This window comes from Ruegeria sp. CDSA193 (assembly GCF_059611885.1).
Map to the genome: position 1 here is coordinate 339,699 of NZ_JBXWPN010000006.1, position 55,169 is coordinate 394,867.

Below are 55,169 nucleotides of genomic sequence, written 5' to 3' on the forward strand. Positions count from 1 at the left end.
ATTGGATGGACGCGCCGGTGCTGGGAAAATTGCCTCGCGGATTGGGATATCATCCGAGGCTGATACTTTTGACACCGATGATGATGTTTTCGCCATGATCGAAGCCCGTCTGGCGCAAGGCAAAATTGCATGTGTCTTTATCGACGAAGCCCAGTTCCTGACCGAAGATCAGGTCTGGCAACTGGCCCGCGCCGTAGATGACCTGAACGTGCCGGTGCTGGCCTACGGGTTGCGGGTCGATTTTCAGGGCCGGCTGTTTCCCGGATCGGCCGCCTTGCTGGCGCTGGCGGATGAGATGCGCGAGGTTCGCACGATCTGCGAATGCGGCCGCAAGGCAACAATGGTGATTCGTCAGGACGAGAATGGAAATCCCATCACCCAGGGTGCTCAGGTTCAAATTGGTGGCAACGAAACCTATGTCTCGCTGTGCCGCAGGCATTGGCGCGAGGCCGTGGGCACCTAAACCGGATTTGGCAGCGGACGCCCCTGAACAAAGGCCGCAACATTATCTAGCGCCATGTGCCCCATAGCGCTGCGGACCTCCTCAGTCGCGGTACCCAGGTGGGGCAACAGGGTCACGTTCTGCAAATCTATCAGAGCTTGCGGCACTGCGGGTTCGAATTCGTAGACATCCAGACCCGCACCCGCGATTTGCTTTTCTTGCAACGCCGAAATCAGGGCCGATTCATCCACTACCTCTCCCCGAGAAATATTGATCAGGATGGCAGCAGCGTTCATCGCCAGCAGCACCTGCGCATTGATCAGATGCCGGGTTTCGGCACCGCCCGGCACAGCCAGGATCAGGAAATCGACACCGGCAGCCAAAGCTTTGAGGTCTGAGACATAATCCGCCGGAAACTCTAGCTCCTTTGGGCTGCGCGATTGATAGGCGACGTGCATACCAAACCCATAGTGGCAACGTCGCGCGATGGCTTGCCCAATGCGCCCCATGCCCACAATGCCGACCCGTTTGCCGGTCACGTGATGGCCCAACATCTGTGTCGGGTGCCAGCCCTGCCAAAGGTTTGAACGTACCAGCCGTTCGCCTTCTCCGGCGCGGCGGGCCGTGGACAGCAGCAATGTCATGGCAATATCGGCCGTAGCGTCAGTGACAGCGCCAGGCGTATTGGTCACCGCGATTCCGGCCTGACGGGCCGCCTCCACATCTATGTGATTATACCCAACCCCAAAGTTTGCCAGCAGTTTGCACCGCGGTTCCGGCACCTCAGCAAAGATCTGGGCAGAAAACAGGTCGCCCAAGGTCGGCACCACCACATCGAATTCGGACAGCGCATGCCCCATTTCCTCGGGTGACATCGGCAAGGTTTCACTGCGCATCTCTGCGTCAAACTCTGCGCGTGCACGTGCTGTGACAGAGGCGGTCATCGGTCGGGCAATGAACACACGCATCAGTGCATCCGCCCACCGGTTGGAACCTTGCCATCCGGCCCGATCAGGACGATCTCACCAGTCTCATCGGGCAATCCCAAAACAAGCACTTCGGACATGAACTTGCCGATCTGGCGCGGAGGGAAATTTACCACCGCCATCACCTGCTTGCCCACCAATGAGGCGGGATCATAATGCGCAGTGATCTGGGCCGAAGTTTTCCGCTCGCCGATGTCTCGTCCAAAATCGATCCACATCTTGATCGCTGGCTTGCGCGCTTCTGGGAAGGGCTCGGCGCGGATAACCTCGCCGACGCGAATGTCGACCTTAAGAAAATCGTCGAATGTAATTTCACCCACGAGACAGCTCCTTGGACCGATCGGTTGCGGCTTTAACAGCGCGGTGCAGCAGGTCGGGAAAACCGAATTCGTCGTGCATCAGGACCTCAAGCGCGGCCTGCGTGGTTCCATTAGGCGAAGTGACATTGACGCGCAGTTGCGATGGGTCCTCGTCAGACGCCATGGCCAAGGCCCCTGCCCCGGCGACCGTGGACTTGGCCAGCCTCATCGCCAGATCATGTGGCAGGCCCTGAGCCTGACCCGCAGCAGCGAGCGTTTCTATAAGGTGGAATACATATGCAGGGCCGGACCCGCTCAGCCCGGTAACGGCATCAATCTGCGCCTCATCCTGCAATCTGACCGTCTCACCGACCGCAGATAGCAGGTTTTCGGCTAGGGCCAGATCCGCATCCGAAACAGCAGAATTTCCAATCAACGCTGTGATTCCCTGTCGGATCGCCGCCGGGGTGTTCGGCATGGCACGCACGATTGGTGTTTTCTGGCCCAACACCTCTTCGAATGTGGAGATTGAGGTGCCTGCCGCGACCGACACGAACAGGCTGCGCCCGCCGCCCAAGGCTGTAATTGCGGGCAGCGCATCGCCCATCATCTGCGGCTTTACCGCGACCAGCACAACTGCAGGCGCCTCGGGTAGCGGGGTATTGATGTTGACGCCCGACGATTTCAGCCAATCCGACGGGAAAGGGTCAATCACCCAGACTGACGAGGCAGGAAGGCCATGCTCTAACCACCCGGCAAGCATGGCCGATCCCATCTTGCCGCATCCCAAAAGCACCAGCCCCTGTTCGGCGACGCGTGACATGTCCATGATTGCCCCTCCGCTTATTTGGCTCGGGGCAAAGCTTTACGCGCGGCCGTAGGCCTCTGCAATGGCGACTTGCATCGCGTCTTCCGGGGTACGGTTGCCCCATGTGACCAGTTGGATCGCGGGATAATAACGCTCGGCGCTCAGGACCGCTGCAGTGATCATCGTATCAATCTGTTCCGGGCTGGCCATCTGACCACCCGCAAGAACCAGACCGTACCGGTAAACCATCAGCTTCTGATTGGCCCAGTATGTGAAGGCCCCTGCCCAGCACTGATCGTTCATCTTGTTCAGAAGTTCATAAAGCTCGGTCTCGCGCGCCTCAGGTGGCTCCATCTCGAACGAGCACACCATACGCAGCGTTTCGTCATAATTCGACCAGGCCAGCGTAATCGAGTAGGTGCGCCACTGTCCTTCGACAGCCATTGCGATCTGATCATCCCCGATCCGATCAAAGTCCCAATCGTGATGTTCGGCAAGATGTTCAACAATGTCGATCGGATGAAGGTCTTCGTCAAGAAACTGCTCGGAAAGGGCCATAATGCCACCTCACTAATTTCTAGCATTTCGGGGCTGGCAGCGCCCCAGCGCTAGTTGCCTGCTCTACAAGCCGGGCTTCCCCCATAGGCCTGTACTAAATATGGTGCGCTGTGGGTGGTGGCCTGACAACCCCCATTTTTGGGGATAACAGCAATAAGTTGTGGATAGCTGGCAACGGGGATCAAAATATTGGCATCAGATGCAGCTTTGTCTTGATTAATTCCCGCAAGACGGCATGATGCACAACACCGCACAACCCAGAACCGGATTGCGCGGCGTTTGTTTTTTTCGAAAATTTCGCGGTGGATTATTCGCCCAGCTTGGCTTCCAACGCTGCAATGCGCGCCTCGAGCGCTGTGTTTTCCTCGCGCGCTTTCTGAGCCATGGCACGGACAGCGTCGAATTCTTCGCGTGTGACGAAATCGCGATCGGCCAGCCAACGGTCGATCATCGACTTCATGGCGTTCTCCGCCTCGTCCTTTGCGCCTTGGGCAACACCCATGGCGTTGGTCATGAGTTGGGAAACATCATCCAGAATCTTGTTGCGGGTTTGCATGGTTATCCTCCGATTTGGCGGTTGGTCTCTATATGGGGAATGATTGGCGCAGGCTCAAGGTTGACTTAACCCTCAAAGCCCGGGCAATGAGACGCACATGCAGGCTGTTCTGAATTTCCCCGATCTGTCGCCCGAACTTTTCTCGATCTCGCTGTTCGGGATGGAGTTCGCACTTAGATGGTACGCCCTCGCCTATATCACCGGGATTGTGATTGCATGGCGCCTGGGGGTGATTGCCCTAAAGCGCCCCGCCCTGTGGCCCGACAAGGCGCCACCTATGCAACCCGCCCAGCTTGAGGATCTGATCACCTGGATCATTCTGGGCGTGATTCTGGGCGGGCGACTTGGGTTCGTGCTGTTTTATCAACCAGCCTATTACCTTTCGAACCCGATCGAAATTCTGATGGTCTGGCAGGGCGGCATGGCCTTCCACGGTGGATTGCTAGGCGTCGTCGTGGCCTCATATATCTATGCAAGACGCCACCAAATTTCGATTTTGCCGCTTGCTGATCTGATCGCACATACCGTGCCGCCTGGGCTGTTATTGGGTCGTGTCGCGAATTTCATCAACGCCGAACTGTGGGGAAGGCCCAGCGACCTGCCTTGGGCCTTTGTATTCCCCGGTGCCGCCGCCCAAAACTGCCCGGAGGTTATTGGTCTTTGCGCCCGCCACCCCTCTCAGCTTTACGAAGCCGCACTCGAAGGGTTGCTGCTGGGCGTCCTGCTGTTGTGGCTGGTCTATCGGCGCCGCGCTTTCCTACGGCCCGGTCTGGTCACAGGCGTGTTTATGGCGGGCTATGGCGCATCGCGTTTCATTGTCGAGTTTTTCCGGCAACCCGATGCACAGTTTGTTTCGGCCGGAAATCCGCTTGGACTTGCCTGGCAAATGGGCGGCTACGGCCTGACCATGGGCCAGTTACTGTCTTTGCCAATGATTGCCTTTGGCCTTTGGCTGGCATCACGCGCTAAGGCCAAGTGATGACCCTCGCCAACCTCTTACAGGCTCGTATCGCACAAGACGGCCCGATGAGTGTAGCCGACTATATGACCGAATGCCTTCTGCACCCGACGCTGGGATATTACACCACCCGCGACCCCCTTGGCCCGCAGGGCGATTTCATCACCGCCCCGGAAATCAGCCAGATGTTTGGCGAACTAATCGGGCTCGGCCTTGCGCATTGCTGGATTGACCAGGGGTGTCCGGGCCGTTTCACGCTAGCGGAGCTGGGTCCCGGGCGCGGAACGCTGATGGCTGACATGCTGCGTGCGACACAGGGCGTGGATGGCTTTCACGCGGCGGCAGATATTGTGCTGCTTGAGGCCTCACCAACCCTGCGCGCCATTCAGGCAAAGACGCTGGATGCCTATGCTCCACGCTGGATTACATCGGTCACCGATCTACCCGATTCCCCGCTTTTGCTGGTGGCAAACGAGTTCTTTGACGCTCTGCCCATTCGCCAATTCATCCGTGATGGCAGCGATTGGCGGGAACGTTTGATCGGGATGAAGGACGAATCACTGGCTTTTGGCCAGGGGCCGCGGTCGCCACAGATCGCTTTGAAGAACCGGCTTGAGGACACGCAGGATGGGGATCTGGTCGAGCTTTGCCCTTCGGCCATACCGATCATCACTGTGATCGCCGGACGGATCGCGACACACGGCGGGGCCGGACTGATCCTGGATTATGGCGACTGGCATTCGCTTGGGGATACGTTTCAAGCGCTGCATGCCCACAAGCCGATAGACCCTCTTTCCAGCCCCGGACAAGCTGATCTGACCGCCCATGTGGACTTCGAACCTCTGGCGAGCGCAGCGCGAGCTGCGGGCTGCGCCCATTCGCGCCTGACACCCCAAGGCGTTTTTCTGGAACGGCTGGGCATCACTGCGCGGGCGCAAGCATTGGCGAAACCACTCAGCGGGTCCAAGCTTGAGGCGTTGATAGCCGCACATCGCCGGTTGACGCACCCAGAGGAAATGGGAAACCTGTTCAAAGTACTGGGCCTGTACCCATCTTATGCCGCATTGCCACCGGGACTGGAATCATGACGCTGGAAATTCTGACTTCGGATCTCTTGTCATCCGTACGCCATGGTTTTTTCTGCCGCCGTGGCGGGGCCTCATCCGGGATCTTTGCAGGGCTCAACTGCGGTCATGGATCATCTGACCAGACCGAGGCTGTCGCGATAAACCGTAACCGCGTAGCGGATGCGATGGAGGTCGATCCCGGATCCCTTATCGGGGTGCATCAGGTGCATTCACCGACGGTCATAACTGTTGATGGTCCAATCGACGGGGAAAAGCCTAAAGCAGACGCGTTGGTTACGGCCTGTCCCGGGCTGGCGCTGACCATCCTCACGGCGGATTGCCAACCTGTTCTTTTTGCCGACACCCACGCAAAAGTGATAGGAGCTGCACATGCGGGTTGGCGCGGCGCGCTGGACGGTGTGCTTGAGGCCACGTTGGACTCCATGGAGGCGCTGGGAGCACGGCGCGAGAATACAGTGGCCGTCATAGGGCCCACAATCTCTCAAACTGCGTATGAGGTCGGGCCCGAGTTCCTAGAAGACTTTGCCGCTGAATCATCAGAAAACCTGCGATTCTTCGCAAATGGAACGGGTGATCGGATGCAATTTGACCTCCCGTCCTATGGGCTGCACCGGTTACGTCAGGCTGGTGTCGGGCATGCAGAGTGGATTCGTCATTGCACCTATTCGGACCCGAACAGATTCTATTCGTACCGCCGATCGGTTCATACAAAAGAAGCCGACTACGGCCGCCTGATTTCCGCCATCAAACTGTGACGCGTGCCCTGATTGTGGCGAAATCGCCGCTTTTTCGCCACATTTGTTGTGTCTATATGAGTCGCCAAAATTAGGTTTTATTGCCCTCTCTCAGATGGTTATCTGCATATTTCTGAATGTGAGCGCGGCTAGATTAAGAAAAGGAAACAACCAACTTTCTTTTGTCCCAGATTCAACCCGCGTCAGCCTTATGGCCGCCTCAATATGGCGACACGTTAGGCCCAGATTGGGTCGTTAGGCACTAAGCCTTGAACGAGTAGGACAACAGGATGAAACAAAGATCCCGCTTTCTCAGCGCTGTTCTAAAAGCGTCCAGAGAGCAAAAACTGGAGATGCCGTGGAAGCGGGTTTCCAGCCGTTCTGCCAGTGTGGCGCGCCGTTTGGCTTCGCGACGCTGACTAGACAGGCCTACCAAAGCCATTCTGCCGGCTTTGAGGGTCAATACACACAGCGGGGGTGCTCCGATCCGGTGTGTGGCGCTTCACAGACGCTTTCTGTGAATGTGTTTAGGAGTTTGTGTGCGTAGACAATTTTCGTCTGCGAGTTGTGAGTTTGTCTGGGGGGTCAATGTGTTGACCAAGAGTTTGCGAAATTCCATCGCACTGCGCGGCCGTTACAGCCGACGTCTCGAAGTCGCCATAGCATTCAAGACAAAGAAAACCGATCAGGCGGGCCTGTACGGGGGTTCAGCCTTCCTGAGCGGATGTTTGAGGGGACGGAATTAGTATGACTATTCCACATTCTTTGGCCCGCGCCGCCAGAAACGCCGTCGATACGTCGACAATGCTGCGCGAGATTCCAAGAAATACAACAAAACAAAAAGCGCAGCTGCGGCGCTATGAGGTCAGTTCATTGTTGAGCAATGGCGAGGTATCCCAAACCCGCCACATCGCGCCAGCACTGCCCATGTTCGAGGATGCGTTTTGTGCCTTTACGCGGGGTTCGCTTGTCGAAACCGAAAACGGGCCGATAGCGATCGAAGATCTTTTGCCTGGCGATACGGTTTTGACCCAGAATGGAACTTCGGAAACCGTGGTCTGGAAGGGCTCGGTGACTTTGATCCCCGGGCGCGAAGACTCGCGTGGTCGCACGCGCCCGCTGACACGCATCATGGCGGATACCTTCGGAATGCAAAAACCGATGTCAGGCGTGACTGTCGGTCCGGCTGCGCGCCTGTTGGGCACCCCAGCACATCTGCGGCACTTGTATGGCGGATCTCCTGTTTTGACGCCCGCGCACGAGTTCCAAGACGGGATGGGTGTCATCGAGATGCTACCGCCTACCCCAATCGAATTGTTTCACATCTGTCTGAAACGCCATTCGGTTATCAAGGTAGACGGATTACAGTTTGAATCATATCATCCAGGCGTAAATGCGGTTCGGATGATCAGCCATTCGCTTCGCTCAATCTATTTGAACTTGTTCGAGCATGTCGAATCGCTGAATGACTTTGGCCCGCTGCAGTTACCGCGTGCCGGAGATGGAGAGGTGGACGCAATCACTGCCTGAGTTTTAACCAGTACTGCAAAGTGGGGGCTTTATGCAGATTTTAATTAGTTGGGTGTTGTTTCTGGTTGTCACGGCGATTTTGCCACCGTGCACCAGCCGTCACAAAAGGATGCGCTTTACGCCGTCCGGTTCATTCGTTCTTCCAGGACGTCAAACGGTACACCGGGCTCGTCCTTAGCGCCGCGTATCACAAGTGAGGTTTTAACGCTGGCCACGTTTGGCGTGGTCAGCAACTCGCCTGTCAAAAACTGCTGAAAGCTGCTGAGATCAGGAGCGACGCATTTCAGAATAAAATCCACTTCGCCGTTCAGCATGTGGCATTCACGGACAAGTGGCCACTCGCGGCAGCGTTCCTCGAATGCGCTGAGTTCGGCTTCGGCTTGGCTTTCCAATCCGACGCTTGCAAAGACCTGAACCTCAAAACCCAGCTCACGCGCATTCACTTCCGCGTGGTATCCGCGGATAAGGCCCGAGTCCTCCAATGTGCGCACGCGCCGCAGGCACGGAGGCGCGGAAATTCCCACACGTTTCGCGAGCTCTACATTGGTCATGCGACCGTCTGCCTGCAATTCTGCCAGAATCTTGCGGTCAATCTCGTCCAGCCGTGTCGCGACCATAAAAAGCTCCTGAATTTTCGGTTGTTATATCAGCACCCAAGGGATGCGCAATAATGTTTCGCGTTTGCGCAATATTCTTTGGTTTTCCAGGTATTTTTCTAGCGCGAGTTGTGAAACGGATTCTCCGATACGGCACGAAGGGGCTTTAAGCGCCTCAAGGGGGTCGCTATATCCATTCGCCAAGGGGCCGCAGGCCCGTATCAGGCAGATCGAGTCGGGGGTATCATGGCCGAAACAAAACACACCAGGGTTCTGATAATCGGATCAGGACCTGCCGGTTATACTGCGGGCGTATATGCCAGCCGTGCGATGCTGGAACCGATACTGGTTCAGGGCATCGAACCGGGCGGGCAGCTGACGACCACCACCGAGGTCGAGAACTATCCCGGCTTTACCGAGGTTCAGGGTCCTGATCTGATGATCAAGATGCAGGAGCACGCCGCCGCGATGGGGTGCGAAATCATCGGCGACATTATCAGCGATCTGGATGTCTCGAAACGCCCGTTCACCGCCAAGGGCGACAGTGGCACCATCTACACTGCCGATGCGGTCATTCTGGCCACTGGCGCGCGGGCGAAATGGCTGGGATTGCCCTCGGAAGAGAAGTTCAAAGGCTTTGGCGTTTCCGCCTGCGCCACATGCGACGGGTTCTTCTATCGCGGGCAGGAGATCGTTGTAATCGGCGGCGGCAATACCGCCGTGGAAGAGGCGCTGTTTCTGACCAACTTTGCCAGCAAGGTCACCTTGATCCATCGCCGCGATGAATTGCGCGCCGAAAAGATCCTGCAGGATCGGCTGATGAAGAACGACAAGATCGAGCCCCTGTGGTTCCACGAACTGGACGAGGTCATCGGAACCGATGCGCCTTTGGGTGTCGAAGGCGTGCGCGTCAAGAATGTGAAAACCGGTGAGATTCGCGAAATCCCCTGTAAAGGTGTTTTCATCGCCATCGGCCACGCACCCGCGAATGAGCTGGTCAAGGACTCGCTGGAAACCCATATGGGCGGCTATGTGATCACCAAACCGGGCTCCACAGAAACCTCCATTCCAGGTGTCTTTGCTGCCGGAGACCTGACAGATCACATCTACCGTCAAGCCGTTACCAGCGCCGGGATGGGCTGTATGGCCGCGCTGGATGCTGAACGGTTCCTGGCCGAGCAGGATTAATCAGGTGATCGAATTCTCCGGCCCGATCTGGAGAATTCTGTTCCTCTCACAGATAGACGCCCCTTTGGCCCCAGCACGGGCGCCAGAGGGGCGTTTTCATTATGCGGGCCAATTCGCGCTTTATTCTTCGCTGAGCGCTGAGGGTGCCGAAGTAGCCATCAAGCGCTATGTCTGCCCATCCGATCCACCACGCATTCTTCAAAAATGCCGGATCACCGGCGCTCGGCTGGTAGATCTGCGGGGGCGCAGCGAAGCCTCGGTCGTGTGGCAGGATACCCACGAAAAAGAAGGCGCCTCACCCACCTGGCTATTTTCGGATGACGCCCGCGCCAAAGGCGCCGACGGCTTGCTATACAGCTCGCGATCCCGGCCAGAACTCAGTCATGCGGTTTTGTTTAGCACCTCGCCAGAGGTAGTGTGCCTGGATGGGGATCCGCATCCCTGGTTGCCGGGGCATAGAGGCTTCGCTTGACCCCCGCTCTGCGCCGTTACAGACTCTGAGATGCGAGCAAAACGAACACAGGTGAACCGAGTGAAAAGCGTACTATGGCAAGGCGGGTGGGCTACCCGGCTGAGGATCATGAGCGGCCTGATCCTGTTCATCTTTGCCTTCTTTCACTTCATCAATATCGGTCTGGGACTGTTTCATACTGATTATCTCCACGGAATGCAGAAAGGCCGCCATGTCATTACGCGCAACAACATCGGCAGCGCGATTCTATATCTGGCCTTGCTCGTGCATTTTGGGCTGGCGCTGTATTCGTTAGCTCAGCGCAGAACCATGCGAATGCCTTTCAGTCTGGGGCTGCAAGTGGTGCTTGGATTTGTGATTCCACTGCAACTGATCTCGCACCTTGTTCACACCCGATACGCACATGCAGTTTTCGGGGTTAATGATGAGATGGGTTATATCATCGCGCTAATGTGGCCCAGCTATGCAATCTGGACACAAAGCCTGCTTTTGCTGGTGGTCTGGGTCCACAGTTGCATCGGTCTTCACATGTGGCTGCGCCTGACATCCTGGTGGCAAAGGACGCTGCCTTATCTGATCGGGCTCGCCGTGTTCATTCCGTCTTTCGCTCTGGCAGGTCTTTTGACAGAGGGCCGACGCATCTGGGCTGATTTCGCCGACCCGTTTCTGAGCGATCAGTATATCGAACATTACAACTGGCCATCGCCCGAGGCTTTTCAGGCTCTGATGGCTGTGAGGCAAGATACACTGCTTGCATTCGGGCTGGCGGTTGGCGCTACATTGCTTGCGTTTCTGGTGCGCAAAATTTTGCGACGCCGGCATTCGGTGCGCATCAAATATGTGGAAGGCCCCGAAATTGTGGCCGAAAAAGGCATGACCCTGCTTGAGATTTCTCAGGCCAACGGCATTCCCCACACTGCGCTATGTGGTGGCAAGGGGCGCTGCACCACCTGTCGCGTTATTGTCGAAAATGGTGCAGATCAGCTCCCCGTCCCCAGTGAGATCGAGGCCCGCAGCTTGGCTGCCGTAAAAGCACCCGAAGGCGCACGCCTGGCCTGTCAGATCCGCCCGACCGAGCCAATCACGGCCTTTCGGATGTACAATCCCGGTAGCGGTCGCAATCGCGCCCATGCCAGTCAGGGGCAGGAACGTAAACTGGCGGTGCTGTTTCTGGACATGCGTGGGTTCACGGCACTGACCACCGGGCAGTTGCCCTATGACATTGTTTTCCTGCTCAACCGGTTCTTTGACGCCATCGTGCCAGCCATCACCTCGGATGGGGGTGTGGTCGACAAGTATATGGGTGACGGGCTGCTGGCAGTGTTTGAAACCGCCGATGCTGCAAGTTCAGCACGGGCCGGGATGAAAGCCGCAGCCAATGTCAGCCGCGCATTGCAACGGTTCAACGAGCAACTCGAAACCGAGGGCAGCCCGCTTATTCGCATTGGAATGGGATTACATCTGGGCGATCTGGTTCTGGGCGAAATCGGCGCCGTAGGCACTGCAAGCCGCACGATTATCGGCGACGCCGTGAATGTCGCCAGCCGATTGGAGGCCGAGACCAAGGGGTTGGGTGTCGAGCTTTTGGTTTCGGGCGATCTGCTGAAGGCAGCGGGGCATGAGAGTTGGCAGAACGATCTGCGCCCCTTCCAGTTGCGTGGGGTAACAAGGCCAATTTCTGCCCTGCCGGTCGAACGTGCGTCCGACCTCACCCCCAAGATTGCCGCCTGAGAACACACTCATTCAAACCGGTCTATTTGGCCTTGATCCAAGGGATTGTCGTCGGGTTTCGCGTCAAAATGTGGAAAATCCTTCCAATCCGGAGAAAAACCGCGCATATCGTCCTTTGTTTCATAAATCCATCTGGACTTCACTCGACCGCCGGGGCACATGCCCGGCAAACGCCCCTGAATCACTGGCCAATCCATCCTTCGACAAGAGAATTCCCATGACGATGTTAAGCAATCTGGCGCCGATCTCTGAACTTTATGTTTCGTACGAGTCCGCACAGAAACTGAAAGTAGAAGCTGCCGACCTGACAAGCTGGGACCTGAGCCCTCGTCAGATCTGTGATCTGGAACTGCTGATGAATGGCGGGTTCAACCCGCTGAAAGGGTTCCTAAGCGAGGCCGATTACGACAATGTCGTCGAAAACATGCGCCTGGCCGACGGCACCCTTTGGCCGATGCCAATCACGTTGGATGTCAGCGAAGACTTCGCTGAGGGCATCGAACTGGGTCAGGACATTGCACTACGCGACCAGGAAGGTGTCATTTTGGGCACCATGACTGTGACCGACCGCTGGACGCCGAACAAGGCACGCGAGGCGGAAAAGGTCTTTGGTGCAGATGACGATGCCCACCCGGCGGTCAACTACCTGCACAACACTGCCGGCAAGGTTTACTTGGGCGGCCCTGTTGTTGGTATCCAACAGCCCGTTCACTATGATTTCCGCGCTCGCCGCGACACACCGAACGAGCTGCGCGCCTATTTCCGCAAACTGGGCTGGCGCCGTATTGTTGCATTCCAAACCCGCAACCCGCTGCACCGCGCGCATCAGGAACTGACCTTCCGTGCCGCCAAAGAGGCGCAGGCCAACCTACTGATCCATCCGGTTGTTGGTATGACCAAGCCGGGCGACGTGGACCACTTTACCCGCGTGCGTTGCTATGAGGCTGTTCTGGACAAGTACCCGGCCTCGACAACTTCGATGTCACTGCTGAACCTGGCGATGCGTATGGCAGGCCCGCGCGAGGCGGTGTGGCACGGGTTGATCCGCGCCAACCACGGCTGCACGCATTTCATTGTCGGCCGTGACCACGCAGGCCCCGGCAAGAACTCAGCCGGCGAAGATTTCTATGGCCCCTACGACGCACAGGATTTGTTCCGCCAGTTCCAGGATGAAATCGGCGTCGAAATGGTCGATTTCAAACACATGGTCTTTGTGCAGGAACGCGCTCAATACGAACCGAATGACGAGATCGCAGACAAAGACAACGTCACAATCCTGAATATCTCGGGCACAGAACTGCGCCGCCGTCTGGCCGAAGGCCTGGAAATCCCCGAATGGTTCAGCTTCCCTGAGGTTGTGACCGAGCTGCGCAAGACCAAACCGCCGCGCAGTCAGCAGGGTTTTACCGTATTCTTCACCGGTTTCTCCGGCTCGGGCAAATCGACCATCGCCAACGCGCTTATGGTAAAGCTGATGGAGATGGGCGGTCGTCCGGTGACCCTGCTGGATGGAGACATTGTTCGTAAGAACCTGTCATCGGAACTGGGCTTTTCGAAAGAGCATCGTGACCTGAACATCCGCCGCATCGGCTATGTGGCCAGCGAGATCACCAAGAACGGCGGCATCGCTATCTGTGCCCCAATCGCACCCTACGCCACGACCCGCCGCGCCGTCCGCGAAGATGTCGAAGCGTTTGGCGCTTTCTGCGAGGTTCACGTGGCCACCAGCATCGAAGAATGCGAACGCCGCGACCGCAAGGGCCTGTACAAGCTGGCGCGTGAAGGCAAGATCAAGGAATTCACCGGAATTTCCGATCCCTACGACGTACCTGCCAATCCCGAGCTGAGCGTCGAGACCGAGAATGTGGACGTAGACAACTGTGCCCACCAGGTTCTGCTCAAGCTGGAAAGCATGGGTTTGATCGCCGGATCGTAACCTGCGCAAAGAATCAAGCAAAAGGCCCTCGGTTTCCGGGGGCCTTTTTCTATTGGATTATAGTTCTGCCCGAATGGCGGCGACCGCGCGCCCTTCGAAATCACCAAACTCGGCCGCTTTGAACTGGCTGGCCCGCAGGGCATCTAGACGCGCGGCATAGTCATCGACCGAAGCGGCTTGAATCGCACTCCGAATGTCGGCCTCGGAATCGCACAGGATCATCCCGGATGTGTCGAAGAAATCACCAATATTGGGACAGCCCCAATAGATCGGCACTGTCGAGCACAAGATCGCGTCTGTCAGCTTTTCCGAAAAGTAATTCCGCTCCCGCACATTCTCGATCACCACCGAATAGCGATATGGGGCCAGCCCGTCAGACTTTCGGTCAAACGGAGTATAGCCACGCCCCATAATATTGACATCTGCCCCGGATTCACGAACCCAGTCGATCACGGAATGGCGCAGCTGATGTCCTTCGAGATCACGTTTGGCCGAGGCGATCAAAGAACAGGATTTAGATTTCTCGACCAAAAGTTCTCGCCAATCAGGCACCATCGTCACGCCATAAGGCAGAAACACGGCGTTTGGGATACCTTGCAACAAAACATCATGAAAGGTCAGCACCCGGAAGAACCGCCGCCACGTATAGCGCAACATGCGATCATGTTTGGCATGGATGGCCGAAGGCTCTCCCATCATCAAAGATATCCGCGCACGTGTTCCCCGACGAAGACGCAGGTGTACCGTGGAATTGGGGTACATGATCAGATGGTCCGTGTGCGCAAGATCGCCCACTGTTTTTCCGATCAGACGATCCGGGCAACCTTCGGGCCAGGTCAGTTCCGACAAAGGAACCGTGGCCAGTTTCGGCCCTAACCGATGCCCATAGGGCAATATGGCGATTGCAGGTTCTGTCATCATCCGGCATCTGGCAAATTGACCTGACCCCGCATCAGAATATGCCCGCGACCGGCGACCTTGATGCCTGTCATCGCATCCGATGGGCCAGCTCGGGTAACAGTCGCCTGACCGGGGCGCCCCATATCATGGCCTTGCTCGGCAATAAAAACGTCCTTTGGCATCAGCCCATGTTTCCAGAGATACGCCGCCATCGCACCTGTGGCAGATCCGGTAAACGGATCCTCGGGCGGGCTGGGCGGGGCCAACAGCAATCTCGAGAATGTATCGCCTGCTTTGGTCGCGCCTTTGAGCGTTACAAGAAAAGGTTCGGCCATATCGGAGCCGGAAAAGCCCGCCTTTTCGGCAATCTCGCGCAAAGGCCTTTCGACCAGTTTTGCCGCGCGCAGGGCGTCGTGATCACGAAGAACAGTGACACAGAAGGGCAGCCCGGTAGAAACAAATTGCGGCGGCGAGATAATCGCCTCTTTGGGCAGGCTGATGGCAGAGGCGACCAGCTCGGCGGGAACATAGGCGCCGAATTGTGGTGCAATCTGCGTCATCTCGATTTCATCACCGCTGATGCAGATCGAAACGATCCCCGCGCCGGTTTCAAGCGTCAGGGTATTGCCTTGCAGCATTCCTCTGGACTGTATTGCAGCTACGGTTGCGATCGTGGGATGCCCGGCAAAGGGGATTTCGCGACTGGCCAGAAAATAACGAACCCGGAAATCGGCCACATCGGACGGGCCAGTAAAGGTGCATTCAACCAAGGACGTCTCGCGCACATAGGCCATGCAGACGTCTTCGGACAGAGCTGCCCCACCATGAACAACAGCGCACCCATTGCCACCAAAGGCGCGATCGCTGAAGGCGTCTACCCAGTCAAAGTCGAACCAATTCATGTGTCGTGCACTCCGATATTCGAACCATCATAGGTTCGACTGTCTCGCCCGACAGGCCATGGATGTCACGAGGAAAACGTACGGAGGCCGCTTTAGTGCACGGCCACCGGTGAAAAATCATGCTCGCGCGCCAGGTTAAACGCCAGCTTGCGATCAGCAACCAGTGCCAGTTGCTGGCCGTCGGCATCGTGTACCGCATATAGCAGGCTCAGATCTCCGGCCTGTTCGCGAACTTCCCGAGGTAGATCGGCGACTTCAACTGTTTTGACATAGACGATCCGATCGCCTTCGGCGTTGATTTCAAACGGTGTATTCATTGCTCTTACCCCTTCCTTATATTGATCGTTTGCACCACGGTTTCGGGCACGGCGCGGGTCAGATCCACATGCAGCAGACCATTTTCAATGATCGCTTCGCCAACCTCGACCCCATCGGCCAACACGAACATGCGCTGAAACTGACGTGCCGCGATCCCACGGTGTAGAAAGATACGTCCTTCGCTGTCGTCGCGCTGACGTCCCCGGATCACCAACTGTCGATCTTCGATGGTAATCGACAGGTCCTCTTCTGCAAACCCGGCCACGGCCAAGGTAATGCGGTAGGAAAAATTCGAGGTCTGTTCAATATTATAGGGCGGATACCCCTCATTTCCGGCCTTTGCAGACCGCTCCAGAAGGCGTTCCAACTGCTCGAACCCCAAAAGATGCGGGTATGAGCCCAGAGTAAGTTTAGACACGTATTTTCGTCCTTTATTGCCAAAGCGACGTGTTGTGCGGCCCCATTCTGGCAACCGCGTATAATAGAATATGGGAATATACAGCGATGTCCACAAGGTCTGGCCGGATCAAGCCTGACACACTATCTTGTGTGACAAGCACCACAACAACTCTGAGTCGCCAATGAACGCGCCCACCGATCTTTCGATGAAAACTGATGAGGTTCTGCGGGTAGAGCTGGAAGTTTTTCGCCGTCAACACCGTGATCTTGACGAAGCAATCGAGGCGCTTCAGGCCACTGGCACCTCGGATCAACTGACGATCAAACGATTGAAAAAGCAGAAACTGCGCCTGAAAGACATCATTCGCCTGATCGAAGACCGCCTGACCCCGGATATCATCGCCTGAGACATCTGAACCGCATTGCCACAAAGGCGGATTTGGCTATAGTTCGCGCTCTTTTGGAAGGCAGGGACGCAAGCGGATGAGCGACGTTAAAGTGGGGATCATCATGGGAAGCCAGTCAGACTGGTCCACGATGAAAGAAGCCGCAGATATTCTGGATGAGCTGGGCGTAGCCTATGAAAAACGCATCGTTTCAGCGCACCGCACCCCAGATCGCTTGTGGGACTATGGCAAGACTGCTGTCTCGCGCGGATTGCAGGTGATCATTGCAGGGGCCGGCGGGGCCGCGCATTTACCGGGTATGATGGCCTCGAAAACACGCGTTCCTGTGATCGGCGTTCCGGTGCAGACGCGGGCACTGTCTGGCGTCGATTCGCTCTATTCCATTGTTCAGATGCCCAAAGGGTTTCCGGTTGCGACTATGGCGATCGGGTCGGCAGGCGGTGCCAATGCGGGATTGATGGCCGCTGGCATTCTGGCGCTGCAGGATAACGCTCTGGCCGACCGGCTGGATGCCTGGCGCGACGCGCTATCGGCCTCAATCCCCGAAGAACCCGAGGGATGAGCCGGATCGGATTCATCGGCACGGGCCATATTGCGGCCCCGATGGTGCGTTTTTTGGCCCGTAAAGGGCACGAGATCTCCGTGACAGAACGCAATGACCAGGTTTCAACCGCGCTAAAGGCTGAACTGGGTGTGTCTGTCACGACGCCACAGGCCGTGATTGATGCATCCGAGATCGTGTTCCTGTGCCTGCGCCCACATATCGCTGCGGACGTTCTGGCCGCCTTAACGTTTCGATCCGACCATCAGATCGTCTCGGTCATGGCAGCAGTTTCGAAAGATGAACTAACCGAGCTCTGCTCTCCGGCGCCGGCAATCGTGCAAACCATTCCGCTGGGATTTTTGGAAGCCGGTGGTTGCCCGCTTGTCGCTTTCGGCAACGATCAACTGCTGGTCGATTTGTTCGCACCGGAAAACCCGGTGATCAAGGTCGCAGATGAGGCGGCACTAAACGCACATTTCGCCATTTGCGCCATGGTCCCTGGCCTTCTGGACCTGATGGCGACCGGAGCAACTTGGCTGGGAGACACAACCGGAGACGCAGCCGGGGCCGAATTCTACACCACCCAGTTGGTATCGGGCTTTCTGCACGCGATGGATAAGAAGGCCGCAGGCCGCCTAGAGGCCGAACGCGATGCGCTGGCCACTGACGGCACGCTGAGCCTGCAAATGACACAGACCCTGCAAGATCAGGGCGCGCACAAGGTATTGCACGCAGCACTTGGCGCTATTGGCAAACGTTTGGAGAGTTGAGAATGGTGGAAATGCTCGCCCCCGGCGCGACAATCGGGATTTTGGGCGGCGGTCAACTGGGCCGTATGCTGTCCGTTGCTGCAGCCCGGCTGGGTTTTGTGTCGCATATTTATGAACCCGGTGCGACCCCGCCTGCGGGTCATGTGGCGGATCGTGTGACCACCGCCTCTTATGATGATGCCGAGGCCCTCAAGGCCTTTGCCGAAGCAGTCGATGTCATCACCTATGAGTTCGAGAACATCCCCACCGAAGCACTGGACATTCTGGAAGTCCACCGCCCCATCCGCCCGGGGCGCGAGGCGCTGCGGGTCAGTCAGGATCGACTGAACGAAAAGGCTTTCTTGCAAGGGCTGGGCCTGAATACCGCACCCTTCGCCGATATCACGGATCTGGACAGCCTGAAGGCTGCGATTGACAAGATCGGCACCCCTGCCATCCTGAAGACCCGCCGATTTGGCTATGACGGCAAGGGACAGGCCCGGCTACGCAGCCCCGATGACGCTGAAACTGCTCTGGCTGATATGGCGGGCGCGCCTGCGATCCTTGAAGGCTTTGTCGATTTCAGCCATGAGGTATCAATCATCGCCGCGCGCGGATTGGATGGTCAGGTCGCCTGTTTCGACCCCGGTGAGAACGTGCATCGCGATGGCATTTTGCACACCACCTCCGTCCCTGCCCGCCTGCCCGCAGCAAAGCGCACAGATGCGATCCTGTTGGCGGCAAATATCCTGAACGCCTTGGACTATGTCGGCGTCATGGGGGTCGAGTTGTTCGTGACCCCGCAGGGTCTGATCGTGAACGAGATCGCACCGCGCGTGCATAACTCGGGCCATTGGACACAGAATGGCTGCGCGGTGGATCAATTCGAGCAACATATCCGTGCCGTGGCAGGCTGGCCTCTGGGCGACGGGCAGCGTCATTCAGACGTGGTGATGGAGAACCTGATCGGCGACGATATGGACCGCGTACCTGAACTCGCGACCGAACGTGATATTGCGCTGCATCTTTATGGAAAGGCCGAGGTGAAGGCAGGCCGCAAGATGGGTCATTTTAACCGCATCACGCGGTAAATCAGCCCACAAACCGCGCGGCGATATCCCCGGCCATATAGCTGACGCGCCCGGCAGCCAACGTTGCCGCGACACGGTTTGTATCTGCCTCCAGAATGACCAGATCGGCACGCTGCCCGGGGGTGAGCGTGCCGCGATCTTGCAACCCAAGTACGCGGGCTGGCCCTGACGACACCAGCGCCCATGCGCCCGCCATGTCCAGAAGGCCGGATTTGGCCAGCATCAAGGCTGCCCGGCGCGGGCTGGGATAGTGATAATCCGAGGCCAGCGCATCGCACAGCCCCATCGCAATCAGGTCCAGCGCGCTAACATTCCCTTTATGCGACCCGCCGCGCACCACATTGGGCGACCCCAGGATGATGTGATCTCCGGCGGTGCGGGCGGCCTCGGCGGCTTCCAGCGTTTCGGGGAACTCTGAAATCCGCGCGCCCCGCGCGCGCCAATCGGCGCGAGTTTGGGCAGTGGCGTCATCGTGGCTGCCCATCCGGACGCCCTGCTTTGTCAAATCAGCACAGAGTATATCCAGTGCGGTAGACACCTCATCGCGGCGAGCATGCATCGACAGCAGCATTTCGAAATGCACCTCGGGATTGCGACCGGCCTTGAGCGCCTGTCCGGTCAGACGCGGGGGCTTACGCCCCTCAGCCAGACGGTCATGCGGCAGGTGGTCGTTGAACACGACATAGGGCACCTGCCAAGCCGCAATCTTTTCTGCCAGTCCGGCGTAATCGTCCAGCATATGCGTTTCGAACCGAAGCTGGGGCATCAGATCGGTGACGGTGTGGTCCTTGACTGCCGCAATGGCATCAAACACCTGCCCTGCGAACTCAGGCCCGCGCACCCCACCTTCCCAACTGTAAAACTGGGCCAGAACGGCTGTGGTGATGCCATTGGCCGCCAGTTCAGCCTCGACCGAGAGGATCCCTTCGTTCATCTGCTTCATGGCACCGCGACGGGGCGCGATGTGCCGTTCAAACCCATCACCATGCAGGTCGATAATACCGGGCAGAACCAGATATCCTGACAGGTTGATCTGCCGCCCGGCAGGGCCTGTCTGAACCACGCCATCGGCAATAGACAGATCGGCATCCGTCAGCCCCTCGCCGGGCAGAAGAACCTCTGCACCGGTCAGATTCAGGCTTAATGCGGTCATTGCGTGGACTCCGAGTCAGGTTCCGAGCAATCCTGTCCGATGCAGATCTCGTCAATAGCTTCCATCACCCCGTCAAGCCAGGTGATCTGCGGGTCGAACTGGCCGAATTCGATGAAGTGCAGGGCCTGAGCCATGACCCGCGGATTGTTCATCATAAACGTGTGGGTCACCGGCAGAACCAGGTGATCAGTCATTCCTTCGACCTTGGTGCTTTCAACCGAAACCTTACCGTCATCAGGCCCATCAATCAGTGAAGAAAATACCGGGTTTAATGAGTTCTCACCTGCGATAACACCCAGTTCAAAATCCACCGGCGGTAGACGACCCGGAATCCCTTCGGCGCCTGTGCCCAGTTGAAGGCCCGCAGGTCCGTTGAGATAGCCGAACACCTCCCACGCGCTAAGTTCATCGACCAGTTGGCTGCCCTGATTGGGCGGCCCCAGCATGACGACACGACCCAGGTTTTCCGGGCTATGATCCTTGAGCCAATAGCGCAACAAAATGCCGCCCATCGAATGTGCCACCACATTGACAGTGTCATCGCCACAAGACTCAAAGGCATCAGGAATGGTTTGTTCGGCCAGTTCGGGAATACCGATCTCGGTCGAGGGATAGCCCGGGCGCACAACCGAATAGTCATGTGACTTGAACAGCTGCTCCATCACGGTGAAAGAGGCCTCGGTCCGCGCAAGACCATGCAACAAGACCACGCATTTCGCGCTGGCCGCGGCGGGGAGTAGAAAGAAAAGCAGGGCGGTCAGAATTTTCATAAGCGCCAGATAATGCCTAAGCGCCCCTGATGAAAGCCCTACCCCCGCTGACGTCGCAGCACCGCCAGCGCAATGCCGCCCAACACCAGCGCTGCGCCAATCAAAAGCCGGGCCTCTGCTGTTTCGCTCAGCAAGAGGACACCACCCAGAATAGCAATCACGGGCACGCTCAACTGCACTACAGCTGCAACGGTCGGCGCCAGTTGGGGCAAAACACGGTACCACAACGCATATCCCAGCCCCGAAGTGACCGCCCCGGATATTGCCGACAGCAACAAACCGGTGCCCGTCATCTGCCAACCTCCGCCGAGCAACAGCAAAGCTCCGGCCGTCACCGGAAGGGCAATAACGAAATTCGCCGCCGTCCCGGCAAGCGCATTTGGCTCGGACCGTCCCGCCAGAGAATATGCTGCCCAGCCAATCCCGGCAGCGCACATCAGGGCGGCTCCGACCGGGTCCACGCGAACCGTGCCCGACGGCCAAAGCACATAGGTGAGGCCACCCAATGCAATCGCCGCCCCCAGAAGTTGCTGTCGTGTCGTTGAATTTCCAGTCACGGCAGTGGCCACGAACATCGTGATTTGCACCACCCCAAACAGGATCAAGGCGCCCAGCCCGGCATCCAGTGTAAGATAGGCGATCGAGAACCCGATCATGTAAAGCGACAAGGCGCCGGCGCCAATGAACCGGCGAGAGCTGCGCAACGGCAGGCTGCCGCCACGTATCAGAACCAGCACCGTCAGCATCAGCGCCCCTGCCAGAACGCGCATAACCGCAAACCCGGCCGGGTCGCTATCGCCGCCTTCAACGGCCATCCGGTTCAGAATAGAGTTCGCTGCAAAGGCGCACATGGTGAGGGCGGTCAGAAGGAACAGTCGCATATCAACCCGATATCGGTTTCACACCGGTTTGGGTACTCACTTTCCTGAAGGGACCGGTTAGACCGTCGACCTCGGAACAGTTTGAGCCACAGTTTCAGTCATAAGGGGCGTGTCAAAACGAAACGGGGTCGCCCGAAGGCGACCCCGTTCCTTAGCTCTGCAGCTCCCCTCTGGGCGGTTTGGCTATGCTGCCAAGCGCCTGTGGGGCCGTCAGAATTCGCCAAAGCGAATTCGACGTTTTACATCATGCCGCCCATGCCGCCCATGTCGGGCATGCCGCCGCCAGCAGGTGCATCTTTCTGCGGCTTGTCAGCAACCATTGCTTCGGTAGTGATCAGCAAGCCAGCAACCGACGCTGCATCTTCCAATGCGGTACGGACAACTTTGGCCGGGTCAATCACGCCGAATGCGAACATGTCACCATATTCTTCAGTCTGCGCGTTGAAGCCAAATGCCACATCGTCGCTTTCGCGAACTTTGCCAGCAACAACCGCACCGTCGACACCTGCGTTTTCAGCGATCTGGCGCAGAGGCGCTTCGATTGCCTTACGAACGATGTTGATGCCTGCGTCCTGATCAGCGTTTGCGCCTTGCAGAGTGTCCAGTGCTTTACCGGCCTGAACCAGAGCAACACCACCGCCCACAACAACGCCTTCTTGAACAGCAGCGCGGGTCGCGTTCAGAGCATCGTCCACACGGTCCTTACGCTCTTTCACTTCAACTTCGGTCATGCCGCCGACGCGGATAACAGCAACACCGCCTGCCAGTTTGGCAACACGTTCTTGCAGCTTCTCACGGTCGTAGTCCGACGAGGTTTCTTCGATCTGGGTGCGGATCTGAGCAACACGTGCTTCGATCTCGGCTTTTTCGCCAGCACCGTCGACGATGGTGGTTTCGTCTTTGGTGATCTCGATTTTCTTGGCTGTGCCCAGCATGTCCATAGTCACGGACTCAAGCTTCATGCCCAGATCTTCGCTGATGACCTGACCACCGGTCAGGATTGCGATGTCCTGCAGCATGGCCTTACGGCGATCGCCGAAGCCCGGTGCTTTGACAGCAGCAATTTTCAGGCCGCCGCGCAGTTTGTTAACAACCAGAGTTGCCAGCGCTTCGCCTTCAACGTCTTCTGCAATGATCAGCAGCGGCTTTTGCGACTGGATCACTTGCTCGAGCAGCGGAACCATCGGCTGAAGCGAGGACAGTTTCTTTTCGTGCAACAGGATCATGCAGTCTTCGAGGTCTGCAACCATCTTGTCAGCGTTGGTGACAAAGTAAGGCGACAGGTAGCCGCGGTCGAACTGCATGCCTTCGACAACATCGGTCTGGGTTTCCAGGCCTTTGTTTTCTTCGACGGTGATAACACCTTCGTTGCCGACCTTCTGCATCGCGTCTGCGATTTGCTGGCCGATCTCGGTTTCACCGTTGGAAGAAATGGTGCCAACCTGAGCAACTTCAGCCGAGTCCTTGACTTCACGCGAGGCGTTCTTGATGCCTTCAACAACCTTGGCAGTTGCCAGGTCGATGCCGCGCTTCAGGTCCATCGGGTTCAGGCCCGCTGCAACCTGCTTCAGACCTTCTTTGACGATGGACTGAGCCAGAACGGTTGCGGTGGTGGTGCCGTCGCCGGCCTCGTCATTTGTGCGGCTGGCGACTTCTTTCACCATCTGCGCGCCCATGTTTTCGAACTTGTCTTCCAGTTCGATTTCCTTGGCAACCGAAACACCGTCTTTGGTGATGCGCGGTGCGCCGAAAGATTTGTCCAGAACCACGTTGCGGCCTTTGGGGCCCAGGGTCACTTTGACAGCGTCGGCCAGGATGTTCACACCTGCCAGCATGCGGTTACGGGCATCGGTGTCGAACTTGACGTCCTTAGCAGCCATGTCGTTTCTCCTTGAGAAAATGTATTGGGATGAAGATCAGAGGAAGCGCGTGGGCTTACTCGATGATCCCCATGATGTCGCTTTCTTTCATCATCAGCAGCTCTTCGCCGTTGACCTGAACCTCGGTGCCCGACCATTTGCCGAACAGGATCTTGTCGCCAGCTTTTACAGCCATTGCGATCAGCTCGCCGCTGTCCTTGCGTGCGCCTTCGCCGGTCGCAACAACTTCGCCTTCGCTGGGCTTTTCTTTTGCGCTGTCTGGAATGATCAGACCACCAGCGGTTTTCTCATCGCTTTCGGTACGGCGAACCAACACGCGGTCATGAAGCGGTTTCAATGCCATCTTTGCAGCTCCTTGGGCTCAAAGTTTATTTATCCTCCCCTCACCTTGCGGCGAGGCGTTAGCACTCGACCCTTGCGAGTGATAACGGCGTATAGCTAGGGGGTCGAAATCCCTGAGTCAACAAGCGTGAAGAATTTTTTATCCTTGGGACTCAATCAGGCTGATCCCAGCTATAGGCCCAGTGCTTCAGACCTTCTTGTCCGGATTCCGACAAGACGTAGACACCTTTTTCAATTTTGTCGAACCAGCCATAATGGTTTTCGCGCATTAGCCGGGTCGCAATCGAAACACCGGTTGCCTTAGCAACATCTGCCCCTTTTGTGGCACCACATTCTGCAAGATGCGCCGCACAGCGCAAAGCATCCTGACGATAGGCGGTGACGAGGCCGTGGCGTGTGGCGCCGCCTGCGTTCGGATCACCTTCAAGCCTGTCAAACTCGCGCAGCAGCCGCGCTGTTTTGGCCTTGTCCTTTCGCGGGGCGTAGGGCCCAGGATCACAATGCACCTCGACAACGCCATCCGCCCGAACAGTTATCAGGCCAAGGCCCAACCTTCGACATAGCGCCGTGTTGTCCTTCAACGCCCGCCTGGCCGTGCGTCCGCGGGGCTTGAGAACACAGATATAGACATTTTCAGTAACCTTCAGTCGGGTGATTGCCTGGTGAAACAGCGCCAATGAGAAACGCAACTTCAACTCTACAATCAAAGGCTCTTCACCCTCACGAACAGCCATGACATCGACCGCACCGACCTCGCCTTTGACGGTATAGCCCTGACGCTCTAACAGCGCCTTGATTGGGGGGTAGAGATCCTGCTCGCGGTCCATGTGGCTCATGCTATTCGAATTACTGTGGAATGCCAGACACAGATCAGGTCAGTGTCCATCCAGGCAGGTTGAACACCGGCCTTGGCCCCGGCAAGGTCGCACCCCATATAGGGATTGATCCAACCAGGATGGTACGATGCGTTTTTTGATCTTTTTGGCTTGTCTGCTGGTACCTTTCTCGGCCCAAGCGGCCTGCGAGGGGCGCGACCTGAGGTCTGACCTAAGTCCAGAGGCGCAAGCTGATTTGCAGCAGGCTTTGGCCGACTTCCCGTACCCGGAAGGCAATCACTGGATCGCGACAAAAGGCGATACAGTTCTGCATCTGATAGGAACGCTGCACACAAACGACCTGCGTATGGACGCCGTCACAGAAAGGCTGGAACCGACACTCAGCCAGGCGGATGCGTTCTATTTCGAAGTGACCCAGGACGAAATGACTGCATTTGAACAGGAACTGGCCAAAGACCTCAGCCCTGTTCTGATCACCTCAGGTCCCACCCTGATTGAGCTGATGCCGGAAGAGGACTGGGCCGCCCTGTCCAGCGGCCTGGCAGAGCGTGGCATCCCCAGTTGGATGGCTGCAAAAATGCGCCCCTGGTTTCTGAGCATGATGCTGGGTGTCCCCCCATGCATGACCGAGAATCCGGAAGCCAGCTATGGAATGGACGCGCGCCTGACCGACATGGCCGAAGCCCATGACATCCCCCAGTACTCGTTAGAGCAGATTGACGATCTGATGGCGATGTTTGACCAGCACCCGATCGAAAAGCAGGTGCAATCACTGATCCGCATGGCCAGTGCCTTTGAAAGCAGCGAGGATCAGCTGGCGACTATGGTCAACGCCTATCTGGAAGAAAAGCACGCAGAGATCATCCAATTTGCCAGACTACAAGGGCTTGAAACATCCGGTCTGTCACAAGAGGTCTTCGACGAAGAGTGGTCCAGTTTCGAACAGCAACTTCTAGTCGGGCGCAACAACAACTGGATGCAGCACATATTGGCCATTCAGGACCAAACGGTGGTCATTGCTGTGGGCGCCGGACATTTGGGCGATGACCATGGTTTGTTGAACCAGTTGGAACAGGCTGGATACACGCTGAAACGTGCCGCTTTCTAGGCCCGGCCTTACCCTTCGTCACAGTTTACGCAGGGGCGGGTGACAAGTGTGCCAGACCACCCTATAAGGCGCCCAAATCTACTCTCCTCAGGACGCTGAAATGACAACCCTCGTATTTGGACATAAATCCCCCGACACTGATTCCACCGGTTCGCCGATCCTGTGGTCGTGGTACATGAACGAAATCAAAGGCGAACAGGCCGAGCCTGTCCTGCTGGGCGAACCCAACACTGAAGCAGCCTTTATGCTGCAGCACTGGGACCTGCCCAAGCCGCGCATCATCACAGACGTAGAGGCTGACGCACCGGTTGTTATTGTCGACACGAACAACCCCGCCGAGCTGCCCGCCAGCATCAACGGCGCCGATATCCGCGCCATTATCGACCACCACAAACTGGTCGGCGGTCTGGAAACCAAAGGCCCGATCGACATCACCGTGCGGCCGCTGGCCTGCACCGCCACTATCATGGTCGACATGATCGGCGACGATGCCGCCAAAATGCCCGATGCCATCAAAGGCGCGGCGCTGACCTGCATCCTGTCGGACACGTTGGAATTCCGCTCGCCCACCACAACCGCGCATGACCGCGCTGTGGCCGAAAAACTGGCCGCGGATCTGGGTCTGGACGTCTCGGCCTATGCTGCAGAAATGTTCGCGGCCAAATCAGATGTGTCCTCATTCTCGGACGCCGAGCTGATCCGGATGGACAGCAAGGAATACGAAGTCCACGGCACCAAATTCCGCGTTTCGGTTCTGGAAACCACAGCACCGGGTGTCGTGCTGGACCGCAAAGACAGCCTTGCGGCGTCGATGGCCGACGTAGCCAAAGAGGACGGTGTCGATCAGGTATTGCTGTTCGTGGTCGATATTCTGAACGAAGAAGCCACCCTGCTGGTTCCCAACGATCTGGTCAAAGCCGTGGCCGAGAAAAGCTTTGGCGCTTCGGTTGATGGCGACGCGGTCGTTCTGCCCGGGATCATGAGCCGTAAGAAACAGATCATTCCGAACCTCAAGGTCTGATCCCAAAATCACCAAAGGCGCCTTTATCGGGCGCCTTTTTTGCTAGGCATTGCCCTTACTGGCCAAACACCAAACGCACTGTCTTAGGCTCAAACGACACTCTTTCCAGATCAATGGGGGCCCATCATGACGCAGATCATCCACGCATTGCCCGAGGTTTCCAGCCGGTATAAGGCCCTGTTCGTCGATCTTTGGGGCTGTGTTCACAATGGCATCACCGCTTACCCCGAAGCGGTTGCGGCCCTGCAGGCCTATCGCGCGCAAGGCGGCATTGTTGTCCTGGTGACAAACTCACCCAAGCCGCGTGCTGGCGTCGCTACCCAGCTGGCGCAATTCAATGTCCCAGACGACGCCTATGACACGATTGCAACCAGCGGAGATTCGGCCCGGTCGGCCATGTTCCGTGGCGCAGTGGGCGAAAAGGTCTATTTCATGGGCGAATGGCAGCGGGACGCGGGATTCTTTGAACCACTGAAGCTGTTGGACCATCCGATTCATATCGAGCGCGTGCCGCTGGCCGAGGCAGAGGGCATTGCTTGTTGCGGCCCCTTCGATCCTATGGCCGACCCGTCCGTGAACCGCGCTGATTTCCTGTACGCCAAACAAAAGGGGCTGAAGCTGCTTTGTGCCAATCCCGATATTGTGGTGGACCGCGGCGAGGTTCGGGAGTGGTGCGCTGGTGCGTTAGCCAGGCTTTATACGGAAATGGGTGGCGAAAGCCTATATTTCGGAAAGCCTCATCCGCCGATCTATGATCTTGCCCGCCGCAGGTTGCAGGAACTTGGCCACGACATCCCCGATGGGGACATTCTTGTCATCGGAGACGGTCCGCACACCGACATTCTGGGCGGAATGGGGGAAGGCATTGATTCTCTTTTCATCTCGGGCGGGCTAGCCGCGGCCGAGACAAAAACCGAGGCACATCCGCATCATGAATCCCTAACTGATTATATTCAAAAGGAAAAGATAAACCCGACCTATACGATCGGCCGCCTTAGGTAGTCAAAAAAGGCTTGATTTTCTGCAGTTGCAAAGTAATAAAGTTTCCCAACAGGGGTAACTTTGATTTTTTTGTTGCCCGATGAATTCGAGTGAGGGCAACATGTTGGATAATCTTCCACGCGGCACGATCTGTATTGAAGACATCGAGATGGGCATGTCCCGTCACCTTCGCAAAGTGGTGACGGACGAGGATATCGAAATGTTCGCTCAGGTGTCGACCGACAGAAACCCCGTACATCTGGACGACAATTACGCCCGCGACACGATCTTCGAGGGGCGCATTGCGCATGGGATGCTGACCGCGGGTCTGATCTCGGCCGTGATCGGCGAGCAGTTGCCGGGCCACGGCACAGTTTACATGGGGCAATCGCTGAAGTTTCTCGCTCCTGTTCGCCCGGGTGACATGGTCTATGCCGAGGTCAAGGTGATCGACATTGATTTTGCCAAGCGTCGGGTCAAGCTCGATTGTCACTGCGCAGTGGATGGCAAGAAGGTGCTGGTCGGCGAAGCCATGGTGCTGGCCCCGTCGCGCAAATTCGACTGAGCGTTTCCGGGGGTCTCAGACCCTTGAACAAGCGCGCCTGTCCCGCTAGGCAGTCGCTATGCGCATCATTCGTGACCTCCAATTCATCGAACCCCAAGATCGCGGCGCCAGCGTGGCGATCGGGAATTTCGACGGCGTTCATATCGGCCACCAATCTGTGATTGAACTGGCCCTCAGCGCCGCGCCGAGTGCACCTTTGGGCGTACTGACATTCGAGCCGCATCCCAGAGAATACTTCGCCCCGGACACCCCGCCCTTTCGCCTGATGCGCGGCAATGCCCGCGCGCACCGGTTAGCAAAACTGGGGGTCGAAAAGCTGTATGAGCTGCCGTTCAACGCCGCATTGGCTGGCCTGACGCCCAGGGAATTCGCCCGCAACGTGATCTGCGACGGGCTCGGCCTGTCGCATGTCGTCGTAGGTGCCGATTTCTGTTTCGGCAAAGGCCGCAGCGGCACCGCTGATGACTTGGTGCTCTTTGGGCAAGAGATGGGGTTCGGTGTCACCATCGCTCCGTTGATGGAGCGGTCCGAAAATGTCGTTTCTTCCACTGCGATCCGTACTGCACTGACCGAGGGCCGCCCGCAGGATGCCGCTACTATGTTAGGTCACTGGCACCGGATCGAAGGCGAGGTGATCGGAGGAGAACAACGGGGCCGTGAACTGGGATTTCCCACCGCAAACATGTCCATTGAGGGGCTGCATCCGCCAAGATTCGGCGTCTATGCCGTTCTGGTCGATGTTCTGGATGGACCTCATCTGGGCAGCTATCAAGGCGCAGCCTCGGTTGGGACGCGACCGATGTTCAATGGTGAGGTCCCCAATATCGAAACCTTCCTGTTCGACTTCTCGGGTGACCTTTATGGCGCGACCCTGTCGGTGGGTCTGGTAGAATACCTGCGCCCCGAGATGACCTTTGACGGTCTGGACGGCCTGATCGCGCAGATGGATGCCGATTGCGACAAGGCCCGCGGCCTGCTGGCGGACCGATGACAACGGATCCGATCGACCGCACCGGCCTGGCCCCCAGGTTCTGGGAACGAAAACCGCTAACCCGCATGAACCAAGCCGAATGGGAAGCTTTGTGCGATGGCTGCGGCAAATGTTGTCTGAACAAACTGGAAGATGAAGACACCGGTGAGGTTGCCCTGACCTGCGTCGCCTGCCGTCTGTTGGATGACGAAAGTTGCCGCTGCACCCAATACGATATCCGCCACCAATTTGTGCCGGAATGTATCGTGATGACGCCGGGCAACATCAACGATCACGCCTATTGGCTGCCACAGACCTGTGCCTATCGCCTGTTGTGGGAGGGCAAACCCCTAAACGACTGGCACCCCTTGATTTCTGGCACACCGGACAGCGTTCATGCCGCCGGAGTCTCGGTTCAGGGGCGGACCGTGTCCGAATTCGAAACTCCGCTGGAGGAGTGGGAAGATCATATCATCGAGGAGCCCAGCTAATGTACTTTGCCTCTGACAATTCGGGGCCGGTTCACCCGGCGGTCATGGAAGCGCTGAATGCTGCCAATCAGGGCTATCAGATGGCCTATGGAACCGACACCCTGATGAATGAGGTCCGGGATCGCATTCGCGGGGTGTTCGAGGCACCTGGCGCCGCCGTGTATCTGGTGGCCACCGGGACGGCCGCGAATTCGCTGGCGCTGGCGACGCTGGCGCAGCCGTGGGAGACGGTGTTCTGCTCACCCGTGGCCCATATCCACGAGGATGAGTGCAACGCGCCCGAGTTTTACAGCGGCGCCAAGCTGACGCTGGTTCCGGGCGCGGACAAGATGGCGCCGGACGCGCTGCGCGGCTCGATTCTGGCCGAAGAAACACGCGGTGTGCATGGCCCGCAACGCGGACCTGTATCCATTACGCAGGTGACCGAACGAGGGTCTGTTTACACCCTGTCAGAATTGCAGGCGCTCTGCGCTGTGGCCAAAGAGTATGGGCTGCCTGTCCATTTGGACGGTGCGCGTTTTTCCAACGCCCTTGTTGCGTTGAACTGCTCACCCGCCGAGATGACGTGGAAAGCAGGCGTGGATGCGGTCAGTTTTGGCGGCACCAAAAACGGGCTGATGGGCGTCGAAGCCGTTGTCTTCTTTGATGAAAGCAAAGCCTGGGAATTCGAATTGCGCCGCAAGCGCGGGGCGCATTTGTTCTCCAAGCACCGCTATCTGTCCGCCCAAATGGCGGCGTATCTGCAGGATGATCTGTGGCTGAAACTGGCCCGTCAGGCCAATAACAACTGCGCCCGTCTGACCGAGGGGTTGCGGGCCAAAGGTGCCTCTTTCCTGCACGCGCCGCAGGCGAATATGATTTTTGCCCAATTTTCACGCGCCCAACACAAGCAACTGCATGCCGCAGGTGCTGTTTACCACCTGTGGGGGGCAGAGCTGGACGGGGCAGATGACAGCGAAATTCTAGCCTGTCGGCTGGTTTGTGACTGGTCCATCGAGCCTGCGCAAATTGATCGGTTCATCGCGCTCTTGTAACGACGCGCCCGAAGCTTCAGGCAGTGGCAGGCAGTCTGTTCCAAAAAGCCTCGATCAGAGCGCCGGTCTCTGTCGGGTGAGAGATCGGAGCCATATGCCCTGCCCCTTCGATCACGGTGCTTTCGGCCATTGGAAGACGGGATTTCAATCCAGAGTTTATCGCGACCATCACTGGGTGGGTGAGCGCGCCATGCAGCAGCAATACCGGCATATTGGCGTGTGCGATCCGCTCGGGCCGTAGCAAGCCTTTGGAATCCATTATCAGTTCGTTTTCGACCTCGGACACCAGATGAATTCCACGCACCATCCCCGCCCGTGCAGTTTCGGGCATGTCTGACCAACGCGGTCCCCTATCTCCGGCCCACAACCGGTTGAACAGCCTTGCCGCCAAAGGTTCGTCGCCTGATGCAAGCGCGTCCATACAGGGTTGGGCAACATGCGCGTATTCCGCCACAAGGTCCGGGGCATCCTGCTGTGCCACCGCAAAATACACCGGTTCGATCAGTACGACACTGCGAACCAATGTTGGGTGCTCAACCGCCAGCCGCAATGCAATCGCCGCGCCAAAAGAATGCCCGACCACGTCCATCGGCTCGGTCAGATGTTCAAGTGTGGCTTCGGTCAGCCGGTCATACAGATCCCCCTGGCGATCCCAGTCGGGGCTGCGCCCGTGGGACAGCATATCCGGTGCAATAAAACTTGCCTGCCCTTTCATCGCCGCGGCTAGGCCTGCCCAGACCCCGGAATGAGCAATGGTGCAATGCAAGGCCAGCACAGGGCGATCACCCTGCCCCAACTGCGTGACATGCAGGTTCTGCGCAACGGCCATTATCGTGTCCTATTCCTTCAGCCCGGCCAGATGCCTGTCCAGATCGTCCAACCTGTCTTGGCCCCAGAACCGCTGATCGTCCTCCGTTATATAGAACGGAGCTCCAAAAACTCCGCGTTCCACGGCTTCTTCCAGATTGGCGGTATAGGTCTCAGCCCCGAGCAGCAAGCCGCTATCGGCCAGATCCGGGGAAAACCCAGCGTCAGCCAGGCAAGCGCGGATTACGTCGTCTTGCGCGATGTCCTTTTCCTCGGCCCAGCAGGCGCGCACAAAGGAATGCACCAGCTGCCCCACATTCCCCGACCCGTCCTGAATGGCCGCGATAATGGCATAGGAAGACGGCGCCGCATTGGTGGGCCAATGGGCCGGCCGCAGATTGAACGCCATGCCCAGCTTTTTCGACTGTCGCTGCATTTCTTGCGTCCGGTATTCGATGCGCGAGATATGGCGGTCCTTGGGCGGAACACCTCCCGTGCGTCCGAACAGGGCGACGATATCAAGCGGCTTGTAGTTGATTGTCGCACCATGTTTGGCCGCAATCTCCTCCAGGCGCAGTCCGGCCAGGTAGGTGTATGGCGAGAGTGTCGCAAAATAGTAGTCAATTTGGGCCATGTTCACTTTCTCCGCAGCGTTATCTTTGCTGGACGGTAAGGCCATGCTAAGCGGTGTCAACATCACGAATCTGTCACATTTGCCATTGCTGCCCGGGGACCTCAGCCGATGCCGACACTTCACGAACCCAAGTTAATCGCTGGGAACGCTAATCTTCCGCTTGCCGAATCCATTGCACGCCGAATGAGCCTGTATCGCGGCGTCGATCAGGGTCTGGTCGATGCCCGGGTCGAACGGTTTAACGACGGTGAAATCTTTGTCGAAGTGTTCGAGAACGTGCGCGGCGAAGATATGTTCATCGTCCAGCCCACCTCGAACCCGGCCAATGACAATCTGATGGAGCTACTCATCATTGCTGATGCGCTGCGCCGTTCGTCGGCCCAACGGATTACCGCCGTGATCCCCTATTTCGGCTATGCCCGCCAGGACCGCCGCACCAAGGCCCGCACACCGATCAGCGCCAAGCTGGTGGCCAACATGCTGACTGGCGCCGGGATCGAGCGTATCCTGACCATGGATCTGCACGCAGCGCAGATTCAGGGGTTCTTCGACATGCCTGTCGACAACCTTTATGCCTCGCCGATCTTTGCGCTGGATGTGAAACATCAGTTCAAGGACAGCCTCGACGAGATTATGGTCGTTTCGCCCGATGTGGGCGGCGTGGCCCGGGCGCGCGAGTTGGCCAAGCGGATCAACGCCCCGCTGTCGATCGTGGACAAACGCCGCGAAAAAGCCGGCGAAGTCGCTGAGATGACCGTAATTGGCGATGTCAGAGACAAGATCTGTTTGATCGTGGACGACATGTGCGACACGGCCGGTACTCTTTGCAAAGCGGCGCAAGTACTGCTGGATAATGGTGCGAAAGAAGTTCATTCCTACATCACACACGGCGTCATGAGCGGCCCTGCGGTCGAACGCGTGACCAATTCGGTGATGAAATCTCTGGTGCTGACCGACACGATCCAGCCGACAGAAGAAATTAAAAAGGCCAAGAACATCCGCATCGTGCCCACAGCCCCGATCTTTACGCAGGCGATCCTGAATATCTGGAACGGCACCAGTGTATCGTCACTGTTCGAGGATAAGACCCTGACGCCGATCTACGAGTCGATGTATCATAGGGATTGATCGAACGCGGCGGACCAAGGGCCGCCTCTTTTCTTTCTGCAATACAGGTCGGAGTTTACCGTGACAGCCTCAAAACGCATTGTTCTATCCAGCGACCACGCAGCTATCGAATTACGCCAGGCGGTTGCCTCTCATATTGCGGCCCAGGGATGGGACGTCGTCGATATCGGCCCCAAGACACCTGAGAGCACCCATTACCCTGTTCATGGCAAAGCCGCCGCCCAAGCAGTGGCTTCCGGGGATTGTCAGCTTGGCATCGTTCTGTGTGGAACGGGTCAAGGTATCATGATGGCGGCCAACAAGGTCCCCGGCATTCGCTGCGGTGTCTGCTCGGATGCCTTTTCCGCACGCATGATCCGCCAGCATAACGACGCCAACATGCTGTCTGTCGGCGCCCGAGTCGTGGGTGAGGGTCAGGCGCTGGATATAGTGGATGCGTTCCTGTCAGCCGAATTCGAAGGCGGACGGCATGCACACCGGGTCGCCATGATAGAGGCATCGGACGAGTCCTAAACCCAAGGCTGGCTTCACAGAATATCCCAGTCATCCTCATGCGGCACCTCGCCGAACGCTGTCCAAGATATTCGGATGCGCGCGATGCGGGTATCCGACCAGGTACGGAACACCGCAGAAAATCCCACGGGCGTGATGTCCTCGGCCTTGACCTCGGCACGCAATGCCGAAGATGTATCAACATCCCACAGTGACACGCTGATCTGTACAACAGGCGCGGAACGGTATGGCTGGCTGAATTCAATGTCCGAGCGTCGTTCGCGCGGCCCCTCGCCTGTCCACATGTCACCGCCATCTGCGAAGTCGGAGAACAGCACAACTTCGCCTTGGTCGATACCAATCGGATGGGTACTAAAAGTCTGCATTTTGTCGTCTTTTATAAAGAATTACGGAACCTTAGACCGCCCTTCATCCAAAATCACCACAAAAAAACGGCCCCGCACAGGCAGGGCCGTTTCTAAATCTACATGTCCTGAAACTTACAGGCTCATATGTGTCCCAAGAGCTTCCATATCGGCCAGCAGCTTGGCCGCATCGTCGACGACTGATTGATCGTCGCCGCCTTTGGCCGCGTCATGCGACGCACGTGCCTCGGCGATCAGATCGTCCAGATGCGCGCGGGTCACTTCAGAGACCGGAATGGCCTTTTCGGCCAGAACCGACATGCTGTCGCCATTGATCTGGGCAAACCCGCCGGTGACCAGGTATTCGCTGGACCCTTCGGGTGCCTCGACCTTTAGCAGGCCGGGGCGCAACGTGGTGATGGTGGGGGCATGATCGGGCATCGCCGTCATGTCCCCGTCCGCGCCGGGAAGCTGGACCGCAGTCACCGCGAGCGAAGCAAGGCTCCGCTCGGGGCTGACGAGGTCAAAGTGCATCGTGTTTGCCATCAGGTGTGCTCCTTAGGCGGCTTCTGCGGCCATCTTTTCCGCTTTGGCGATCACTTCATCGATGCCGCCAACCATCAGGAAGGCTGCCTCGGGCAGGTGATCGTATTCGCCGGCCACAACGGCCTTGAACGACGCGATGGTGACATCCAGAGGAACCTGAACACCAGGCGAGCCAGTGAAGACTTCGGCCACGTCAAACGGCTGCGACAGGAAGCGTTCAATCTTACGGGCACGGGCCACGGTCAGTTTGTCTTCTTCCGACAGTTCGTCCATGCCGAGGATCGCGATGATGTCCTGCAGCGACTTATAGCGCTGAAGGATCTGCTGAACGTCAGTCGCAACGGTATAATGCTCTTCACCGACGATGGCCGGGTCGAGCAGACGCGAGGTCGAGTCGAGCGGGTCAACGGCAGGGTAGATACCCTTTTCCGAGATCGCACGATTCAGAACGGTGGTCGCATCCAAGTGTGCGAACGAGGTGGCCGGCGCAGGGTCGGTCAAGTCATCCGCAGGAACATAGACGGCCTGAACCGACGTGATCGAGCCGGACTTGGTCGAGGTGATGCGTTCCTGCATCGCGCCCATGTCGGTCGCCAGTGTCGGCTGATAGCCCACCGCCGAAGGAATACGACCCAGCAGAGCCGAAACCTCGGAACCCGCCTGCGTAAAGCGGAAGATGTTGTCGACAAAGAACAGAACGTCGGCACCGGTTGCATCACGGAACTGTTCCGCCAGGGTCAGACCCGACAGAGCGATCCGCATACGGGCTCCCGGAGGCTCGTTCATCTGGCCGTAAACCAGCGCGATTTTCGAGTCTTCCAACTTGTCGGGAACGATAACGCCGGATTCAATCATCTCGTGATACAGGTCGTTGCCTTCACGGGTCCGCTCACCAACACCGGCGAACACGGACACGCCCGAGTGCACTTTGGCGATGTTGTTGATCAGTTCCATGATCAGAACGGTTTTGCCAACACCGGCGCCGCCGAACAGGCCGATCTTACCGCCTTTGGCGTAAGGGGCCAGCAGGTCAACAACCTTGATGCCGGTCACCAGAACTTCGGATTCAGTGGCCTGATCAGCGAAATCCGGCGCGTCCTGGTGGATGGAGCGCGTTTCGGTGGTTTCCACGGGACCTTTTTCGTCGATGGGTTCGCCCACAACGTTCAGGATACGGCCCAGGGTCGCGTTGCCGACCGGAACCGCGATCGGTGCGCCGGTGTCGGTGACTTCGGCACCACGTACAAGACCTTCTGTCGCGTCCATCGCAATGGTGCGGACAGTGTTTTCGCCCAGGTGCTGTGCCACTTCCAAAACCAGCTTCTTGCCGTTGTTGGTGGTGTCCAGCGCGTTCAGAATTTCAGGCAGTGCGTCATCGAACTGCACGTCGACGACGGCCCCGATAATCTGAGTGACTTTGCCTTTTGCATTCGCCATGTTTCGTCTCCGGTTTGTCTCTACAGCGCTTCGGCGCCGGAAATAATTTCAATCAGCTCGTTGGTGATCACGGCCTGACGCGAACGGTTGAACTGGATCGTCAGCTTGTCGATCATCTCACCCGCGTTGCGTGTCGCGTTGTCCATCGCGGACATCCGTGCACCCTGTTCCGAGGCCCCGTTTTCGAGCAGTCCCGAGAAGATCGCAGTCGCAACCGCCTTGGGCAGCAGATCGGCCAGGATGGCCTCTTCGCTGGGCTCGTAATCAAAGACCGCGCCGCTGTCGTCCCCTTCGACATCCTCGAACGAGGCAGGGATGATCTGCTGTGCCGTCGGGGTCTGGCTTACGACGTTGACGAACTTCGAGTAAAAGATCGTGGCTACGTCGAACTCACCCGCGTCGAAACGGGACAGGACGTCTTTTGCGATGTCCTGCGCGTTGGAATAGCCCAAACGCTTGACCTCGCTCAGATCGACATGGCCCACGAACAGGTCGCCAAAGTCGCGCTTGATTGCATCACGACCTTTTTTGCCAACGGTCAGAATTTTGACCGTCTTGCCCTTGGCCTTCAGCTCATATGCTTTGGCGCGGGCCAGCTTGGCGATGTTCGAGTTGAAGCCGCCACACAGGCCGCGTTCAGCTGTCATGACAACCAGCAGATGGACATCATCACTGCCCGTACCACGGAGCAGCTTGGGGGCGCTGTCGCTGCCCCCGACCGATGCCGCCAGCCCCGCCATCACGGCATTGAACCGTGCGGCATAGGGGCGCGAGGCTTCGGCAGATTCCTGGGCGCGGCGCAGTTTTGCGGCCGCGACCATCTGCATGGCCTTGGTGATCTTGCGGGTCGATTTGACCGACTCGATCCTGTTTTTTAGATCCTTAAGATTTGGCATGTGCCCGCCTCTCCCTTAAGCGAAGGTTGCGGCGTATTCGTCCAGCGCAGCCTTGATCTTGTCGGAAGCGTCGCCCTTGATCTTGGGGTCCTCGTCCGTGATCCACTGAAGCAGATCCGCGTGCTTGCCACGCAGATGCGCCAGCAGGCCAGCTTCATAGCGGCCAACATCGGTGACGTCGATCTTGTCGAGGTAACCGTTGGTGCCAGCGAAGATGACGCAAACGATTTCAGCGTTGGTCAGCGGCGAGTACTGCGGCTGTTTCATCAGCTCGGTCAGACGCGCACCACGGTTCAGCAGCTGCTGGGTTGCGGCGTCAAGGTCGGAACCGAACTGCGCAAAGGCAGCCATTTCACGGTACTGAGCCAGTTCCAGCTTAACCGGGCCAGCAACCGACTTCATCGAGTTGGTTTGAGCCGAGGAGCCCACACGCGAAACCGACAGACCGGTGTTCACAGCAGGACGGATGCCCTGATAGAACAGCTCGGTTTCCAGGAAGATCTGGCCGTCGGTGATCGAGATCACGTTGGTCGGAATAAACGCCGAAACGTCGCCACCCTGAGTTTCGATAACCGGCAGAGCCGTCAACGAGCCCGCGCCGAAATCTTCGTTCAGCTTCGCCGAACGCTCCAGCAGGCGGGAGTGGAGGTAGAAAACGTCGCCAGGATAGGCTTCACGTCCGGGCGGGCGACGCAGCAGCAGCGACATCTGACGATAGGACACGGCCTGTTTCGACAGGTCATCATAGATGATCAGCGCGTGACGGCCGTTGTCACGGAAGAATTCAGCCATCGCGGTCGCGGCATAGGGTGCCAGGAACTGCATCGGCGCCGGGTCGGACGCGGTTGCAGCCACAACGATCGAATATTCAATCGCACCGGATTCTTCCAGTTTCTTCACCAGCTGCGCAACGGTCGAACGCTTTTGGCCGATGGCCACATAAACGCAGTACAGCTTCTTGGACTCGTCGTCGCCCGCTGCTTCGTTGTACACTTTCTGGTTCAGGATCGCGTCCAGAGCAACGGCAGTTTTACCGGTCTGACGGTCACCAATGATCAGCTCTCGCTGGCCACGGCCAATCGGGATCATCGCATCGACCGATTTCAGGCCGGTTGCCATCGGCTCGTGCACCGATTTACGCGGGATGATGCCCGGCGCTTTGACGTCTGCAACGCCGCGCTCGGTGGATTCGATTGGGCCCTTGCCGTCCAGCGGGTTGCCCAGGCCGTCAACAACACGACCCAGCAGACCGTTGCCGATTGGCACGTCCACGATCGAGTTGGTGCGCTTAACAGTGTCACCTTCTTTGATGTCACGGTCAGATCCAAAGATAACAACACCGACGTTGTCGCTTTCCAGGTTCAGCGCCATGCCCATGATGCCACCGGGGAATTCGACCATCTCACCGGCTTGCACATTGTCCAGGCCGTATACACGGGCAATCCCGTCACCGACGCTCAGCACGCGACCGATTTCGGCCACTTCGGCTTCCTGACCAAAATTTTTGATCTGGTCCTTCAGGATTGCAGAAATCTCTGCAGCTTGGATTCCCATTTATCCGACCTCTTTCATTGCATTCTGTAGGGAGTTGAGCTTGGAGCGGATCGAGCTGTCGATCATCTTCGAGCCCACTTTAACGACAAGACCGCCGATGAGGCTTTCATCAACGGTCGCATTTATTGTCACGGTCTTGCCCACACGCTCGGACAGCGTTTTGGACAGTTTATCCATCTGTGTCTTAGTCAGCGCCTTGGCCGAGGCGACATCGGCGGTCACTTCGCCACGCTCTTCGGCCAGCATGTCGCGCAGAACCTGCACCAGTTGCGGCACAACGAACAGACGGCGTTTCTGCGCCATCAGACCCAGCGTGTTGCGCAGGATGGCGTTCAGACCCATCTTGTCGGCAATCGCTGTAATCGCGCCTTCTTGTTCAGCGCGCGAAACCAGAGGCGAGGCGATCAGGTCGCGCAGATCGGCACTGTCGCCCAATGCTGCTGCCAGATCGTTGATTCCGGTTTCCAGACCTGCGAGGTCTTTATTCTCTTTAGCGATCTCAAAAATCGCTGTGGCATAGCGCTCGGCGATGCCTGTGGAAATCGAAGCTGGTTCGGACACGTCCACCCTTCCGATATTTTGGGCCCCGAATTCGCGTTGCGGCAGCTACCCGGGGGCGTGAAGAAACCCCGTCCATAAGGCCGGGGATCAAAATCAACGGGGATGTAGCAGAGGTAAACCCAGCTAGCAACATATTATCACCATGGGCACCTTATCCACAAAGCGTTCTATTTCAGATACTTAGCTTGGGTGCGACCCTTTTATACGGCTGATGAGGGTGAAAAATGTTACCAAACCGCAAGGTTTTGCGATTCCTGCAGCCATTTTCGCGTGTTTCGGCCTTGTGACGGAAGGTAGTACCGGCGTTGCGCTAGGCTGGCTTGAGCAGGCCATCCAGCGCCTTGATCTGACGGCGCCCTGTCGCTTTGGTGACGGTTCCGCTGGGCGGTCTGATTTGCTTTGTCGCCTCAACCATCAGAACGCCGCCTGCCATGATCGTCGGCAAGCGCTGGCCAGTTTTCTCTATCAGGCTGCCGGATTTCAACCAGAACCGACGGAAGGACGGAGGCAAATACAAGGCGGAACAATAGTTATCCGTCATAAAGTGATGCGCTCTTAGCTGGCTTTCCAACTGCGAGGCAGAATATGGTCGCCCGAATCCAAATGGCGTTCGATCGGTCCGTGACCACAGCCCCGCACGGTTTGGTACGATAAAAAGCGCCCGTCCACCGGGACCAAGCACACGCCAGCATTCCGCCAGCAATTCGGCGGGACGTTGTGACGTTTCAAGTCCATGCATCACCACCAGCTTGTCCACATGCCCCGTTTCAATCGGCCACAAGGTCTCTTCCGTCAAAACAGATACGTTGGGCATTCCCGCAGGCCAGGGCATCACCCCCTGCGGCCCGGGCATCAGCCCGATGACGCGGCGCGCATCTTTCAGGTAGGGCCGCAACAACGGCACAGCAAAGCCAAACCCTACGACGGTTTGACCTTTGGCCTCGGGCCACAGGTCAATCATTCGCCCACGAATGGCCGCCTGCGCCGCACGACCAAGAGTGCTGCGGTAGTAGAAATTCCTCAGATCCTGCACATCAAGATGCATTGCGGACACCTGGCCAATCGGATTAGCTGAGCGCAGTCTAGCAACGAAAGGGCAAAAGGCCATGCCTCTTGAGATCGTCACCATCCCATGTCTCAGCGATAACTACGCATTTCTGGCGCATGACGCGGTTAGCGGCAACACCGCATTAATCGACGCGCCTGAAAGCGGCCCGATTCTGTCAGAACTGGAACGACGTGACTGGGGCTTGTCTCATGTGTTGCTCACGCATCACCATTTCGACCATGTCGACGGGTTGCCGGCCATTTTGGAACAGCACCCGGCGACGGTGATCGGCGCGGCAGCCGACGCACATCGCCTGCCACCCTTGGATCAACAGGTCAATGACGGCGACAGTTTTGAAATCGGCGGGGAACCCGTCCTTGTTCTGGACGTTTCGGGGCATACTCTTGGTCATATCGCCTTTCACATGCCGCAAAGCGCGGTGGTCTTTACCGCCGACAGCCTGATGGCAATGGGTTGTGGACGCCTGTTTGAAGGCACCGCACCGCAGATGTGGGAATCGCTGTGTAAACTGAGCGCCTTGCCGGATGACACGCTGGTTTGTTCAGGGCACGAGTACACGCAGTCCAACGCCAAATTCGCTCTCACCGTCGATCCAGGAAATTCTGCGCTGCAGAAACGCGTCGCAGAAATTGACCGCACCCGAGCCGCCCAACAGCCTACAGTTCCCTCCACTCTGGCGCTGGAAAAGGCCACTAACCCCTTCCTGCGCGCTGCTGACCCGGCGATTCAGGCGCATCTGGGTATGGCAGGAGCCGAACCAGCCAAAATTTTTGCTGAAATCAGGGCTAGAAAAGATCGGTTTTGATACCTATTTCACCTACTTCACAGCCACGGTCACAACAAATGTGACTGTCAAGAGCAAGAAAACCCTTGAAGCCGGGCTCTGATCAACCAAACTCTAATAGTATGAGGACATGGTTGGGATGGGGATCCGGCCTTCAGCCCGCCCCCTTCTGACCCAAGACAGAGGAGCACCCGCGTGCCTTCATTCTCGAGCACACTAGAACAAGCCATCCACGCGGCCCTGGCGGCTGCGAATGAACGGCGACATGAATTCGCAACGCTGGAGCATCTGCTTCTGGCATTGTTGGAAGAGCCCGATGCGATCCGCGTGATGAAAGCCTGCAGCGTCGATCTTGACGAGTTGCGCAGCACTCTGGTGGAATTCATCGACGAAGACCTTTCGAACCTTGTCACCGATATTGACGGATCCGAGGCTGTACCGACAGCCGCTTTCCAACGTGTGATCCAGCGCGCTGCGATCCATGTTCAAAGTTCGGGCCGGACCGAAGTGACCGGGGCGAATGTTCTGGTCGCAATCTTTGCCGAACGCGAAAGCAACGCAGCCTATTTCCTGCAGGAACAGGATATGACCCGGTACGATGCGGTGAATTTCATCGCCCATGGTGTGGCCAAGGACCCGGCCTACGGCGAAAGCCGTTCGGTATCGGGCGCGGATCAGGCGGAAGAGGAATCTCCGGCAAGCACTGCCGATGGCGAGCAAAAAGAAAGCGCGCTGGGGAAATACTGCATCGACCTGAACGCGAAATCGCGCGCGGGCGATATCGACCCGCTGATCGGTCGTGCTGATGAGGTTGAGCGCTGCATTCAGGTGTTATGCCGCCGGCGCAAGAACAACCCGCTTCTAGTCGGTGATCCGGGCGTTGGCAAAACCGCAATCGCAGAGGGACTGGCATTTAAGATCATTTCTGGCGAGGCCCCCGATGTCCTGTCAGAAACCACCATCTATTCGCTGGATATGGGTGCATTGCTGGCGGGCACCCGCTATCGCGGTGATTTCGAAGAACGCCTGAAAGCGGTCGTGACCGAGCTTGAGGATCACCCAGACGCGGTTCTGTTCATTGATGAAATCCACACCGTCATCGGTGCCGGTGCCACCTCGGGCGGGGCAATGGATGCCTCGAACCTGCTGAAACCGGCCCTGCAGGGTGGAAAACTGCGCACTATGGGTTCGACCACCTACAAAGAGTTTCGCCAGCATTTCGAAAAGGATCGCGCGCTGAGCCGCAGGTTCCAGAAAATCGATGTGAATGAGCCTTCGGTTGAAGACAGCGTGAAAATCCTGCGCGGTCTGAAGCCCTATTTCGAAAAGCATCACGAGATCAAATATACAGCCGACGCGATTAAAACCGCGGTCGAGTTGTCAGCACGCTACATCAATGACCGCAAGCTGCCCGACAAGGCGATCGACGTGATTGACGAAGCCGGTGCAGCCCAGCATCTGGTTGCTGAAAGCAAGCGCCGCAAGACCATCGGTGTCAAAGAGATTGAGGCCGTTGTTGCCAAGATCGCCCGGATTCCACCCAAGAACGTCACCAAGGACGATGCCGAGGTTCTGAAAGACCTTGAAAAGTCGCTCAAACGGGTGGTCTTCGGACAAGACGTGGCGATTGAGGCGCTCTCCAGCGCCATCAAACTGGCGCGCGCCGGTCTGCGCGAGCCGGAAAAGCCCATCGGCAACTATCTGTTTGCTGGCCCAACCGGTGTGGGAAAGACCGAAGTCGCGAAACAGCTGGCGGATACGCTGGGAGTGGAACTGCTGCGTTTTGATATGTCGGAATACATGGAGAAACACGCGGTCAGCCGCCTGATCGGTGCGCCTCCGGGCTATGTCGGGTTCGACCAAGGCGGTTTGCTGACTGATGGTGTCGACCAGCATCCGCATTGCGTTCTGCTGCTGGATGAGATCGAAAAAGCCCACCCGGACGTGTTCAACATCCTGCTGCAAGTGATGGACCACGGAGAGCTGACCGACCACAATGGTCGCACGGTGAACTTCCGCAACGTGGTGCTGATCATGACCTCGAATGCGGGGGCGCAAGAACAGGCAAAGGCGGCCATCGGCTTTGCCCGCGACCGCCGCGAAGGTGAGGATACCGCCGCGATCGAACGTATGTTCACGCCGGAATTCCGCAACCGTCTGGATGCTGTCATTTCCTTCGCGCCGCTGCCGAAAGAGGTCATCCTGCAGGTGGTCGAGAAGTTCGTGCTGCAGCTTGAAGCACAGCTACTGGACCGCAATGTGACCATCGACCTGACGCCAAAAGCCGCCGAATGGCTGGCCGACAAAGGCTATGACGACAAGATGGGCGCACGCCCATTGGGACGCGTCATTCAGGAACACATCAAGAAACCTCTGGCCGAGGAGCTGCTGTTCGGCAAGCTGGCCAAGGGCGGTGTCGTTCGCGTCTCGGTCAAGAAGGGAGAGCTGGATCTGGACATTTTTGGCCCCGATCAACCGCGCATCCCTGGCGACAAACCCCCGCTTCTGACTGCAGATTAAAAGCAGCGCATCAAATCAAAGCCCGGCTTCTACGCCGGGCTTTTTTCTTGCCCGAGCCGAGCCACCTGTCTCAAAAGAAAATCTCAGGGGCGCCCGGAAAACCACCCAACTCTGACAATGGGCCTTCCTTGCTGCAATCAGCGCTCGGTCAGCTTCAATTCGATCCGGCGATTCTGAGCGCGCGCTTCTGGGGTGTTTGCGGGGTTGAAGGGTTGGAATTCACCAAAGCCATTGGCCGCCAGACGTTGCGGTGGAATACCCAGCGCATCGACCATATAACGGACAACCGACAAGGCGCGTCCCTGGCTAAGCTCCCAGTTGTCCCGATAGCGGCCAGTTCCGGCCAGCGGGACATTGTCGGTATGGCCGTCCACGCGAATAACCCAGTTCAGGCCTTCGGGAATTTCAGCCGCGACACTGCGCAGTATATTGGCCACCTTGGCGATCTCAAGCTGACCCTTGGGCGACAGCACTGCTGATCCTGTATCGAACAGTACTTCGGACGAGAACACAAACCGATCGCCTTCGATCCGAACGCCTTCCTGATTACCCAGCACATCGCGCAACCGACCGAAGAATTCCGAGCGATATCGCTGAAGATCCTCGGCCTGCGCCGTAAGTTCTTGGTTCTGACCCGAAAGAGCCTCGGCCTCGGCCTCAAGCCGGGCGCGCTCGGCCTCTTCCAACAGACGACGACGACGCTCTTCCGAGGCGGCGCGGGCGAGTGCGGCGTTCAGATCCTGACCCAATGTTTGAATACGAATATCTGCGGCGGCGTTGCGGTCTACGTAATCGTCCAGCAGGGCCTGCAATCCACCCAACTGCTCGCGCAGGGCTGCCATCTGCTGGTTCAGCAAGGCAGTCTGACGCTGCGCCTTGGCTGAAACGGCTTTCTCGGCAGAGATTGCCTCACGCGCAACGGCCAGCAAGGCTGCGCGTTCTTCGGCCAATGTACGCTGTATCTGCTCCGCTGTCAGAGCGTCAGTTTGGGCGGCCAATGCCGCTTGCAGCTGGGCCTGCAACTCCTGACTATCAAGTTCACCAAATTGCCGCTCAAGCTCGGCCTTGGCAGCTTGCGCAGCGGCCAACAGGGTCAGGGTTTCTTCGGCTTGCTTGCGTTGCGCTTCCAGAGCCAGCGTCATAGCGGTCAGTTCCGCATCCGCGTCCTGCAGACGATTGCGCAGGTTTTCGGCAGCCGCAGCTTCGGCCAGGCGCGCGGCCTCTTCGGCGTCAAGCTGGCCTTCAAGCTCGGTGACCAATGCGGCCTGCGCGGCCTCATTTTGTTCCAGATCCGCCACCAACGCTTCAAGCGCTTCGCGGCGGGCAGCATCAAGCCGGGCGGCCTCGGCCTGGGCATCGACCTCGGCACGACTTTGGGCAAGGGCCAGGTTCAGGGCCTCTTGTTCATTCAGCAATTCCGAACGCTCAGATTCCAGTGAGGCGATAACCCCCAGCGACCGCTCTTGATCGGCCAACAGAGATGCGACCTGTGCTTCGAATGACGTGATCCTGGTTTCCGCCTGCGCCAGATCTTCCTCGGCCTGCGTCAGGGTCGCATTCAGCGCCCCTAACCGGGCCTGAAGGCGGCTGTTTTTCCGTTCTTCCAACCCAAGCGCACCGGCAAGGGCCGCCACTTCGCCGGACAGAGCGGTCAGTTCATCCTCTTGCCCCGAAATCGTCTCGCGCAGCACGAATTGCACCACCATGAAGATGGTCAACACAAAGGTCAGAACCATCAACAGCCCGGTCATCGCATCCACGAAACCCGGCCAGACCGACCCCTGAAACCGCTGACCTGTGCGACGGGACAGAGCCATGGATTACTCTCCTTCCGGAGCGGTTCGAACGGCGCCTCTGGGCAATGTAAGAGCTTTGACCAACAGTTCGATGTCCTTGCGCAGCTCGCTCATGCTTTCTTGGCGGCCTGCAGAAATTTCTTCGAGGATACGCAGCAACTGAACATCCATCGAGCGCAGGCGCATGCGGCTTTCTGCGTCTATTCCTTCGCTGGTCCCCTGTTCCCGCAGATGATCCAGCAGAGCGTCCTGCCCCAGTGCGACACGTTCCAGCGCAGCGGTGACATTCTCGGTCTCAGACTGACGCTGGTTCATATCTCCGATTGCGCCGACAAGATGCCCCAGCTTGCCCGACAGCTCGGCCCGGTCGGTTTCCTGCGCCGAAAACAAGTCCTGCAGGGCGTTCATCTGTTCGGACATTGCATCCAGAACCGGTGTCAGAACCGCCAGTTCGGTGCTGCTGCCGTCATCGCCTGCTGCAAAGCCGACACGGGTGATCGAGGACAACCATTCTTCGAGCTCTCGATAAAACCGGTTCTGCCCGTGGCCCGCGAACAGTTCCAGCAACCCCACAATCAGCGATCCGGCAAGGCCCAGCAACGAAGACCCAAAGGCCACGCCCATTCCCTGCAGTTGGGTTTCAAGGCCAACCATCAGGCGATTGAACACCGCCAGCCCTTCTTCGCCATCCTGCGGATTGAGACTGCGGATCGTGTCGACAATAGCGGGGACCGTCGTGGCCAAACCAAAAAACGTTCCCAAAAGCCCAAGATAGATCAGAACATTGGTGATATAACGCGTGATCTCACGCTCTTCCTCGACCCTTTCGGCCACCGAATCCAAAATAGACCGGGTCGAACTGGAACTGATCTGCGACCGCGCACCCCGGTCCCGCAGCAGCGACGCCAGCGGTGCCAAAAGCTGAGGCGTGCGCGCGTCCTCATGAACAACGCCACCAACGAAGGACTCGATCCAGCGCACCGAACCGATCAACTGTGTCACCTGATAAAAACAGGCAATTACGCCGACGAAAAATACCAGAAGGATAAAACCGTTCAGATACGGGTTTGCATAGAAAACCGGCAAAACGTAAGGCAGCGCCATGAAGATGCCCATACCAGCCAAGCCGATCGCCACAAGCATCGTTACGATCTGACGAATGGGTTGCGAGAAATGCGGTCTCGCGCCCTGTTGTGCCTGCGCCATGCGCGTTTTTCCCGGTTCTTTTCTGCTCTGACGCGAATCTACCGAAAATCTGCCGGTGACGCCAAGGGTTTATGAGGTAATGCTTCGCACCCGTTGCGCTAACCACTCAAGATCGGGATCACGCAGACCAATCTCGGTCAGATGTTCAGCTGTGTTATAAAGGTATTCGGTATTTGGACCACGCCCGCCGACAGCATGGGCAATGATCTGCGCCTGGTCTTCCAACGGCATGCCCCCGCAATACTGCACGTGATCTGCGTCGATAACATAGGTGACTGCCGTTACGACCTCGTCCGTTTCCAAATGCACATCCAGCATCTTTTCGACATAGGCCGACGAGATCAGCTCGCGCTCGCGCAGTTCATGCAAGGTACGCTCTTCGTGGCCTGCTTCGACGGCGAGGGCCAGACCTTTGCACAGGGTGTTTTGCTGTTCATCCAACGCCAGAACAAGGCCGGGTTTCTCTTCGGTTCCGCGGTGATGAATCGAACTCATGCAGAAAGACCGCGCATATCCATTCAGGGTTGCGCGTTCGCTGCGGGACACGGGAAAGCCGGGATTCCACAGCAGCGACCCATATCCGAAAACCCACATCGTCATAGCACTGGTCCTTGCCCGTTTGCGCCTATAAACATCAATTTCAAGGCGGGAAAAAGGGCCATTAGCAATGCGCGGGCTAATACGAGTAGTCATTTTCATCACTGCGATCTGGAGCGCCTATTGGTTCGTCGCCGGATATGGATTGCGCAACGCGATCACAACATGGTTCGACAACCAACAAGAAAGAGGCTGGCTGGCCGATTTTTCGGACGTAGCCACAGCAGGCTATCCGTTCAACCACCTCACCCGACTGAACAGCCCCGCACTGGCCGACCCGGTCAACGGCACCGCCTGGAGCGCCGACTGGATCGAATTCCAAAGCCCCGCGATCTGGCCGGGTCGGCAAGTTCTGCGTTTCGCGGAAACGCCGCAGCTGCTGTCCTATTTCGATCAAACGTCGACCATCGTTGCAGCTGACCTGCAGGCCGAGCTGCAGTTGCAACCTGGTGTCGCGCTGGTGCTAGAGAAAATGTCTCTGACTGCCGGACCATGGTCTATTGCCGATGGCGCTGATTTGCTGGCTGCCGGGACCACCCTTGGTCTGGTGATGGAGCAGACCGAAAACCCCCAAGCCTATGCGATCAACGCGCGGATTGACGGCTTTGCCCCCGGCGATGATCTGCGCGCGATGATGCATTCCGCCACCACCCTGCCCCAAACATTCGACGCGCTGGAATTGGATATGGTCGCCACTTTTGACAAACCCTGGGACCGATCCGCCTTGGAGCAAAGCCGGCCTCAGCCCACCCGGATCGACCTGCGTCTGGCCGAGATGAAATGGGGTGCCTTACGCCTATTTGCAGCCGGAGAGCTGGACGTGGACGATCAGGGCATTCCAACTGGCGAGATCTCGATCAAGGCCGAAAACTGGCGTGAGATGATCGCCATGGCAAACGCCGCAGGGGCCCTGCCCGATCAGGCGGTTGATCCGGTGACACGTGCGTTGAAATTCATGGCCGGTCTGGGGGGCAATCCCGATGCGCTGGATCTGCAGTTGAACTTTCAGCAGGGCTATGTGGCGCTTGGCCCGCTGCCCCTTGGTCCGGCGCCGCGCCTTATCCTGCGTTAACGGCAGTAGGGGCCGCTGCGATACCGGGCCGTGTCCAAATGGAAATGATCCCGGTGATAGCGGTCTGAATTCGGACCCAATACCGTTCCGAACGGCCCGCAGGCGGCGCGCCAGATCTTGGTCAGTTGCTTCTTTGACGGGTTCTTGCGCCAACCGTTCAGAACGGTCACAACCTCGCCATTCGCCATCTTGAAACCTGATATGTCTATGGCCCGGCCCTTACCGTGTTCCGATATCCGCGCACCCTTGCGGTTGTTGCGCGTTCGGCATGCGTAGTGGGCCGCGACCTGCAGTTCGACAACGGGACCGCGCCTTTTGAAGGTGGGCTTCACGCTTTTCTCGACCCATTGGTTCAGCGCAATTGCTGTGCCGCAATCCATGGTGGACGGACGGCTAAGCGCCACACCAGAAACTGAGGTGATCTGTACCGCTTCTTTGATCCCGCAGGCTTTGATCTTGCCGGGAACACTACCCACCGGCTTGCCCTGAATTTCGATATTCCCGCAGACCGATGTTTTGCGCAGCTTACGCTTTTTGAACAGCACCTGCTGTACCAGCGTATTCGGCTGCAACTCTGGCTGCATCCCGACCGGAGCGGCAAAGGCCAGAACCGGTTGGTCATCGGGGGTCAACCGGTGTTCAGATGGCGTTGCATTCCCCATTGTGGCACCAAGTACCAACCACCCAATCGACAGACCGCTCCAGCCGCGCCTCATGGGTTGGTATTCCCGCGACCAAAATCCGGCGCGTCCGTATCCTGCCCGGCATCAATGATCCCGCGCCGGATCGCACGTGTGCGCGTGAAATAATCGAACAGCTGATCGCCGTCACCTGTACGAATGGCCCGCTGCAGCGCAAACAGTTCTTCAGTGAAACGCCCCAATATCTCTAGCGTCGCATCCTTGTTGGTCAGAAACACATCGCGCCACATGGTCGGGTCCGAGGCCGCGATCCGGGTGAAATCCCGAAAGCCCGCGGCCGAGTATTTGATGACCTCGCTATCGGTCACACGGCGCAGATCATCCGCTACGCCGACCATCGTATAGGCGATAAGGTGTGGCGCATGGGATGTCACTGCAAGAACCAGATCATGGTGATCGGCATCCATCTCATCAACATTCGAACCCAAACCCGTCCACAATGAGCGTAGTCGCGCAACGGCCTCCGGGTCCGAGTCCTCTACCGGCACCAATAGGCACCACCGATTATCGAACAGCTCGGCAAATCCGGATTCAGGGCCGGAATGCTCGGTCCCGGCCAGCGGATGCGCAGGAATGAAATGAACATCCTGCGGGATGTGAGGTGAGACATCCTGAATGACGTGTCGCTTGACCGAACCCACGTCCGAAACGGTCGCGCCCGACTTCAGGGCAGGCGCAATCTCCTGCGCTACCGCGCCCATCGCGCCAACAGGCACGCACAGAACTACAAGGTCTGCCCCCTCAACGGCCTCTTGCGCGGTGTCACAGATCCGGTCGCATAGGCCAATCTTGCGCGCTGTGTCGCGCGTGGCCTCGGACCGGGCATAGCCGGTTACTTCGGCGGCCAATCCAGCACGTTTAATCGCCCAGAACATCGACGATGCGATCAGGCCCAACCCGATCAGCGCAACGCGGTCATATACCTGGCTCATGCGGCGCCCCCTTTGAAAGCGGTTATGGCCGCAACGACACGGCGACAAGCCTCCTCGTCCCCAACCGTGATCCGAAGAGCATTTGGCAGGTTATATCCCGCGACGCGGCGCACGATCAAACCCTGTGTCTTGAGGTAATCGTCGCACGCTTCGGCCTCGGCCTGATCCTTAAAGCGGGCGAGAATAAAATTGGTGCTGGACGCATCCGAAGATACGCCGATTTTGGACAACTGGGCCGAAAGCCAAACCCGCAAGCGTGCATTTTCGCTGTGGCAAAAGGTCAGGTACTCTTCGTCCTTTATGGCGGCTTCGGCAGCAGCCAACGCAGTCAGCGACAGGTTAAAGGGCTGGCGTACCCGGTTCAGCACATCAATGATCTCTTGCGCCGCATAGCCCCAACCGACCCGCATCCCGCCCAGTCCATAGATCTTGGAAAAGGTCCGCGTCATGATCACATTCTCGAACCGATCCACCAGAGCGCGGCCTCCGTCGAACCCTTCGACAAACTCGGCATAGGCGCCATCAATCACCATCAGACAGGTCTGCGGCAAGCTTTCGGCCAGTCGGATAAGATCAGCCTCGGGGATCATGGTCGATGTCGGATTGCCCGGATTGGTCACGAACACGATCCGGGTCTGGTCAGTCACAGCGGCAAGAATGTTGTCCACATCCACGTGACGATCGGTTTCAGGCACCATCACCGGAGTTGCCCCCGCCATCCGAGCGATGATCGGGTACATCGAAAATCCGTGTTCGGTATAGATAACCTCATCCCCCGGACCGGCATAAGCCTGTGCCACGAATTGCAGCACCTCGTCACTGCCCACGCCGCAGATAATTCGCGCCGGGTCCAGCCCGTGGCGTTCGCCAATAGCCATACGCAGACTGGCGTGATCTGTACTGGGATACCGGTTCAGGGTGGCCGCACTGTCACGTACTGCCTCGATCGCTTTGGGGCTGGGGCCAAAGGGGTTTTCGTTCGAGCTCAACTTGATCACATGGTCGACCCCCGCCACCTTCGACTGGCCGCCCTGATAAAGCGCGATGTCCATAATGCCGGGTTGAGGGGTGATCTGGGTCATAAGAGGCTCCGTATTTAGAAGCCCCTCATACCCGTCTCAAAGCGTTGAGAAAAGCGGCAATTCCCTTATGCCGCCTTGAAGCGGGCTGTCGCCGGGTCGGCGTTGTAAAAGGGAGTAAACTCTTCGGTCCGCCGGGACAGGTCATTGACGCTGTCGATGATGAAGCGGACAGTCTCTTGGGACATCAGATATGAAAAGTTCAGACGCACCCAACCGGGTTTTTTCAACTCTTCACCAGCACCAAGCGCCGCATGCAACTGCTCCGAGGCTGCACGATCAATACCCAGCAACCGATGCGCATAGGGCCCGGCACAAGCACACCCGCCCCGCGCTTGAATGCCATAAACATCACTCAGCATCCGGGTGAATAACTGCTGGTGCACCGGCTGACCTTTACTGTTATGAACAAGAAAGGAAAAAATCGGCAACCGATGTGGATTGTCCGCGCCCAACAAGGTCAGACCTGGGTTATCTCCCCACCCTTCCAATGCCATCTGGTTATAAAGCGCCTCGCGCCTTGCGATTTCGTCTGCGCCTACCGCATCCTTGACCATGAAAGCCAACGCGGCACGGATGTCGCCTAAGACATTCGGCGTTCCCGCCTCTTCGCGCGTTGCAAGATCGGCGCTGTAGTCATGCCCCCAAGGGGACACGAAACTCACAGTGCCACCACCGGGCCAGCTGGGGCATGTGCGCTGCACAACGTTTTGATTGACGATCAATACACCAGACGCTCCGGGTCCACCGGCAAATTTATGAGGAGAGACCACGATCGCATCCTTGCGCGCATCCGCCGGGCCCATTTCCATTGGCAGATAAGGCCCACCGCCCGCATAATCCCAAACCGCTACAGCACCATTAGCCTTAAGCAGCCGCGTAACCGGGTCGGGATCAGTGATTATGCCCGTCACGTTCGAAGCGGCCGAAAATGACCCGATGATCAGATCCGAGTCCGCGTTTTCAACCAAGGCACGCTCTAAAGCCGACAGATCGACACCCCCTTCGGATGCTTCGGGGATTTCAATCACCAGCGCTTTGCTTTCCCGCCACGGCAAGATGTTCGAATGGTGCTCATATGGGCCGATCATTACCACTGGTCGTGCTGCGGCCTCGATCCCCAACAGATTGACCAGCCGGTTGAGACCCGCTGTAGCGCCCGATCCGGTAAAAATCACCGCATCATTTTCCCCGGCGCCAACAATCCGGGAGATTTCCGCACGGGCCTCGCGGCGCAGTCGGGTCATGTAGGCCCCGCAATAAGACGCCTCGGTGTGGCTGTTGGCATAAAACGGCAACACATGCGCGGCCACAAAATCCTCGACCTGCTTCAATGCGCGGCCCGACGCAACATAATCCGCGTAAACCAAAGGTATGTCCCCGCGCAGCCCCGGGATCATAACATTCTCGCCGATTAAGCCATCGCGCAACGTGTCGCTACGAACAGCAGCTTCAATGTCAGAACGAAATTGGGAAAGTGTCATTATATGGACTCCGAAGTTTCCCAACAAATATGATTGATATGTGTTGTGTATATAATGCATATTTTTAGATGGTTTTCATAAATCATGTGTCATATGATTTGGAATGTCAAAAAATCTAGATCATATTGACCACCGCCTGCTGCGTGAATTGCAAACCGACGCTACGCTGTCCCAACGAGAACTGGCCGACCGCATCGGGCTGTCGCAAAACGCCTGCTGGCGTCGGCTGAAGGCCCTGAATGATCAGGGCGTCATCATCGGATCGACGGCGCAAATCGCGCGCGAAAAACTAGGGCTGAGCCTTGTGGTCTTCGTCATGCTGCGTACGCGGCACCACTCGGCCGAGTGGTTACAGGCCTTTCGCAGACATGTTCTGACGATACCAGAGGTCGTGGACTTTCACCGCATTGGCGGCGACTACGACTATCAGCTCAAGGTTGTTACGCAGGATATGGCTTCGTACGACAAGGTCTATCAACGCCTCATCGAAAAAGTCGAGCTGGACAGCGTAACCTCATATTTCGCGATGGAGGCAATTGCAGAAGGACGACCCTTGCCAATCTGATCCGCTCTTTATTTGGCCAAAAAAATTGCTCGGGGGGCATCGCGGCTGGTCGTGATTGGGGGCAGAGTCCCCTAAAACGAAAAAGGCCGCGCAACCGCGCGGCCTTTCGAATTTCGATTTCGGCGAAGATTAGTTCTTCGCGTAGAATTCGACAACCAGGTTCGGTTCCATCATGACAGGGTAAGGCACATCGCCCAGACCCGGTGCGCGCACGAAAGTCGCGGTCATTTTCGAGTGGTCGGCGTCGATGTAATCAGGAACATCACGCTCGGCCAGAGCAGCAGCTTCAAGAACAACGGCCAGTTGCTTGGACTTGTCACGTACTTCGATGACGTCGCCTTCTTTGACACGGTAGCTGGGGATGTTGACCCGCTTGCCGTTCACTGTGACGTGGCCGTGGTTCACGAACTGACGCGCGGCGAACACGGTCGCGACGAATTTGGCGCGATAGACAACGGCGTCCAGACGGCGTTCCAGCAGACCAATCAGGTTTTCACCGGTATCGCCGTTGACACGAACAGCTTCGGCATAGATGCGGCGGAACTGCTTTTCGGTCAGGTCGCCATAGTAGCCCTTCAGCTTCTGCTTGGCACGCAGCTGCAGACCGAAGTCAGACAGTTTGCCTTTCCGGCGCTGACCGTGCTGACCAGGGCCGTATTCACGACGGTTGACCGGGGATTTCGGACGACCCCAGATGTTTTCGCCCATCCGGCGGTCGATTTTGTACTTGGCAGACGTGCGTTTGGTCACGGCTGATCTCCTTCTTAAGGTCGAGGCCCTGATAGGCCACTATGAAGGGCGTTGTCCTCTTGAGGTTTCCCTCATGACAGGCCTCCCCTTGCGGGGGCCACCAACACCAATGAAGCCGCGCTTATATCCGCAGCGCTGGCAGAGTCAACATGCCGAACGGACGGAACCGAAACTTTCTGAAATTCAATTCAAAGACGGCACCACTAACGGGATTTACTCCGCTAAAGTGGCACCGTTTACAGTTGCGCGTAGGTTCGCGACACCAGTGTACTGGAACTGAGTGGCCTTGCGATGAAACGCGACGACAGTTCCGTCCTGCTCTGCAACTTCACCACTCTGATGCTTGATCTGAGTATATGCGCTGATCCAGAATTCCTGATCGCGTGAAGGACAGCCGCTTTCAAACACCAGCGACGGGCTTTCATCATCATCGGAAACGACCAGTAACGCTGAAAACCGTTGCGCCCCGTTCATAAGCTCGAGCGTTCCGACGACATTATCCGAAAAAGTCGTGGCAGGAATAACGCGCCCGATTGTACCTGATGCAAATGCGTTTTTACGCCCGACAACTTCAGCGCTGCCTGCCAGCATCGATGCCTGACCGCGCCAGGACCAGGCCGACCCTACATTTAAAAATGCCAGAGGCGCCGCCTCTAGCCCATCAATCTCTGTCTGCAACCATGAAATGGCAACACGACCGTTTACCCCGGTATTCATTTTACCGCCCGTACCCCTCAACAAATCACTGCCCGATGGCCAAGGGTTTATCAGTGACGATTCCGGCAGAAAAGGGACGGAATTGCAGCAATCACGAGAATGTTGCAGAACAGAATCAGAATCCGGATGCAGAAATCCGCGTTTCAAAGACTTAAAGGATCATACTGAGCCCGAATATCGGTCTGCCCTGCATTCGGTCTGATCAGGCTTTTTTCGATTCGCCAACCACAGCGGATTTAGATTTCAAAGGCGT

The 55,169-nt window shown here is 57.6% G+C and carries 60 protein-coding genes (1 of these 60 only partly in view); 26 read left to right on the forward strand and 34 right to left on the reverse strand.

Going from position 1 to position 55,169, the window contains the following annotated elements:
• Nucleotides 1-463, forward strand: the 3' portion of a protein-coding gene (locus AC2FLG_RS14095) for a thymidine kinase (protein ID WP_142636576.1). 116 nt of this gene lie to the left of the window's left edge; 463 of the gene's 579 nt are visible here — the last part of the coding sequence; its start codon lies off the left edge, out of view; the stop codon is at nt 461-463.
• Here the strand turns inward: AC2FLG_RS14095 and AC2FLG_RS14100 are convergent.
• The 5 genes from AC2FLG_RS14100 to AC2FLG_RS14120 all read right to left on the reverse strand — a co-directional run bounded on the left by AC2FLG_RS14100 (nt 460) and on the right by AC2FLG_RS14120 (nt 3,649).
• Entirely contained in the window at nt 460-1,410 is a 951-nt protein-coding gene (locus AC2FLG_RS14100) for a 2-hydroxyacid dehydrogenase (protein ID WP_496706679.1), read from the reverse strand. The two genes, AC2FLG_RS14095 and AC2FLG_RS14100, sit on opposite strands and share 4 nt — an antisense overlap.
• Nucleotides 1,410-1,748, reverse strand: a complete 339-nt coding sequence (locus tag AC2FLG_RS14105) for a tRNA-binding protein (protein ID WP_282021513.1) — start codon at nt 1,746-1,748, stop codon at nt 1,410-1,412. Before AC2FLG_RS14105 ends, AC2FLG_RS14100 begins: the two co-directional genes overlap by 1 nt.
• Nucleotides 1,741-2,556, reverse strand: coding sequence for a pyrroline-5-carboxylate reductase (proC, locus tag AC2FLG_RS14110; RefSeq protein ID WP_496706683.1), 816 nt, complete (start codon nt 2,554-2,556; stop codon nt 1,741-1,743). Before proC ends, AC2FLG_RS14105 begins: the two co-directional genes overlap by 8 nt.
• 36 nt (nt 2,557-2,592) lie before the next feature.
• Nucleotides 2,593-3,093, reverse strand: a complete 501-nt coding sequence (locus tag AC2FLG_RS14115; RefSeq protein ID WP_496691006.1) for a type III secretion system chaperone family protein — start codon at nt 3,091-3,093, stop codon at nt 2,593-2,595.
• Between the two features lie 307 nt (nt 3,094-3,400).
• On the reverse strand, nt 3,401-3,649 hold the full coding sequence (locus AC2FLG_RS14120) for an accessory factor UbiK family protein (protein WP_142636566.1): 249 nt from the start codon (nt 3,647-3,649) through the stop codon (nt 3,401-3,403).
• 97 nt (nt 3,650-3,746) lie between these two features.
• On the opposite strand from AC2FLG_RS14120, the gene lgt reads away from it, so the two are divergent.
• The 4 genes from lgt to AC2FLG_RS14140 all read left to right on the forward strand — a co-directional run bounded on the left by lgt (nt 3,747) and on the right by AC2FLG_RS14140 (nt 7,959).
• Nucleotides 3,747-4,628 carry a prolipoprotein diacylglyceryl transferase gene (gene lgt / locus AC2FLG_RS14125; protein WP_496706685.1) on the forward strand — a complete coding sequence of 294 codons (882 nt, stop codon included), beginning with the start codon at nt 3,747-3,749 and terminating at the stop codon, nt 4,626-4,628.
• On the forward strand, nt 4,628-5,695 hold the full coding sequence (locus AC2FLG_RS14130; RefSeq protein WP_496706688.1) for a class I SAM-dependent methyltransferase: 1,068 nt from the start codon (nt 4,628-4,630) through the stop codon (nt 5,693-5,695). The genes lgt and AC2FLG_RS14130 overlap by 1 nt, the downstream gene beginning before the upstream one ends.
• A complete protein-coding gene (gene pgeF, locus AC2FLG_RS14135) occupies nt 5,692-6,450 on the forward strand; it encodes a peptidoglycan editing factor PgeF (RefSeq protein ID WP_496706690.1) in 759 nt (252 codons plus the stop codon). The genes AC2FLG_RS14130 and pgeF overlap by 4 nt, the downstream gene beginning before the upstream one ends.
• A 726-nt stretch (nt 6,451-7,176) precedes the next feature.
• Nucleotides 7,177-7,959: a Hint domain-containing protein gene (locus AC2FLG_RS14140; protein WP_271949219.1), complete on the forward strand. Its 783-nt coding sequence runs from the start codon at nt 7,177-7,179 to the stop codon at nt 7,957-7,959.
• 116 nt (nt 7,960-8,075) lie between these two features.
• On the opposite strand, the gene AC2FLG_RS14145 is transcribed toward AC2FLG_RS14140, so the two are convergent.
• On the reverse strand, nt 8,076-8,576 hold the full coding sequence (locus tag AC2FLG_RS14145; RefSeq protein ID WP_142636556.1) for an Lrp/AsnC family transcriptional regulator: 501 nt from the start codon (nt 8,574-8,576) through the stop codon (nt 8,076-8,078).
• 225 nt (nt 8,577-8,801) lie between these two features.
• Here AC2FLG_RS14145 and trxB point away from each other — a divergent pair, with 225 nt between their 5' ends.
• The 4 genes from trxB (at nt 8,802) to AC2FLG_RS14165 (ending at nt 13,882) form a co-directional block, all read left to right on the forward strand.
• On the forward strand, nt 8,802-9,743 hold the full coding sequence (gene trxB / locus AC2FLG_RS14150; protein WP_281972663.1) for a thioredoxin-disulfide reductase: 942 nt from the start codon (nt 8,802-8,804) through the stop codon (nt 9,741-9,743).
• A gap of 4 nt (nt 9,744-9,747) precedes the next feature.
• Nucleotides 9,748-10,215 carry an RES family NAD+ phosphorylase gene (locus AC2FLG_RS14155; RefSeq protein WP_496693881.1) on the forward strand — a complete coding sequence of 156 codons (468 nt, stop codon included), beginning with the start codon at nt 9,748-9,750 and terminating at the stop codon, nt 10,213-10,215.
• A 60-nt stretch (nt 10,216-10,275) separates the two neighbouring features.
• Nucleotides 10,276-11,946, forward strand: coding sequence for an adenylate/guanylate cyclase domain-containing protein (locus AC2FLG_RS14160; RefSeq protein ID WP_496706692.1), 1,671 nt, complete (start codon nt 10,276-10,278; stop codon nt 11,944-11,946).
• A gap of 217 nt (nt 11,947-12,163) precedes the next feature.
• Entirely contained in the window at nt 12,164-13,882 is a 1,719-nt protein-coding gene (locus AC2FLG_RS14165; protein ID WP_282021518.1) for a bifunctional sulfate adenylyltransferase/adenylylsulfate kinase, read from the forward strand.
• A 57-nt stretch (nt 13,883-13,939) separates the two neighbouring features.
• Here the strand turns inward: AC2FLG_RS14165 and AC2FLG_RS14170 are convergent, their stop codons facing one another.
• The 4 genes from AC2FLG_RS14170 to AC2FLG_RS14185 form a co-directional block, all read right to left on the reverse strand.
• Nucleotides 13,940-14,800: a hypothetical protein gene (locus tag AC2FLG_RS14170; RefSeq protein ID WP_496706695.1), complete on the reverse strand. Its 861-nt coding sequence runs from the start codon at nt 14,798-14,800 to the stop codon at nt 13,940-13,942.
• A complete protein-coding gene (locus tag AC2FLG_RS14175) occupies nt 14,800-15,684 on the reverse strand; it encodes a PhzF family phenazine biosynthesis protein (protein WP_496706697.1) in 885 nt (294 codons plus the stop codon). The genes AC2FLG_RS14170 and AC2FLG_RS14175 overlap by 1 nt, the downstream gene beginning before the upstream one ends.
• Nucleotides 15,685-15,776: 92 nt before the next feature.
• Nucleotides 15,777-16,001, reverse strand: a complete 225-nt coding sequence (locus AC2FLG_RS14180) for a DUF1150 family protein (protein WP_142636543.1) — start codon at nt 15,999-16,001, stop codon at nt 15,777-15,779.
• Nucleotides 16,002-16,006: 5 nt separating this feature from the next.
• Nucleotides 16,007-16,420: an Hsp20 family protein gene (locus AC2FLG_RS14185; protein WP_142636541.1), complete on the reverse strand. Its 414-nt coding sequence runs from the start codon at nt 16,418-16,420 to the stop codon at nt 16,007-16,009.
• A gap of 163 nt (nt 16,421-16,583) precedes the next feature.
• On the opposite strand from AC2FLG_RS14185, the gene AC2FLG_RS14190 reads away from it, so the two are divergent.
• The 4 genes from AC2FLG_RS14190 (at nt 16,584) to AC2FLG_RS14205 (ending at nt 19,192) form a co-directional block, all read left to right on the forward strand.
• On the forward strand, nt 16,584-16,808 hold the full coding sequence (locus AC2FLG_RS14190) for a YdcH family protein (protein ID WP_037308505.1): 225 nt from the start codon (nt 16,584-16,586) through the stop codon (nt 16,806-16,808).
• Between the two features lie 76 nt (nt 16,809-16,884).
• The gene (gene purE / locus AC2FLG_RS14195; protein ID WP_271949196.1) at nt 16,885-17,370 is read left to right on the forward strand and encodes a 5-(carboxyamino)imidazole ribonucleotide mutase; all 486 of its coding nucleotides are present in this window, start codon (nt 16,885-16,887) and stop codon (nt 17,368-17,370) included.
• Complete coding sequence (locus tag AC2FLG_RS14200) at nt 17,367-18,122, forward strand: NAD(P)-binding domain-containing protein (protein ID WP_496701497.1); 756 nt, start codon at nt 17,367-17,369, stop codon at nt 18,120-18,122. Before purE ends, AC2FLG_RS14200 begins: the two co-directional genes overlap by 4 nt.
• Before the next feature lie 2 nt (nt 18,123-18,124).
• The gene (locus tag AC2FLG_RS14205) at nt 18,125-19,192 is read left to right on the forward strand and encodes a 5-(carboxyamino)imidazole ribonucleotide synthase (RefSeq protein WP_496706699.1); all 1,068 of its coding nucleotides are present in this window, start codon (nt 18,125-18,127) and stop codon (nt 19,190-19,192) included.
• A 1-nt stretch (nt 19,193) separates the two neighbouring features.
• Here the strand turns inward: AC2FLG_RS14205 and AC2FLG_RS14210 are convergent, their stop codons facing one another.
• From AC2FLG_RS14210 to AC2FLG_RS14235, 6 genes are all read right to left on the reverse strand, one after another.
• Nucleotides 19,194-20,345, reverse strand: a complete 1,152-nt coding sequence (locus AC2FLG_RS14210; RefSeq protein ID WP_496706700.1) for an alpha-D-ribose 1-methylphosphonate 5-triphosphate diphosphatase — start codon at nt 20,343-20,345, stop codon at nt 19,194-19,196.
• Nucleotides 20,342-21,115, reverse strand: coding sequence for an alpha/beta fold hydrolase (locus tag AC2FLG_RS14215; RefSeq protein ID WP_496706702.1), 774 nt, complete (start codon nt 21,113-21,115; stop codon nt 20,342-20,344). Before AC2FLG_RS14215 ends, AC2FLG_RS14210 begins: the two co-directional genes overlap by 4 nt.
• 38 nt (nt 21,116-21,153) lie before the next feature.
• Nucleotides 21,154-21,996, reverse strand: a complete 843-nt coding sequence (locus tag AC2FLG_RS14220; protein ID WP_496706704.1) for a DMT family transporter — start codon at nt 21,994-21,996, stop codon at nt 21,154-21,156.
• 239 nt (nt 21,997-22,235) lie between these two features.
• Entirely contained in the window at nt 22,236-23,876 is a 1,641-nt protein-coding gene (groL, locus tag AC2FLG_RS14225; RefSeq protein ID WP_496691017.1) for a chaperonin GroEL, read from the reverse strand.
• Nucleotides 23,877-23,931: 55 nt separating this feature from the next.
• Entirely contained in the window at nt 23,932-24,219 is a 288-nt protein-coding gene (locus AC2FLG_RS14230; RefSeq protein ID WP_120632017.1) for a co-chaperone GroES, read from the reverse strand.
• A gap of 151 nt (nt 24,220-24,370) precedes the next feature.
• A complete protein-coding gene (locus tag AC2FLG_RS14235) occupies nt 24,371-25,045 on the reverse strand; it encodes a DUF2161 domain-containing phosphodiesterase (protein WP_496706706.1) in 675 nt (224 codons plus the stop codon).
• Nucleotides 25,046-25,181: 136 nt separating this feature from the next.
• Between AC2FLG_RS14235 and AC2FLG_RS14240 the strand changes: the two genes are divergently transcribed.
• The 7 genes from AC2FLG_RS14240 to AC2FLG_RS14270 all read left to right on the forward strand — a co-directional run bounded on the left by AC2FLG_RS14240 (nt 25,182) and on the right by AC2FLG_RS14270 (nt 31,224).
• Nucleotides 25,182-26,162 carry a TraB/GumN family protein gene (locus AC2FLG_RS14240; protein WP_496691018.1) on the forward strand — a complete coding sequence of 327 codons (981 nt, stop codon included), beginning with the start codon at nt 25,182-25,184 and terminating at the stop codon, nt 26,160-26,162.
• A gap of 100 nt (nt 26,163-26,262) precedes the next feature.
• Nucleotides 26,263-27,183: a manganese-dependent inorganic pyrophosphatase gene (locus tag AC2FLG_RS14245; RefSeq protein WP_496706708.1), complete on the forward strand. Its 921-nt coding sequence runs from the start codon at nt 26,263-26,265 to the stop codon at nt 27,181-27,183.
• Between the two features lie 126 nt (nt 27,184-27,309).
• On the forward strand, nt 27,310-28,185 hold the full coding sequence (locus AC2FLG_RS14250; protein WP_142636518.1) for an HAD family hydrolase: 876 nt from the start codon (nt 27,310-27,312) through the stop codon (nt 28,183-28,185).
• Between the two features lie 100 nt (nt 28,186-28,285).
• Nucleotides 28,286-28,729 (forward strand): MaoC family dehydratase, encoded by a 444-nt coding sequence (locus AC2FLG_RS14255; RefSeq protein WP_142636516.1) that lies wholly within the window; start codon nt 28,286-28,288, stop codon nt 28,727-28,729.
• A gap of 58 nt (nt 28,730-28,787) precedes the next feature.
• Entirely contained in the window at nt 28,788-29,720 is a 933-nt protein-coding gene (locus tag AC2FLG_RS14260) for a bifunctional riboflavin kinase/FAD synthetase (protein WP_282021528.1), read from the forward strand.
• Nucleotides 29,717-30,190 carry a YcgN family cysteine cluster protein gene (locus AC2FLG_RS14265; protein ID WP_496706710.1) on the forward strand — a complete coding sequence of 158 codons (474 nt, stop codon included), beginning with the start codon at nt 29,717-29,719 and terminating at the stop codon, nt 30,188-30,190. The genes AC2FLG_RS14260 and AC2FLG_RS14265 overlap by 4 nt, the downstream gene beginning before the upstream one ends.
• On the forward strand, nt 30,190-31,224 hold the full coding sequence (locus AC2FLG_RS14270; RefSeq protein ID WP_496701890.1) for a threonine aldolase family protein: 1,035 nt from the start codon (nt 30,190-30,192) through the stop codon (nt 31,222-31,224). Before AC2FLG_RS14265 ends, AC2FLG_RS14270 begins: the two co-directional genes overlap by 1 nt.
• A 16-nt stretch (nt 31,225-31,240) precedes the next feature.
• On the opposite strand, the gene AC2FLG_RS14275 is transcribed toward AC2FLG_RS14270, so the two are convergent.
• Both AC2FLG_RS14275 and AC2FLG_RS14280 read right to left on the reverse strand, forming a co-directional pair.
• Nucleotides 31,241-32,053 carry an alpha/beta fold hydrolase gene (locus AC2FLG_RS14275; protein ID WP_496694699.1) on the reverse strand — a complete coding sequence of 271 codons (813 nt, stop codon included), beginning with the start codon at nt 32,051-32,053 and terminating at the stop codon, nt 31,241-31,243.
• Nucleotides 32,054-32,062: 9 nt separating this feature from the next.
• A complete protein-coding gene (locus AC2FLG_RS14280) occupies nt 32,063-32,665 on the reverse strand; it encodes a 2-hydroxychromene-2-carboxylate isomerase (protein WP_496701482.1) in 603 nt (200 codons plus the stop codon).
• Between the two features lie 108 nt (nt 32,666-32,773).
• On the opposite strand from AC2FLG_RS14280, the gene AC2FLG_RS14285 reads away from it, so the two are divergent.
• Nucleotides 32,774-33,793, forward strand: coding sequence for a ribose-phosphate pyrophosphokinase (locus AC2FLG_RS14285; RefSeq protein ID WP_496706712.1), 1,020 nt, complete (start codon nt 32,774-32,776; stop codon nt 33,791-33,793).
• 60 nt (nt 33,794-33,853) lie between these two features.
• Nucleotides 33,854-34,306, forward strand: a complete 453-nt coding sequence (rpiB, locus tag AC2FLG_RS14290; RefSeq protein WP_142636502.1) for a ribose 5-phosphate isomerase B — start codon at nt 33,854-33,856, stop codon at nt 34,304-34,306.
• Nucleotides 34,307-34,320: 14 nt separating this feature from the next.
• On the opposite strand, the gene AC2FLG_RS14295 is transcribed toward rpiB, so the two are convergent.
• From AC2FLG_RS14295 to AC2FLG_RS14325, 7 genes are all read right to left on the reverse strand, one after another.
• Entirely contained in the window at nt 34,321-34,671 is a 351-nt protein-coding gene (locus AC2FLG_RS14295; protein WP_281994982.1) for an H-type lectin domain-containing protein, read from the reverse strand.
• A gap of 114 nt (nt 34,672-34,785) precedes the next feature.
• Entirely contained in the window at nt 34,786-35,196 is a 411-nt protein-coding gene (locus AC2FLG_RS14300; protein ID WP_142636498.1) for a F0F1 ATP synthase subunit epsilon, read from the reverse strand.
• Between the two features lie 12 nt (nt 35,197-35,208).
• A complete protein-coding gene (atpD, locus tag AC2FLG_RS14305) occupies nt 35,209-36,633 on the reverse strand; it encodes a F0F1 ATP synthase subunit beta (protein ID WP_142636495.1) in 1,425 nt (474 codons plus the stop codon).
• 20 nt (nt 36,634-36,653) lie between these two features.
• Nucleotides 36,654-37,529 carry a F0F1 ATP synthase subunit gamma gene (locus AC2FLG_RS14310; RefSeq protein WP_142636493.1) on the reverse strand — a complete coding sequence of 292 codons (876 nt, stop codon included), beginning with the start codon at nt 37,527-37,529 and terminating at the stop codon, nt 36,654-36,656.
• Nucleotides 37,530-37,544: 15 nt separating this feature from the next.
• Nucleotides 37,545-39,083 (reverse strand): F0F1 ATP synthase subunit alpha, encoded by a 1,539-nt coding sequence (gene atpA / locus AC2FLG_RS14315; RefSeq protein ID WP_142636491.1) that lies wholly within the window; start codon nt 39,081-39,083, stop codon nt 37,545-37,547.
• Nucleotides 39,084-39,644 (reverse strand): F0F1 ATP synthase subunit delta, encoded by a 561-nt coding sequence (locus AC2FLG_RS14320; protein ID WP_142636489.1) that lies wholly within the window; start codon nt 39,642-39,644, stop codon nt 39,084-39,086.
• A gap of 310 nt (nt 39,645-39,954) precedes the next feature.
• Nucleotides 39,955-40,689, reverse strand: coding sequence for a class I SAM-dependent methyltransferase (locus tag AC2FLG_RS14325; protein ID WP_142636487.1), 735 nt, complete (start codon nt 40,687-40,689; stop codon nt 39,955-39,957).
• A 61-nt stretch (nt 40,690-40,750) separates the two neighbouring features.
• Between AC2FLG_RS14325 and gloB the strand changes: the two genes are divergently transcribed.
• A complete protein-coding gene (gene gloB / locus AC2FLG_RS14330) occupies nt 40,751-41,518 on the forward strand; it encodes a hydroxyacylglutathione hydrolase (RefSeq protein WP_496706713.1) in 768 nt (255 codons plus the stop codon).
• A 174-nt stretch (nt 41,519-41,692) separates the two neighbouring features.
• A complete protein-coding gene (gene clpA / locus AC2FLG_RS14335) occupies nt 41,693-44,017 on the forward strand; it encodes an ATP-dependent Clp protease ATP-binding subunit ClpA (RefSeq protein ID WP_496693892.1) in 2,325 nt (774 codons plus the stop codon).
• Between the two features lie 137 nt (nt 44,018-44,154).
• Here the strand turns inward: clpA and AC2FLG_RS14340 are convergent, their stop codons facing one another.
• From AC2FLG_RS14340 to AC2FLG_RS14350, 3 genes are all read right to left on the reverse strand, one after another.
• Nucleotides 44,155-45,834, reverse strand: coding sequence for a peptidoglycan -binding protein (locus AC2FLG_RS14340; protein WP_496706715.1), 1,680 nt, complete (start codon nt 45,832-45,834; stop codon nt 44,155-44,157).
• 3 nt (nt 45,835-45,837) lie between these two features.
• On the reverse strand, nt 45,838-47,019 hold the full coding sequence (locus tag AC2FLG_RS14345; RefSeq protein WP_282021534.1) for a biopolymer transporter ExbB: 1,182 nt from the start codon (nt 47,017-47,019) through the stop codon (nt 45,838-45,840).
• A gap of 69 nt (nt 47,020-47,088) precedes the next feature.
• Nucleotides 47,089-47,619, reverse strand: coding sequence for a gamma-glutamylcyclotransferase (locus AC2FLG_RS14350; protein ID WP_496706717.1), 531 nt, complete (start codon nt 47,617-47,619; stop codon nt 47,089-47,091).
• 67 nt (nt 47,620-47,686) lie between these two features.
• Here AC2FLG_RS14350 and AC2FLG_RS14355 point away from each other — a divergent pair, with 67 nt between their 5' ends.
• Nucleotides 47,687-48,688, forward strand: coding sequence for a DUF2125 domain-containing protein (locus AC2FLG_RS14355; RefSeq protein WP_496706718.1), 1,002 nt, complete (start codon nt 47,687-47,689; stop codon nt 48,686-48,688).
• On the opposite strand, the gene AC2FLG_RS14360 is transcribed toward AC2FLG_RS14355, so the two are convergent.
• The 4 genes from AC2FLG_RS14360 to AC2FLG_RS14375 form a co-directional block, all read right to left on the reverse strand.
• Nucleotides 48,685-49,404: an extensin-like domain-containing protein gene (locus AC2FLG_RS14360; RefSeq protein ID WP_496706720.1), complete on the reverse strand. Its 720-nt coding sequence runs from the start codon at nt 49,402-49,404 to the stop codon at nt 48,685-48,687. The genes AC2FLG_RS14355 and AC2FLG_RS14360 overlap by 4 nt on opposite strands.
• A complete protein-coding gene (locus AC2FLG_RS14365; RefSeq protein ID WP_496701473.1) occupies nt 49,401-50,321 on the reverse strand; it encodes a prephenate/arogenate dehydrogenase family protein in 921 nt (306 codons plus the stop codon). The genes AC2FLG_RS14360 and AC2FLG_RS14365 overlap by 4 nt, the downstream gene beginning before the upstream one ends.
• Nucleotides 50,318-51,403, reverse strand: a complete 1,086-nt coding sequence (gene hisC / locus AC2FLG_RS14370) for a histidinol-phosphate transaminase (protein WP_142636470.1) — start codon at nt 51,401-51,403, stop codon at nt 50,318-50,320. Before hisC ends, AC2FLG_RS14365 begins: the two co-directional genes overlap by 4 nt.
• Before the next feature lie 65 nt (nt 51,404-51,468).
• On the reverse strand, nt 51,469-52,884 hold the full coding sequence (locus AC2FLG_RS14375) for an aminotransferase class V-fold PLP-dependent enzyme (RefSeq protein ID WP_496706723.1): 1,416 nt from the start codon (nt 52,882-52,884) through the stop codon (nt 51,469-51,471).
• 103 nt (nt 52,885-52,987) lie between these two features.
• Between AC2FLG_RS14375 and AC2FLG_RS14380 the strand changes: the two genes are divergently transcribed.
• The gene (locus AC2FLG_RS14380) at nt 52,988-53,449 is read left to right on the forward strand and encodes an Lrp/AsnC family transcriptional regulator (protein WP_142636466.1); all 462 of its coding nucleotides are present in this window, start codon (nt 52,988-52,990) and stop codon (nt 53,447-53,449) included.
• Nucleotides 53,450-53,578: 129 nt separating this feature from the next.
• Here AC2FLG_RS14380 and rpsD read toward each other — a convergent pair whose 3' ends face one another.
• Together rpsD and AC2FLG_RS14390 are read right to left on the reverse strand one after the other, a co-directional pair.
• The gene (gene rpsD / locus AC2FLG_RS14385; protein ID WP_058279997.1) at nt 53,579-54,199 is read right to left on the reverse strand and encodes a 30S ribosomal protein S4; all 621 of its coding nucleotides are present in this window, start codon (nt 54,197-54,199) and stop codon (nt 53,579-53,581) included.
• 213 nt (nt 54,200-54,412) lie between these two features.
• Nucleotides 54,413-54,916 carry a hypothetical protein gene (locus AC2FLG_RS14390; RefSeq protein ID WP_496706725.1) on the reverse strand — a complete coding sequence of 168 codons (504 nt, stop codon included), beginning with the start codon at nt 54,914-54,916 and terminating at the stop codon, nt 54,413-54,415.
• Nucleotides 54,917-55,169: the final 253 nt, after the last annotated feature.

What these genes read in the sequence shown, in the direction of transcription:
- AC2FLG_RS14100 (WP_496706679.1), bottom strand. Translation starts at nt 1,410, where the DNA reads ATGCGTGTGTTCATTGCCCGACCGATGACCGCCTCTGTCACAGCACGT.
- proC (WP_496706683.1), bottom strand. Translation starts at nt 2,556, where the DNA reads ATGGACATGTCACGCGTCGCCGAACAGGGGCTGGTGCTTTTGGGATGC.
- AC2FLG_RS14115 (WP_496691006.1), bottom strand. Translation starts at nt 3,093, where the DNA reads ATGGCCCTTTCCGAGCAGTTTCTTGACGAAGACCTTCATCCGATCGAC.
- AC2FLG_RS14120 (WP_142636566.1), bottom strand. Translation starts at nt 3,649, where the DNA reads ATGCAAACCCGCAACAAGATTCTGGATGATGTTTCCCAACTCATGACC.
- lgt (WP_496706685.1), top strand. Translation starts at nt 3,747, where the DNA reads ATGCAGGCTGTTCTGAATTTCCCCGATCTGTCGCCCGAACTTTTCTCG.
- AC2FLG_RS14130 (WP_496706688.1), top strand. Translation starts at nt 4,628, where the DNA reads ATGACCCTCGCCAACCTCTTACAGGCTCGTATCGCACAAGACGGCCCG.
- pgeF (WP_496706690.1), top strand. Translation starts at nt 5,692, where the DNA reads ATGACGCTGGAAATTCTGACTTCGGATCTCTTGTCATCCGTACGCCAT.
- AC2FLG_RS14140 (WP_271949219.1), top strand. Translation starts at nt 7,177, where the DNA reads ATGACTATTCCACATTCTTTGGCCCGCGCCGCCAGAAACGCCGTCGAT.
- AC2FLG_RS14145 (WP_142636556.1), bottom strand. Translation starts at nt 8,576, where the DNA reads ATGGTCGCGACACGGCTGGACGAGATTGACCGCAAGATTCTGGCAGAA.
- trxB (WP_281972663.1), top strand. Translation starts at nt 8,802, where the DNA reads ATGGCCGAAACAAAACACACCAGGGTTCTGATAATCGGATCAGGACCT.
- AC2FLG_RS14165 (WP_282021518.1), top strand. Translation starts at nt 12,164, where the DNA reads ATGACGATGTTAAGCAATCTGGCGCCGATCTCTGAACTTTATGTTTCG.
- AC2FLG_RS14170 (WP_496706695.1), bottom strand. Translation starts at nt 14,800, where the DNA reads ATGACAGAACCTGCAATCGCCATATTGCCCTATGGGCATCGGTTAGGG.
- AC2FLG_RS14175 (WP_496706697.1), bottom strand. Translation starts at nt 15,684, where the DNA reads ATGAATTGGTTCGACTTTGACTGGGTAGACGCCTTCAGCGATCGCGCC.
- AC2FLG_RS14180 (WP_142636543.1), bottom strand. Translation starts at nt 16,001, where the DNA reads ATGAATACACCGTTTGAAATCAACGCCGAAGGCGATCGGATCGTCTAT.
- AC2FLG_RS14190 (WP_037308505.1), top strand. Translation starts at nt 16,584, where the DNA reads ATGAACGCGCCCACCGATCTTTCGATGAAAACTGATGAGGTTCTGCGG.
- purE (WP_271949196.1), top strand. Translation starts at nt 16,885, where the DNA reads ATGAGCGACGTTAAAGTGGGGATCATCATGGGAAGCCAGTCAGACTGG.
- AC2FLG_RS14200 (WP_496701497.1), top strand. Translation starts at nt 17,367, where the DNA reads ATGAGCCGGATCGGATTCATCGGCACGGGCCATATTGCGGCCCCGATG.
- AC2FLG_RS14205 (WP_496706699.1), top strand. Translation starts at nt 18,125, where the DNA reads ATGGTGGAAATGCTCGCCCCCGGCGCGACAATCGGGATTTTGGGCGGC.
- AC2FLG_RS14210 (WP_496706700.1), bottom strand. Translation starts at nt 20,345, where the DNA reads ATGACCGCATTAAGCCTGAATCTGACCGGTGCAGAGGTTCTTCTGCCC.
- AC2FLG_RS14215 (WP_496706702.1), bottom strand. Translation starts at nt 21,115, where the DNA reads ATGAAAATTCTGACCGCCCTGCTTTTCTTTCTACTCCCCGCCGCGGCC.
- AC2FLG_RS14220 (WP_496706704.1), bottom strand. Translation starts at nt 21,996, where the DNA reads ATGCGACTGTTCCTTCTGACCGCCCTCACCATGTGCGCCTTTGCAGCG.
- groL (WP_496691017.1), bottom strand. Translation starts at nt 23,876, where the DNA reads ATGGCTGCTAAGGACGTCAAGTTCGACACCGATGCCCGTAACCGCATG.
- AC2FLG_RS14230 (WP_120632017.1), bottom strand. Translation starts at nt 24,219, where the DNA reads ATGGCATTGAAACCGCTTCATGACCGCGTGTTGGTTCGCCGTACCGAA.
- AC2FLG_RS14235 (WP_496706706.1), bottom strand. Translation starts at nt 25,045, where the DNA reads ATGGACCGCGAGCAGGATCTCTACCCCCCAATCAAGGCGCTGTTAGAG.
- AC2FLG_RS14240 (WP_496691018.1), top strand. Translation starts at nt 25,182, where the DNA reads ATGCGTTTTTTGATCTTTTTGGCTTGTCTGCTGGTACCTTTCTCGGCC.
- AC2FLG_RS14245 (WP_496706708.1), top strand. Translation starts at nt 26,263, where the DNA reads ATGACAACCCTCGTATTTGGACATAAATCCCCCGACACTGATTCCACC.
- AC2FLG_RS14250 (WP_142636518.1), top strand. Translation starts at nt 27,310, where the DNA reads ATGACGCAGATCATCCACGCATTGCCCGAGGTTTCCAGCCGGTATAAG.
- AC2FLG_RS14255 (WP_142636516.1), top strand. Translation starts at nt 28,286, where the DNA reads ATGTTGGATAATCTTCCACGCGGCACGATCTGTATTGAAGACATCGAG.
- AC2FLG_RS14260 (WP_282021528.1), top strand. Translation starts at nt 28,788, where the DNA reads ATGCGCATCATTCGTGACCTCCAATTCATCGAACCCCAAGATCGCGGC.
- AC2FLG_RS14265 (WP_496706710.1), top strand. Translation starts at nt 29,717, where the DNA reads ATGACAACGGATCCGATCGACCGCACCGGCCTGGCCCCCAGGTTCTGG.
- AC2FLG_RS14270 (WP_496701890.1), top strand. Translation starts at nt 30,190, where the DNA reads ATGTACTTTGCCTCTGACAATTCGGGGCCGGTTCACCCGGCGGTCATG.
- AC2FLG_RS14275 (WP_496694699.1), bottom strand. Translation starts at nt 32,053, where the DNA reads ATGGCCGTTGCGCAGAACCTGCATGTCACGCAGTTGGGGCAGGGTGAT.
- AC2FLG_RS14280 (WP_496701482.1), bottom strand. Translation starts at nt 32,665, where the DNA reads ATGGCCCAAATTGACTACTATTTTGCGACACTCTCGCCATACACCTAC.
- AC2FLG_RS14285 (WP_496706712.1), top strand. Translation starts at nt 32,774, where the DNA reads ATGCCGACACTTCACGAACCCAAGTTAATCGCTGGGAACGCTAATCTT.
- AC2FLG_RS14295 (WP_281994982.1), bottom strand. Translation starts at nt 34,671, where the DNA reads ATGCAGACTTTTAGTACCCATCCGATTGGTATCGACCAAGGCGAAGTT.
- AC2FLG_RS14300 (WP_142636498.1), bottom strand. Translation starts at nt 35,196, where the DNA reads ATGGCAAACACGATGCACTTTGACCTCGTCAGCCCCGAGCGGAGCCTT.
- atpD (WP_142636495.1), bottom strand. Translation starts at nt 36,633, where the DNA reads ATGGCGAATGCAAAAGGCAAAGTCACTCAGATTATCGGGGCCGTCGTC.
- AC2FLG_RS14310 (WP_142636493.1), bottom strand. Translation starts at nt 37,529, where the DNA reads ATGCCAAATCTTAAGGATCTAAAAAACAGGATCGAGTCGGTCAAATCG.
- atpA (WP_142636491.1), bottom strand. Translation starts at nt 39,083, where the DNA reads ATGGGAATCCAAGCTGCAGAGATTTCTGCAATCCTGAAGGACCAGATC.
- AC2FLG_RS14325 (WP_142636487.1), bottom strand. Translation starts at nt 40,689, where the DNA reads ATGCATCTTGATGTGCAGGATCTGAGGAATTTCTACTACCGCAGCACT.
- gloB (WP_496706713.1), top strand. Translation starts at nt 40,751, where the DNA reads ATGCCTCTTGAGATCGTCACCATCCCATGTCTCAGCGATAACTACGCA.
- AC2FLG_RS14340 (WP_496706715.1), bottom strand. Translation starts at nt 45,834, where the DNA reads ATGGCTCTGTCCCGTCGCACAGGTCAGCGGTTTCAGGGGTCGGTCTGG.
- AC2FLG_RS14345 (WP_282021534.1), bottom strand. Translation starts at nt 47,019, where the DNA reads ATGGCGCAGGCACAACAGGGCGCGAGACCGCATTTCTCGCAACCCATT.
- AC2FLG_RS14350 (WP_496706717.1), bottom strand. Translation starts at nt 47,619, where the DNA reads ATGACGATGTGGGTTTTCGGATATGGGTCGCTGCTGTGGAATCCCGGC.
- AC2FLG_RS14355 (WP_496706718.1), top strand. Translation starts at nt 47,687, where the DNA reads ATGCGCGGGCTAATACGAGTAGTCATTTTCATCACTGCGATCTGGAGC.
- AC2FLG_RS14360 (WP_496706720.1), bottom strand. Translation starts at nt 49,404, where the DNA reads ATGAGGCGCGGCTGGAGCGGTCTGTCGATTGGGTGGTTGGTACTTGGT.
- AC2FLG_RS14365 (WP_496701473.1), bottom strand. Translation starts at nt 50,321, where the DNA reads ATGAGCCAGGTATATGACCGCGTTGCGCTGATCGGGTTGGGCCTGATC.
- hisC (WP_142636470.1), bottom strand. Translation starts at nt 51,403, where the DNA reads ATGACCCAGATCACCCCTCAACCCGGCATTATGGACATCGCGCTTTAT.
- AC2FLG_RS14375 (WP_496706723.1), bottom strand. Translation starts at nt 52,884, where the DNA reads ATGACACTTTCCCAATTTCGTTCTGACATTGAAGCTGCTGTTCGTAGC.
- AC2FLG_RS14380 (WP_142636466.1), top strand. Translation starts at nt 52,988, where the DNA reads ATGTCAAAAAATCTAGATCATATTGACCACCGCCTGCTGCGTGAATTG.
- AC2FLG_RS14390 (WP_496706725.1), bottom strand. Translation starts at nt 54,916, where the DNA reads ATGAATACCGGGGTAAACGGTCGTGTTGCCATTTCATGGTTGCAGACA.